The sequence below is a fragment of the Rhodanobacter koreensis genome, assembly GCF_054782855.1.
Window position 1 is genome coordinate 1,262,273 of the sequence record NZ_BAAGRR010000001.1, and the last position, 56,453, is coordinate 1,318,725.

At 64.4% G+C, this 56,453-nt stretch carries 51 protein-coding genes (2 of these 51 running past the window's edge); 15 read left to right on the top strand and 36 right to left on the bottom strand.

Annotation, left to right across the window (positions count from 1 at the left end; translation table 11 throughout):
• Positions 1-957 carry the 5' portion of a LacI family DNA-binding transcriptional regulator gene (locus ACYVKM_RS05275; RefSeq protein ID WP_460876338.1) on the bottom strand. It extends 81 nt beyond the left edge of the window, so the window shows 957 of its 1,038 coding nt (coding positions 1-957); it begins with the start codon at positions 955-957; the stop codon falls past the left edge of the window.
• 564 nt (positions 958-1,521) lie between these two features.
• Here ACYVKM_RS05275 and ACYVKM_RS05280 point away from each other — a divergent pair.
• Both ACYVKM_RS05280 and rsmG read left to right on the top strand, forming a co-directional pair.
• Positions 1,522-1,980: an SPFH domain-containing protein gene (locus tag ACYVKM_RS05280; protein ID WP_460876340.1), complete on the top strand. Its 459-nt coding sequence runs from the start codon at positions 1,522-1,524 to the stop codon at positions 1,978-1,980.
• Positions 1,981-2,157: 177 nt separating this feature from the next.
• Positions 2,158-2,787 (top strand): 16S rRNA (guanine(527)-N(7))-methyltransferase RsmG, encoded by a 630-nt coding sequence (gene rsmG, locus ACYVKM_RS05285; protein ID WP_460876343.1) that lies wholly within the window; start codon positions 2,158-2,160, stop codon positions 2,785-2,787.
• Between the two features lie 7 nt (positions 2,788-2,794).
• On the opposite strand, the gene ACYVKM_RS05290 is transcribed toward rsmG, so the two are convergent.
• Complete coding sequence (locus tag ACYVKM_RS05290) at positions 2,795-4,150, bottom strand: GH1 family beta-glucosidase (protein WP_460876345.1); 1,356 nt, start codon at positions 4,148-4,150, stop codon at positions 2,795-2,797.
• A 131-nt stretch (positions 4,151-4,281) separates the two neighbouring features.
• On the opposite strand from ACYVKM_RS05290, the gene ACYVKM_RS05295 reads away from it, so the two are divergent.
• The 5 genes from ACYVKM_RS05295 (at position 4,282) to ACYVKM_RS05315 (ending at position 8,756) form a co-directional block, all read left to right on the top strand.
• Entirely contained in the window at positions 4,282-5,409 is a 1,128-nt protein-coding gene (locus ACYVKM_RS05295; protein WP_460876346.1) for an ABC transporter ATP-binding protein, read from the top strand.
• Positions 5,410-5,452: 43 nt separating this feature from the next.
• Positions 5,453-6,322: a ParA family protein gene (locus ACYVKM_RS05300; RefSeq protein WP_460876348.1), complete on the top strand. Its 870-nt coding sequence runs from the start codon at positions 5,453-5,455 to the stop codon at positions 6,320-6,322.
• Positions 6,323-6,592: 270 nt separating this feature from the next.
• Positions 6,593-7,462, top strand: a complete 870-nt coding sequence (locus tag ACYVKM_RS05305; protein WP_460876349.1) for a ParB/RepB/Spo0J family partition protein — start codon at positions 6,593-6,595, stop codon at positions 7,460-7,462.
• A gap of 144 nt (positions 7,463-7,606) precedes the next feature.
• Positions 7,607-8,323: a glycosyltransferase gene (locus ACYVKM_RS05310; RefSeq protein WP_460876351.1), complete on the top strand. Its 717-nt coding sequence runs from the start codon at positions 7,607-7,609 to the stop codon at positions 8,321-8,323.
• 64 nt (positions 8,324-8,387) lie between these two features.
• Positions 8,388-8,756, top strand: coding sequence for a DUF488 domain-containing protein (locus ACYVKM_RS05315; protein ID WP_460876353.1), 369 nt, complete (start codon positions 8,388-8,390; stop codon positions 8,754-8,756).
• Positions 8,757-8,789: 33 nt separating this feature from the next.
• On the opposite strand, the gene ACYVKM_RS05320 is transcribed toward ACYVKM_RS05315, so the two are convergent.
• Both ACYVKM_RS05320 and ACYVKM_RS05325 read right to left on the bottom strand, forming a co-directional pair.
• The gene (locus ACYVKM_RS05320; RefSeq protein ID WP_460876355.1) at positions 8,790-9,740 is read right to left on the bottom strand and encodes a patatin-like phospholipase family protein; all 951 of its coding nucleotides are present in this window, start codon (positions 9,738-9,740) and stop codon (positions 8,790-8,792) included.
• A 13-nt stretch (positions 9,741-9,753) separates the two neighbouring features.
• Positions 9,754-10,737, bottom strand: a complete 984-nt coding sequence (locus ACYVKM_RS05325; protein WP_460876357.1) for a helix-turn-helix transcriptional regulator — start codon at positions 10,735-10,737, stop codon at positions 9,754-9,756.
• Positions 10,738-11,056: 319 nt separating this feature from the next.
• On the opposite strand from ACYVKM_RS05325, the gene ACYVKM_RS05330 reads away from it, so the two are divergent.
• Positions 11,057-11,878: a DUF481 domain-containing protein gene (locus ACYVKM_RS05330; protein WP_460876358.1), complete on the top strand. Its 822-nt coding sequence runs from the start codon at positions 11,057-11,059 to the stop codon at positions 11,876-11,878.
• A gap of 97 nt (positions 11,879-11,975) precedes the next feature.
• Here ACYVKM_RS05330 and hemC read toward each other — a convergent pair whose 3' ends face one another.
• On the bottom strand, positions 11,976-12,893 hold the full coding sequence (gene hemC / locus ACYVKM_RS05335) for a hydroxymethylbilane synthase (protein WP_460876359.1): 918 nt from the start codon (positions 12,891-12,893) through the stop codon (positions 11,976-11,978).
• 143 nt (positions 12,894-13,036) lie between these two features.
• Here hemC and ACYVKM_RS05340 point away from each other — a divergent pair, with 143 nt between their 5' ends.
• Positions 13,037-13,792 carry a Bax inhibitor-1/YccA family protein gene (locus ACYVKM_RS05340; protein ID WP_460876361.1) on the top strand — a complete coding sequence of 252 codons (756 nt, stop codon included), beginning with the start codon at positions 13,037-13,039 and terminating at the stop codon, positions 13,790-13,792.
• A 48-nt stretch (positions 13,793-13,840) separates the two neighbouring features.
• Here the strand turns inward: ACYVKM_RS05340 and tkt are convergent, their stop codons facing one another.
• From tkt to zwf, 6 genes are read right to left on the bottom strand one after another with little or no spacing between them, the layout of a single operon-like run.
• The gene (gene tkt, locus ACYVKM_RS05345) at positions 13,841-15,889 is read right to left on the bottom strand and encodes a transketolase (RefSeq protein WP_460876363.1); all 2,049 of its coding nucleotides are present in this window, start codon (positions 15,887-15,889) and stop codon (positions 13,841-13,843) included.
• A 40-nt stretch (positions 15,890-15,929) separates the two neighbouring features.
• The gene (pgm, locus tag ACYVKM_RS05350; RefSeq protein WP_460876365.1) at positions 15,930-17,576 is read right to left on the bottom strand and encodes a phosphoglucomutase (alpha-D-glucose-1,6-bisphosphate-dependent); all 1,647 of its coding nucleotides are present in this window, start codon (positions 17,574-17,576) and stop codon (positions 15,930-15,932) included.
• Positions 17,573-19,240, bottom strand: coding sequence for a glucose-6-phosphate isomerase (pgi, locus tag ACYVKM_RS05355; RefSeq protein WP_460876367.1), 1,668 nt, complete (start codon positions 19,238-19,240; stop codon positions 17,573-17,575). The genes pgm and pgi overlap by 4 nt, the downstream gene beginning before the upstream one ends.
• On the bottom strand, positions 19,237-20,349 hold the full coding sequence (gene tal, locus ACYVKM_RS05360) for a transaldolase (protein WP_460876369.1): 1,113 nt from the start codon (positions 20,347-20,349) through the stop codon (positions 19,237-19,239). The genes pgi and tal overlap by 4 nt, the downstream gene beginning before the upstream one ends.
• A gap of 35 nt (positions 20,350-20,384) precedes the next feature.
• On the bottom strand, positions 20,385-21,098 hold the full coding sequence (locus tag ACYVKM_RS05365) for an HAD family hydrolase (RefSeq protein ID WP_460876371.1): 714 nt from the start codon (positions 21,096-21,098) through the stop codon (positions 20,385-20,387).
• The gene (gene zwf / locus ACYVKM_RS05370; RefSeq protein ID WP_460876373.1) at positions 21,092-22,498 is read right to left on the bottom strand and encodes a glucose-6-phosphate dehydrogenase; all 1,407 of its coding nucleotides are present in this window, start codon (positions 22,496-22,498) and stop codon (positions 21,092-21,094) included. Before zwf ends, ACYVKM_RS05365 begins: the two co-directional genes overlap by 7 nt.
• A gap of 355 nt (positions 22,499-22,853) precedes the next feature.
• Between zwf and ACYVKM_RS05375 the strand changes: the two genes are divergently transcribed.
• Complete coding sequence (locus ACYVKM_RS05375) at positions 22,854-24,299, top strand: alkaline phosphatase family protein (RefSeq protein ID WP_460876374.1); 1,446 nt, start codon at positions 22,854-22,856, stop codon at positions 24,297-24,299.
• Positions 24,300-24,394: 95 nt separating this feature from the next.
• On the opposite strand, the gene ACYVKM_RS05380 is transcribed toward ACYVKM_RS05375, so the two are convergent.
• The 15 genes from ACYVKM_RS05380 to map all read right to left on the bottom strand — a co-directional run bounded on the left by ACYVKM_RS05380 (position 24,395) and on the right by map (position 32,900).
• Complete coding sequence (locus ACYVKM_RS05380; protein ID WP_460876375.1) at positions 24,395-24,757, bottom strand: VOC family protein; 363 nt, start codon at positions 24,755-24,757, stop codon at positions 24,395-24,397.
• 86 nt (positions 24,758-24,843) lie between these two features.
• On the bottom strand, positions 24,844-25,401 hold the full coding sequence (locus ACYVKM_RS05385) for a cysteine hydrolase family protein (protein ID WP_460876377.1): 558 nt from the start codon (positions 25,399-25,401) through the stop codon (positions 24,844-24,846).
• Between the two features lie 96 nt (positions 25,402-25,497).
• Positions 25,498-25,887: a VOC family protein gene (locus ACYVKM_RS05390; protein ID WP_460876378.1), complete on the bottom strand. Its 390-nt coding sequence runs from the start codon at positions 25,885-25,887 to the stop codon at positions 25,498-25,500.
• Between the two features lie 28 nt (positions 25,888-25,915).
• Positions 25,916-26,251 (bottom strand): antibiotic biosynthesis monooxygenase family protein, encoded by a 336-nt coding sequence (locus ACYVKM_RS05395; RefSeq protein WP_460876380.1) that lies wholly within the window; start codon positions 26,249-26,251, stop codon positions 25,916-25,918.
• 92 nt (positions 26,252-26,343) lie between these two features.
• Entirely contained in the window at positions 26,344-27,156 is an 813-nt protein-coding gene (locus tag ACYVKM_RS05400; RefSeq protein ID WP_460876381.1) for an arginase family protein, read from the bottom strand.
• A 59-nt stretch (positions 27,157-27,215) separates the two neighbouring features.
• A complete protein-coding gene (locus tag ACYVKM_RS05405; RefSeq protein WP_460876382.1) occupies positions 27,216-27,692 on the bottom strand; it encodes a pyrimidine dimer DNA glycosylase/endonuclease V in 477 nt (158 codons plus the stop codon).
• Positions 27,693-27,814: 122 nt separating this feature from the next.
• Positions 27,815-28,237 (bottom strand): SgcJ/EcaC family oxidoreductase, encoded by a 423-nt coding sequence (locus tag ACYVKM_RS05410; protein WP_460876383.1) that lies wholly within the window; start codon positions 28,235-28,237, stop codon positions 27,815-27,817.
• A 50-nt stretch (positions 28,238-28,287) separates the two neighbouring features.
• Positions 28,288-28,728: a DUF1801 domain-containing protein gene (locus ACYVKM_RS05415; RefSeq protein WP_460876385.1), complete on the bottom strand. Its 441-nt coding sequence runs from the start codon at positions 28,726-28,728 to the stop codon at positions 28,288-28,290.
• A 97-nt stretch (positions 28,729-28,825) separates the two neighbouring features.
• Positions 28,826-29,248 (bottom strand): VOC family protein, encoded by a 423-nt coding sequence (locus tag ACYVKM_RS05420; RefSeq protein WP_460876387.1) that lies wholly within the window; start codon positions 29,246-29,248, stop codon positions 28,826-28,828.
• Between the two features lie 116 nt (positions 29,249-29,364).
• Positions 29,365-29,943 carry a dihydrofolate reductase family protein gene (locus ACYVKM_RS05425; RefSeq protein WP_460876388.1) on the bottom strand — a complete coding sequence of 193 codons (579 nt, stop codon included), beginning with the start codon at positions 29,941-29,943 and terminating at the stop codon, positions 29,365-29,367.
• A gap of 128 nt (positions 29,944-30,071) precedes the next feature.
• Positions 30,072-30,446 carry a VOC family protein gene (locus ACYVKM_RS05430; RefSeq protein ID WP_460876389.1) on the bottom strand — a complete coding sequence of 125 codons (375 nt, stop codon included), beginning with the start codon at positions 30,444-30,446 and terminating at the stop codon, positions 30,072-30,074.
• Between the two features lie 109 nt (positions 30,447-30,555).
• The gene (locus tag ACYVKM_RS05435) at positions 30,556-30,960 is read right to left on the bottom strand and encodes a YciI family protein (protein WP_460876390.1); all 405 of its coding nucleotides are present in this window, start codon (positions 30,958-30,960) and stop codon (positions 30,556-30,558) included.
• A 121-nt stretch (positions 30,961-31,081) separates the two neighbouring features.
• Positions 31,082-31,534, bottom strand: coding sequence for a VOC family protein (locus ACYVKM_RS05440; RefSeq protein ID WP_460876392.1), 453 nt, complete (start codon positions 31,532-31,534; stop codon positions 31,082-31,084).
• Positions 31,535-31,561: 27 nt separating this feature from the next.
• Complete coding sequence (locus ACYVKM_RS05445) at positions 31,562-32,053, bottom strand: hypothetical protein (RefSeq protein ID WP_460876393.1); 492 nt, start codon at positions 32,051-32,053, stop codon at positions 31,562-31,564.
• A 100-nt stretch (positions 32,054-32,153) separates the two neighbouring features.
• Positions 32,154-32,900, bottom strand: coding sequence for a type I methionyl aminopeptidase (map, locus tag ACYVKM_RS05450; RefSeq protein ID WP_460876395.1), 747 nt, complete (start codon positions 32,898-32,900; stop codon positions 32,154-32,156).
• A gap of 240 nt (positions 32,901-33,140) precedes the next feature.
• Between map and ACYVKM_RS05455 the strand changes: the two genes are divergently transcribed.
• On the top strand, positions 33,141-33,539 hold the full coding sequence (locus tag ACYVKM_RS05455) for a hypothetical protein (protein WP_460876397.1): 399 nt from the start codon (positions 33,141-33,143) through the stop codon (positions 33,537-33,539).
• A gap of 137 nt (positions 33,540-33,676) precedes the next feature.
• Here the strand turns inward: ACYVKM_RS05455 and ACYVKM_RS05460 are convergent, their stop codons facing one another.
• The 4 genes from ACYVKM_RS05460 to ACYVKM_RS05475 all read right to left on the bottom strand — a co-directional run bounded on the left by ACYVKM_RS05460 (position 33,677) and on the right by ACYVKM_RS05475 (position 36,819).
• A complete protein-coding gene (locus ACYVKM_RS05460) occupies positions 33,677-34,045 on the bottom strand; it encodes a SnoaL-like domain-containing protein (RefSeq protein ID WP_460876398.1) in 369 nt (122 codons plus the stop codon).
• Positions 34,046-34,281: 236 nt separating this feature from the next.
• Complete coding sequence (locus tag ACYVKM_RS05465; RefSeq protein WP_460876399.1) at positions 34,282-34,998, bottom strand: hypothetical protein; 717 nt, start codon at positions 34,996-34,998, stop codon at positions 34,282-34,284.
• An 844-nt stretch (positions 34,999-35,842) separates the two neighbouring features.
• A complete protein-coding gene (locus ACYVKM_RS05470) occupies positions 35,843-36,190 on the bottom strand; it encodes a hypothetical protein (RefSeq protein WP_460876401.1) in 348 nt (115 codons plus the stop codon).
• A gap of 398 nt (positions 36,191-36,588) precedes the next feature.
• Entirely contained in the window at positions 36,589-36,819 is a 231-nt protein-coding gene (locus ACYVKM_RS05475) for a hypothetical protein (protein WP_460876402.1), read from the bottom strand.
• Between the two features lie 595 nt (positions 36,820-37,414).
• Between ACYVKM_RS05475 and ACYVKM_RS05480 the strand changes: the two genes are divergently transcribed.
• On the top strand, positions 37,415-38,410 hold the full coding sequence (locus tag ACYVKM_RS05480) for an integron integrase (protein WP_460876404.1): 996 nt from the start codon (positions 37,415-37,417) through the stop codon (positions 38,408-38,410).
• Between the two features lie 36 nt (positions 38,411-38,446).
• Here the strand turns inward: ACYVKM_RS05480 and ACYVKM_RS05485 are convergent, their stop codons facing one another.
• Entirely contained in the window at positions 38,447-47,146 is an 8,700-nt protein-coding gene (locus ACYVKM_RS05485) for a GH36-type glycosyl hydrolase domain-containing protein (protein WP_460876545.1), read from the bottom strand.
• A 175-nt stretch (positions 47,147-47,321) separates the two neighbouring features.
• Here ACYVKM_RS05485 and ACYVKM_RS05490 point away from each other — a divergent pair, with 175 nt between their 5' ends.
• Positions 47,322-47,783, top strand: a complete 462-nt coding sequence (locus ACYVKM_RS05490; protein WP_460876406.1) for a GNAT family N-acetyltransferase — start codon at positions 47,322-47,324, stop codon at positions 47,781-47,783.
• Here ACYVKM_RS05490 and ACYVKM_RS05495 read toward each other — a convergent pair.
• Together ACYVKM_RS05495 and ACYVKM_RS05500 are read right to left on the bottom strand one after the other, a co-directional pair.
• Positions 47,767-50,250 (bottom strand): sensor domain-containing protein, encoded by a 2,484-nt coding sequence (locus ACYVKM_RS05495; protein WP_460876409.1) that lies wholly within the window; start codon positions 50,248-50,250, stop codon positions 47,767-47,769. The two genes, ACYVKM_RS05490 and ACYVKM_RS05495, sit on opposite strands and share 17 nt — an antisense overlap.
• Before the next feature lie 91 nt (positions 50,251-50,341).
• A complete protein-coding gene (locus ACYVKM_RS05500; RefSeq protein WP_460876411.1) occupies positions 50,342-51,484 on the bottom strand; it encodes a hypothetical protein in 1,143 nt (380 codons plus the stop codon).
• A 165-nt stretch (positions 51,485-51,649) separates the two neighbouring features.
• Between ACYVKM_RS05500 and ACYVKM_RS05505 the strand changes: the two genes are divergently transcribed.
• Both ACYVKM_RS05505 and ACYVKM_RS05510 read left to right on the top strand, forming a co-directional pair.
• Positions 51,650-52,936 (top strand): acetyl-CoA C-acetyltransferase, encoded by a 1,287-nt coding sequence (locus ACYVKM_RS05505; RefSeq protein ID WP_460876413.1) that lies wholly within the window; start codon positions 51,650-51,652, stop codon positions 52,934-52,936.
• Positions 52,937-52,954: 18 nt separating this feature from the next.
• Positions 52,955-53,509, top strand: a complete 555-nt coding sequence (locus ACYVKM_RS05510) for an energy transducer TonB family protein (protein WP_460876415.1) — start codon at positions 52,955-52,957, stop codon at positions 53,507-53,509.
• A gap of 4 nt (positions 53,510-53,513) precedes the next feature.
• Here the strand turns inward: ACYVKM_RS05510 and ACYVKM_RS05515 are convergent, their stop codons facing one another.
• The 3 genes in view from ACYVKM_RS05515 to ACYVKM_RS05525 are tightly spaced (at most 23 nt apart) and all read right to left on the bottom strand, a layout consistent with a single transcriptional unit that may run on beyond the window.
• Complete coding sequence (locus tag ACYVKM_RS05515) at positions 53,514-55,394, bottom strand: phospholipase D-like domain-containing protein (protein ID WP_460876417.1); 1,881 nt, start codon at positions 55,392-55,394, stop codon at positions 53,514-53,516.
• Positions 55,395-55,417: 23 nt separating this feature from the next.
• The gene (locus tag ACYVKM_RS05520) at positions 55,418-55,984 is read right to left on the bottom strand and encodes a YceI family protein (RefSeq protein WP_460876419.1); all 567 of its coding nucleotides are present in this window, start codon (positions 55,982-55,984) and stop codon (positions 55,418-55,420) included.
• Positions 55,981-56,453, bottom strand: the 3' portion of a protein-coding gene (locus tag ACYVKM_RS05525; RefSeq protein WP_460876420.1) for a SixA phosphatase family protein. Its footprint extends 1 nt past the window's final position; the window shows 473 of its 474 coding nt (coding positions 2-474); only part of the start codon is in view: it crosses the right edge, with 2 bases visible at positions 56,452-56,453; the stop codon is at positions 55,981-55,983. The genes ACYVKM_RS05520 and ACYVKM_RS05525 overlap by 4 nt, the downstream gene beginning before the upstream one ends.

Genomic DNA, 56,453 nt, shown 5'->3' on the forward strand with positions numbered 1-56,453 from the left:
CGTTTGCGCGAATGAAGGTGCCTGACCAGGGCTTTCGAGCAGTTCGGCAAGATGCTCGAGCGCACTCCGGCCCAGGTCCGCAATGCGCACGCGCACCGTGCTGAGCGTCGGGGTGACGTAGCGTGCGATGGGAATATCGTCGAACCCGGCCAGCGCGATGTCGCCTGGCACATCCAGCCCGGCTTCGCGAAAGGCATACATGCAACCCACCGCCATCATGTCGTTGGCGGCGAAGACGGCGCTCGGGCGCTTCTTCTGCGCCAGCAGCCGCTGGCCGGCAAGGTAGCCGGATTCCTCGGTGAAATCCCCGACCATGACATTCAGCGGCTCGTCCGGCGCGCCGGCGGCCATCGCCGCGCGATAACCCTGCTCGCGCTGCTGCGCATCGAAGTTGCTGGCCGGACCGGCGATGTGAGCCACGCGGGCATGCCCGGCATCCAGCAGATGTCGCACCATCGCGTGCGCACCGCCGAAATTGTCGATGTTGAGGACCGAATAGGTCTTGCTCTTCACCGCACTGTTGAGCAGCACGGCGGGCACCGAAGCGGCCAGGTTGGCGTGCAGAAACGCGGCATCCACGCGCGCTGACAGGATCAGCATGCCGTCGACACGTCCCTGCATCGCGCGCAGGGCGGCGGCGGCATCCTCGGCTCCGTCATGCGAACTGGAAACCAGCAGGTGCAGGCCGCGGGCCCGCGCCGCCAGATCGATGCCGCGGATCAGTTCGGAAAAGAACTCGCCATGCAGATCCGGCAACAGCGCGCCGATGGTGTGCGTGCGCCGGGTGATCAGGCTGCGTGCCGCGGCGTGCGGCACATAGTGCAACCGGCTTGCGACCTCGCGGATGCGCTGACCGGTTTCTGCGGTGACCCCGCCGCCGCCATTCAGGGCGCGCGAAACGGAGGCCACGGAAACCCCGGCCTCACGTGCTACGTCTTTGATAGTGGTCGCCGCCATTGGGGGTTGTCCGAAGGTGTCGAAACCCTGCCGCGGCGCCAACGTAATCGTTTTCATGGCGTGTTGTAAAGCACCCGTAAACAGGTACTTTTGCTGCGATGCGGAAGGTTTTCGCGTACGCAATCGCAATGAACGTGAGCTAGTCACTGCCGGCGCGGTGACCGGGGCGGATGGTCAGAAAAATGTATTTATGGCAACGCAGCAACGGAGACACGGAACCAGGGCATGGATCCACCGGTCATTGCTGGCGGCCTATGGCGCGATCCATGCATTCGAATTCTCAGGAATCCAGGAAACGGTTTTACATGCCTGGCTGAGAGGTATCCGACGGAATCTGATCGTCGCCAACTGACATTTATTCGGCAGTAGTGACATGGATCAGCATCTGCAGGCATCGATCGATGATGACGAGAACGGGATCTCACTTTGGCTCGGGCAGACCACTTGTTAAAAAAATCTTTTCGTCGTTAAATGTAGGTTAATCTTTGCAGGCTCAAGTGGCTGTATCCTCAACTTCCCGAGAAAGCTGAAGAAACTACTGGCAAGTTACTGTTTTTCATTATGATGACCATCCTGCTGACCTTGTTGCTTGTCCTGCCTGTCGCGCTGATTGCCAGCGCGATCAAGCGTGTACCGGCGGGTCAGGTGTACAGCCTGTACCGGCACGGCAAGCCGGTGCGCCTGTTGCAGGCGGGAACGCATCTGGCGCTGCCGTTGCTGGACCGGGTGGCACACAAGATCAATCTGGCCGGACAGACGCTGCACTTCCAGGAGCCGCTCGCCGACGCGCATGATGTGCGTGGCACGGTGTACTGGCAGGTGCTGGAGCCGGAGCGCGCCGACGCCGTGTTCGAGCAAGTCGATCAGTTGATCCGCCGCGGTACCCAGGAAGCGTTGCGTGGCGAACCGGAAGTGGAACGCGCCGACCGGCGCGATCTGGGTGCGCGAATGAAGCAGTCCTTGAACAATGCACTGCGCGAACGCGGCATGATGGTGACCCGGGTCGAGCTCGATATAGCCTGAACTCTCAGAGAGTCGGCTGAATCGCGCCAGGGCGCCCAAGAGCGCCCGCGCCACAGGGGATTGGTAAACCTTCAACCCGCCAGCGCGGGTTTTCTTTTGCCGGGTTCACGCATGCCGGCTGGCATCGTCACCGCTCGGCAGGGATACTGCCGGCCCTCGACCACACAGGACAAGATCATGGCTGCGCGCGACGCCTTGCAGGCTCGGCTGGAACAAGGCATCGCCGAGCTGGGGCTGGTTCTGCCGTCCGTCGCAGTACCTCGGCTGCTCGACTATCAGGCCCTGCTGGAGCGCTGGAACGCGGCCTACAACCTCACCGCGATCCGCGATCCGGCGGAGATGATCACCCGCCATCTGCTCGATTCGCTGGCGATCCTGCCTTATGTGCAGGGCGCCACACTGGCCGACCTGGGTACCGGCCCCGGCCTGCCCGGTGTGGTGCTGGCGATCGCGGCGCCGGGACGCGAGATCCTGCTGGTCGATTCCAATGGCAAGAAGGTGCGCTTCCTGCGCGAGGCGATCCGCGCGCTCAAGCTGGATGGCGTGCGCGCGGTGCAGTCGCGCGTGGAGGACGTCGAGGGCCAGTACGACTGCATCACCGCGCGTGCGTTTGCCAGTCTCGCCGACATGCTCGGCTGGGGTGGCCATCTGCTCGCGCCGGATGGCATCTGGCTGGCGATGAAGGGCAAGCGGCCGGATGACGAGTTGCCGGGCATGCCGGCGGGTTTCGCCGTGAGCAGTACGCACGAGCTGGCGGTGCCGGGACTGCCGGCCGAACGCCATCTGCTGGTGATCGGCCGCGTCTGAGCGTGGCCTATTCGTCCAGCACGCTGCCGTTGCTTTCGATCACCTGCGCATACAGCTTGGCGGTAGCCTTGGGTGTGCGCTGCTGGGTGGCGAAGTCGACGTGGTACAGCCCGAAGCGCTTGGAGAAGCCCAGCGACCACTCGAGATTGTCCATCAGCGACCACGCGTAATAGCCCTTCAGGTTCACGCCGGCTTCGATCGCGTGATGCAATGCCTTGAGGTGCCTGCGCAGATAGTTCGTGCGCAGCGGGTCGTGGAGTTCGCCGTTCTCGACCACCGGCGGGTCGTAGAACGCGGAGCCATTCTCGGTGATGTACAGCGGAATGTCGCCGTAACGACCCTTGAACCAGGTCAATGTATCGGTGAGGCCCTGCTCGAACACCTCCCAGCCGGTTTCGGTATAGGTCTTGTTCGGCTGGCGCACCGGCACGGCCTTCAGCGGATACGCGTCCGGGTCGTGCCTCACCACCGAACGGGTGTAGTAGTTGATGCCGACGAAATCGACTTGCTGGTTCGTCAATTTGAAATCATCGGCCGGGAAATCCGGCCACGCCTCGCCGAAGATTTCCTTCAGCTCGGGCGGGTAGCTGCCCAGCAGCGCCGGATCGGCGAACTGCTGGTTCATGTAGGCATGTGCGCGGCGGGTGGCAGCAAGGTCCTCGGCGCTGTCCGAATGTGGATACTTCGGCTCGATGTTGAACACCACGCCGATCTCGTGCTTGCCGTGCGCGCGGTACGCCTGGATGCCGGCACCGCTGGCGCGCATCAGATTGTGCGCGGCGATCGGTGCCTCGAACTTGTTGCGGTGCCCCGGCGCCAGCGCGCCATGCAGGTAACCGCCATCGGTGACCACCCACGGCTCGTTGAGCGTGGACCAGCGCGGCACACGGTCGTCCAGCGCCTTGAACATCACCTCGGCGTAGTCGGCGAACCAGTGCGCGATGTCGCGGTTCAACCAGCCACCGCGGTCGTCCAGCGCAGCAGGGAGATCCCAGTGGAACAAGGTGGCGTTCGGCGCGATGCCGTTTTCCAGCAACTCATCCACCAGCCGCGAATAGAAGTCCAGCCCTTTCGCATTGACCGGGCCGGTACCCTCGGGCAGCACGCGCGCCCAGTTGATGCTGAAGCGATAGCCCTGCAACCCCAGCGCCTTCATCAACTGCACGTCGCCCTTGTAGCGACGGTAGTGATCGCAGGCGACATCGCCGGTATCGCCGTTGACCATCATGCCGGGAGTGTGCGCGAAGCGCTGCCAGATGCTGGCGCCGGCACCGTCGGCCAGCGGTGAGCCTTCGATCTGGTAAGCCGAGGTGGCGGCGCCCCAGTGGAAGTCCTCGGGAAAGCGGAAACTGCGGCGTGCCATGCGTATCCCTGCGACTCGATGCTTGATGTAAACGATTACACGGGCAGAATAGCCCAACGCCCCGCCGCTGTGCAGACAGTGCATGCTTTGGCGAGGACGGGCCATCGTGGCCAACTGCACCGGAGATGTCGATGGCGGCCGTATGCCTGGATCAGCTGCGCAAGGTCTACCCGAACGGCCATGTCGGCGTGGCCGGCGCCAGTTTCGACATCGCCGATGGCGAGTTGCTGGTGCTGGTGGGCCCCTCGGGCTGCGGCAAGACCACCTTGCTGCGGATGATCGCCGGGCTGGAATCGATCAGCGGTGGCACGCTCAGCATCGACGGCCGCGTGGTCAACGAGATGGCGCCGAAGGATCGCGACATCGCGATGGTGTTCCAGAACTACGCGCTGTATCCGCACATGACGGTAGCCGAGAACCTCGGCTTCGGCCTGAAACTGCGTGGTCTGCCGAAGGCCGAGATCGACCGTCGCGTGGCCGGGGCGGCCCGGACGCTGGAGCTGGAATCGCGGCTGGACGCGCGTCCGGCCGCGTTGTCCGGCGGCCAGCGTCAGCGGGTGGCGCTGGGCCGTGCGCTGGTACGCGATCCGAAGGTGTTTCTGCTCGACGAGCCGCTGTCCAATCTCGATGCCAAGCTGAGGCTGTCGATGCGGGTGGAAATCGCCCGCCTGCATCGGCAGCTCAAGGCCACCATGATCTACGTCACTCATGACCAGATCGAAGCGATGACCCTGGGCCAGCGCATCGTGGTGCTCGACGGCGGGGTGATCCAGCAGATCGATACGCCGATGAACCTTTACGAACGCCCGGCGAACCTGTTCGTCGCCGGCTTCGTCGGCAGCCCGGCGATGAACCTGCTGCGCGGCACGCTGCGCAGCGATCGCGGCTGGATCTTGGCCACGGCAGACGGCGATATCGCGCTGGGCGAGCTGCCGCAGGCCGTGTCGTGGCAGCCATGGTGCGATCGCGAGGTTGTGCTGGGCATCCGCCCGGAACATCTGCAGCCGCAGGACACGGACCGTGCCGCGCTCAGTGCGCGGCTGGAAGTGCTCGAGCCGGTCGGCAATGAGATCTTCCTCAATCTGCGCTTTGGTGCGCAGGCACTGGTTTCGCGGGTGGCTCCACAGGCCCTGCCCGAGCCGGGCGGCTTGCTGGCGCTGGGCCTGGCAACCGAGCGGCTGCACCTGTTCGATGCGGCGAGCGGGGCGCGGATCGGCGCCACGGCTGGCCTGGCGGACGGGCAGCGTTCGGTGGGATGAGGCATTACACTAACCCTCTCCCGCGTACGGTAGCTATCCATCCATGGCCCGCATCATCGCTGTCGCCAACCAGAAAGGCGGCGTCGGCAAGACCACCACTGCCGTCAATCTCGCTGCTGCGCTGGCTGCCGCGAAGCGCAAGGTATTGCTTATCGACCTGGATCCGCAGGGCAACGCGACGATGGCCTCGGGCATCAACAAGCGCGAAGCCAGGCCGAGCGGCTGCGAAGTCCTGCTGGAGGAAGCGGAGATCGCCAGCGCGATCGTGCCGACCGACGGTCATTACGACCTGCTGCCGGGCAACGGCGACCTCACTGCCGCCGAGCTGAAGCTGATGGACGCGCTGGCACGCGAGCACCGGCTGAAGGAAGTGCTGGCGAAGATCTCGGCGAGCTACCACACGATCCTGATCGACTGCCCGCCATCGCTGAACCTGCTGACGCTGAACGCACTGACCGCCGCCGATGGCGTGCTGATCCCGGTGCAATGTGAATATTTCGCGCTGGAGGGATTGTCCAGCCTGCTGGACACGATCAAGGCGGTCCGTCACCGGCTGAATCCGAAACTCGAAATCGAGGGCCTGCTGCGCACCATGTACGACGTACGCAACAACCTCGGCAACGAGGTGTCTGCCCAGCTCACCCAGCATTTCGGCGACAAGGTGCTGCGCTCGATCATCCCGCGCAACGTGCGGCTGGCCGAAGCGCCCAGCCACGGCCAGCCGATCCATCTGTACGACCGCAGTTCGCGTGGTGCGATCGCCTATATCGGCCTGGCCGGCGAAGTGATCCGGCGCGAGCGCGGGTTGCCGCCGCGCGTCGAGCATGCCGATCCGGTCGACGACATCGAACCACCAGTGCATGGCGACAGCGGCGCACTACTCAAGGCGCCTGCCGCCAATCATCAGGAATAAGAGCCTGTTCATGGTTTCCAAGCACCCCGCGTTGTCATTCCGTGGCTGTCAGGTGGCAGTGCGTGGTGCCGGTCTGCCTGGCCGGCAGGCCAAGCCGCGCGCTGTCGCATGGCGGCCACGGTATGACAACCCTTCGGGCCGGATCTGTTTGCCCGCATGCCGGCGTCATCTTTCAGTCGTGGACGGACGTCCACTTCCTCACTCTTCCTTGGCCTGCGCGCAAACAGCTTCCGGCGCGGGGTGCTTGGAAACCATGAACAGGCTCTAGACATGGCTGCTGCGAAAAAACGTGGATTGGGACGCGGGCTCGATGCCCTGCTCGGCGGCGCTGGCGAGGCTGCACCGTCGGTGCTGGCGCAGGAAGGCGAGCTGCACATGCTGCCGATCCAGCAGATCCAGCCAGGCAAGTACCAGCCGCGCCGGCACTGGAACGACGAGGCGCTAGACGAACTGGCTGCGTCGATCAAGGCACAAGGCCTGATCCAGCCGGTGGTGGTGCGTGCGATCGGCAAGAACAGCTACGAGCTGATCGCCGGCGAGCGCCGCTGGCGCGCGGCGCAACGCGCGCAGCTGAGCGAGCTGCCGGCGCTGGTGAAGAGCGTGCCGGACGCGGCGGTGCCGGCAATGGCGCTGATCGAGAACATCCAGCGTCAGGACCTTACCCCGCTGGAAGAAGCCGATGCGCTGAAGCGGCTGATCGACGACTTCGACCTCACCCACCAGCAGGCCGCCGATGCGGTGGGTCGTTCGCGCGCGTCGGTGTCGAACATGCTGCGACTCACCGAGATGCCGGACTCCATCAAGCGGTTGCTGGACGACGGCAAGCTGGAGATGGGCCATGCGCGCTGCCTGCTGACCCTGGACGAGGCCATTGCCGTGCCACTGGCGCGCCAGGCCTCGACCCTGGGCTGGTCGGTGCGCGAGCTGGAGGAAGCGGCGCGGCGCGCGCAGACCGCCCCGAAGGGCAAGGCGAAGAGCACGCCGGCGCGCGATCCGAATATCGCCGCACTGGAACGCGAGCTGGCCGAGCGCTTCGCCGCCCGGGTCGAGCTGGCCCAGGGTCGCGGCGGCAGTGGCAAGCTGGTGATCCACTACCACAGCAACGACGAACTGGACGGCATCCTCGGCAAGATCCGCTGAGAGCAGAAATGAGAGGAGAGGAGTGAGAAGCGAGAGAAGGTATCAGGGCACGGCATGCCCGCTCTCGCTCGCTTCCCACTCTTCTTCACTCGCTCCTCGCTCCGCCACACGCTTCACGTTCACGTAAATATTCAGGGCCTTCCCATGCCGCAACTCTCCGTCGTCGTCCCCGTCTTCAACGAGCGCGACAACATCCCGCCGCTGCTTGCCGAGATCGCTGCTGCCCTGCGCGGCAAGGTCGACTACGAGGTCATCTACATCGATGACGATTCCAGCGACGACAGTCGTGCGGTGCTGGCGGCGCAGAAGACCAGCCATCCGGAATTGCGCGTGCTGCATCATGTCACCCGCAGCGGCCAGAGCACCGCGGTGTGGAATGGCGTGCGCGCGGCAACCTCGCCGTGGATCGCCACGCTCGATGGCGATGGCCAGAACGATCCGGCCGATATCCCGAAGCTGCTGGCGGCACGCGACGGCGCCGCGGCCGACATGCGCCTGTTCGCCGGCTGGCGCACCACGCGCCGCGACAGCTTCAACAAGCGCATTTCCTCGAAGATCGCCAACGCGGTGCGCTCGCGCATGCTTCGGGATGCCACGCCGGATACCGGCTGCGGCCTCAAGCTGTTCGATCGCGAAGTGTTTTTGCGCCTGCCCTATTTCGACCACATGCATCGCTATCTGCCGGCGCTGGTCAAGCGTGCCGGTTTCGCCTGCCAGAGCGTGCCGGTCGGTCATCGCCCACGCACGGCCGGTGTGTCCAAGTACGGCATGCTCGACCGGCTGTGGGTCGGCCTTGCCGACCTGCGTGGCGTGGCCTGGCTGATGCGCCGCGGCAAGGTGACCCGGGTCGAGGAACTCTGATCCGCGTCCCGCCACGCTGATCCAACCGTCGTATGCTGGTGGTCTTCCGTTCGGGAGGCCGAACATGAGCATCGTCGTCAAACGTGTCTACGAACCGGCTGTGAAGGCCGATGGTTATCGCGTGTTGATCGACCGTCTGTGGCCGCGGGGGCTGAAGAAGGAAGCGGTGCCGCTGGATCAGTGGGCGAAGGAGCTGGCGCCGTCCACCGCGTTGCGCCAGTGGTTCGGGCACGAGCCGGCGCGCTGGGACGGTTTTCGCCATCGTTACGCCGGTGAGCTCGATGCGCTGGCCGAACACTGGCGGCCGCTCGCCGAGCGCGCGGCGCGGCACACCGTCACCCTGCTCTACGGCGCGCGCGACGAGGAGCACAACAACGCGGTGGCATTGAAGGCGTACCTGGAAAACTGGCTGCGCACGCATGGCCCGCGTTGACCCGGCAAGCGCGCCGGGTCAACGCGGGCTCGATCATGGCTGGCGCTGTGGAGTCGCCGATTTTGACCAGTGGGCCAGCGCCTCGCGTGCCTGCAGGCGGCCGCGTTCGATGAGTTCGCGGGCGCGGTAGAACTCATAAGCGGTCGACACGTTGCGCGGCAGCTGGATCAGCAGATCCGGCTCGTAGGCGGCCAGGCGCAGGCGCGAGAGATTCGCCTGCATCAGGTCCATCGACTGGTTGAGCAGATCCCATGCGCCGGGTTCGCGTGGCTTGCCTTCGCTGTGCGGCAGCAACCGGCCGAAGAATTCGCCGAGGCGGTGACGGTAGCTGCGCTCATCCGCATCATCGTGCTCGCCGGTTTCGGGTGCGGCCATCTGCGCCGGGCCATCCATGCTGACAGCGAACAGATAGTCGGCCGGATCGCGGATCAGGGGCGTCACCGGCACCGGGTTGAGCAGGGCACCGTCGAGCAGTCGGCGGCCATCGATGGTGTACGGACGGAATACCGTCGGTATCGAGATCGAGGCGCGGATCGCGTCGAACAGCGAGCCGCGCGTGAGCCATACCTCGCGTTCGCGATCGAGGTCGGTGGCGACGGCGGTAAAGGCGAGCGGCAGCTCCTCGATGCAGACATCGCCGATCATCTCGCGCAAGGTGCCGATGATCCGCTCGCCCTTGATCAGGCCACCGCCGGAAAACGTCCAGTCGAGCAGCTTGAACACGTCGAGCCGGGCCAGCGTGGTCACCCAGTCGCGATAGACGTCGAGCTTGCCCATCGCGTACACGCCACCGATCAGCGCGCCCATCGAGGTGCCGGCAATGGCGGTGATCTGGAATCCCTGTGCCTCGACCTCCTCGATCACCCCGATATGCGCCAGCCCTTTCGCGCCACCGGCACCGAGCGCCAGCGCCACGCTGGGTTTGCGCGGCACGGCGGCATCGGGCGGTACGGCGCCGGGATCGGCGATGTCGGCATGGTTCATCGCGGGGTTCCGGTCAGGCCTGCGACTGCTGGTAACCGCCGAGCGCCAGCTGCAGCAGGATCTTCATTTCCTCGCGCAGCGGCAGCGGCGCCACCACCTCCGCGTCCGGGCCGTACTTGAGCACGTCCATCAGCAGTTCCTTCGAATTGGAGTAAGGCACTTTCAGCTCGTAGCGGCCATCGGGCAGCCATTCGCCCTTCTGCTGCGAATGCCAGTGCTCGTCGGCGACCCAGCGTGCGGCATGCTGTGAAAAGCGGATGGTGGCCCAGGCCTTCGGCTTGCCGGCGAAGATGCCGTAGCTGGAGGCGAGCAGTTCGTTGAGATCGCCTTCGCCGACATCGATTGCCGCGGCATCCAGCGCATGTGCCTCGGCGATGCGGTCCACCGCGAAGCTGCGCAAGGCCTCGCGGTCGTGGTCCCACACGTCCAGATACCAGTTGTCGCGGTAGTGGGTCAGCCGCTGTGGCGAGACGGTGCGGTGGCTGTCGGCATTGGTGGTGCGCGCGCGGTAGCGGAAGCGCAGCTGCCTGCGCTCCAGCACCGCGCCGGCGACGATGCGGAACACCTGCTGGTCCAGCTTGCGCTCACCCCACGGAATGACCCGGATGCGTTCGATCGGCAGCGCCTTGCCGCTACCCTGGTCTGACAGCAGGCCCTCGATGCGGGTCTTGAACGGCGCCAGTGCACCGGCCAGCACGCCGGGACCGGAACGGCTGATCAGCTCGTTCAGCGCCAGCAGCGCGGACAGCTCGTCGGAGGTCAGCCACAGCCCTGGCAACTCGAAGCGCTCGCCTTCGCCGACCTCATAGCGGAATGCGGCCTGCTCGCTGCCGGCGCTTTCGATCGGCGCGCGCAACGCGTCGCGCAGGAACGCGATGTCGCGATACAGCGTGGCACGCGAGCACTCCAGCTCGCCGAGCAGGCGCGACAATGGAACCGGGTAATGCGCCGATTTCAGCAGGCGGTGCAGGGTCAGTATGCGTTCGTAACGATCCATGGTTCGAGTCGGCATCGGCTGGGGAGGAGGGCGTTGTCTAGCATGGTGGCGCGCCGGAGTGGCCGCAAGTCACGCATGGCCCGGTGCCGACTTCGCCCGCCGGTGCCTGTCATGCCTCCGATGCATCCATCCTCTGGTGCAGCGCATGAATAGCCGGTCTCGGCCGCGTGGACTGTCGTGCGAAACAGTGTTCACGCATGCAACCCGCGCACGGATGATGCCCAGCCAGCGGCTCTGCAATCCGGGCGCTGTTCATTGGATGTTCAAGCCTATTTGTTAAGGTAATCATTACCAATAATTAACAAACGGACTGCATTCCATGAAAAAGACCCTGATCGCCGGCCTGCTGCTGGCCGCCCTCGCGAGCTTTGCCGTGCAGGCCCAGGACACGACGACCACCGATGCCAGCGCGGCCAGCAACAATGGTGGCTGGACCGGTTCGGGCGAATTCGGTTTCGCCTCTGCCACCGGCAACACGCGTTCGCAGAACATCGACGCCAAGCTGGGCTTGAGCCAGGAAAACGACCAGTGGAAGAACAACTTCTTCCTCGACGCGCTGCGCGCCAAGAGCCAGCTGAAAGTGGTCGATGCTGCCGGCAACTCCGTCAATGAATACAACACCACGGCGAACCGCTATGACGGCGGCGCCTCGGTCGGCTACAAGTTCGACCAGCGCAGCTACATCGTCGGTGCCGCCCGTTATGAGCACGACGAATTCGGCGCCAACCTGTGGCAGGGCGTGATCTCGCTCGGCTACGGCTATATCGCCCTGAAGGACGAGCGCAACGAGCTGTCGTTCGAAATCGGCCCCGGTTACAAGGAATACCGCCCGGCCAACGTCGACGTGGTGATCGGTGGCGTCCTGGTGCCGCAGCAGCAGCCGACCCAGAACGAAGTGGTCGCCCGTGGGCTGGTCAACTACAAGCTCAAGATTTCTTCCAACACCTCGTTCGAAGACACGTTCCTGATGGAAGCGGGCTCGAAGAACACCTACCTGCAGAATGATGCCGGTCTCGCGGTCAGCATGACCAAGAAGATGGCACTGAAGGTCGGTTTCCAGGTACGTCACAACAGCGACGTGCTGCCCGGCATCAAGAAGATGGACACGCTGGCCACCACCAACCTGGTTTACAAGTTCTAAATCGATTCCGATCGGGGCTGGCTGCACATCGACGGCTCTTCCGTGTACGCGGGAGGGCCGTTTTCGTTGCAGTATCCCGATCGGCGATCGGGCTGGGTCAGCGCCCGAGCAGTTCGCCCGCACCTTGTGCCAGCAGGGCCGCAGCGACCTGCCGACCCAGCGCAATGGCCTGATCACCGGGACTGCTGGCATCGGCATGCAGCAGCCGGCCGCTCGCCGCATCGCCGACCATGCCGCGCAGATGCAGGCCGTGTTCGCCCAGCACGCACCACGCGCCGACCGGCACCGTGCAGCTGCCGCCGAGGGCCTGGTTCATCGCCCGCTCGGCATCGATGGTGAGCCGGGTGTCGGCATCATCCAGTGCGGCCAGCAGGTCCAGTACGGCAGTCTGGGCGGCACGTGCCTCGATCGCGATGGCCGCCTGGCCGGGGGCCGGCAGCCAGCCCGGTGCGGCCAGTCGCGAACGGATGCGCGCGGACAGACCCAGCCGCTCCAGTCCGGCGCAGGCCAGCACGATCGCGTCGTAATCGCCGGCATCGAGCTTGCCCAGCCGGGTACCGACGTTGCCGCGCAGGTCGAGCAGCACCAGATCCGGCCGCAACGCGCGCAACTGCGCCTGCCGCCGCAGCGACGAGGTGCCGACGCGCGCACCGTGCGGCAGCGCCGCGAGATCCGCGTGGTGGTTGCTGACAAACGCATCGGCCGCGTCGGCCCGTGGCAGGATTGCCGGCAGCACGAAACCCGGTTCGAGCTGGGCCGGCACATCCTTCAGCGAGTGCACGGCCAGATCGGCGCGACCCTCCAGCATGGCGACCTCGAGTTCCTTCAGGAACAACCCCTTGCCGCCGATCGTCGCCAGCGGCTGGTCGAGGATCTCGTCGCCGCGCGTGGTCATCGGCACCAGCTCCACCTTCAGTCCCGGATGCGCCGCGCGCAGCAAGGCGGCGACATGCTCGGCCTGCCACAGCGCGAGCGCGCTCTTGCGGGTGGCGATACGCAGGGTGGAGGGATTCATCGGAACTCCGCGACATTCGGCAGGGTCGTATTGTCGCGTAGTTTGCGCGTACCAGCGCAGCGGCAGGCGCGGCGTATCCGCACACGGCTGTCAAGCCGATGACGGGGCGGCTACGATGGCGGGCATCTCACGGGAGACAATCCATGCAAAGCGGCAACCCGGCACTCAACAAGAACACCTTCCTCGACGCGGCCAGCGGCGCGGTCGTCTCGCGCGGCGACGAGGCGATGACGCTCAACGGCACGGTCAACAAGACCGGCCTGCTGCTGATCCTGGTGCTGATCGGTGCGATGGTCAGCTGGAGCCAGTTCAGCGGTCCGGCCAGCATGCCGGCGATGTTGCCGCTGGTGCTTGGCGGTGCGATCGGCGGTTTGATCCTGGCCCTGATCACCTCGTTCAAGAAGACCTGGGCACCGGTTACCGCGCCACTCTATGCACTCGTGGAGGGCGTCTTCATCGGTGCGCTGTCGGCGATCTTCGAGATGCGCTATCCGGGCATCGTGATCCAGGCGGTGGGGCTCACCTTCGGCACCATGGCGGCGCTGCTGCTGGCCTATCGCAGCGGGCTGATCCGCGCCACCGAGAAGTTCAAGCTCGGCGTCGTTGCCGCCACCGGCGGCGTGATGCTGCTGTACCTGGCCAACTTCGCGATGGGCTTCTTCGGCCATTCGATGGGCTTCATCAGCGGCCACAGCGGCATCGGCATCGCCTTCAGCGCGGTGGTGGTGGTGATCGCGGCGCTGAACCTGATCCTCGACTTCGACATGATCGAATCCGGGATCAATGCCGGTGCGCCGAAGTACATGGAGTGGTACGGCGCGTTCGCGCTGGTGGTGACCCTGGTCTGGCTGTACCTGGAATTGCTGCGCCTGCTGTCGAAGCTGCAGTCGCGCAACTGAGCATGCCATTGCCGCCGAAGCTGTGTCGACAGCTTCGGCGGCAATGAATCACCGCGCCAGCAGCGCCTTCGCCCGTGCTACTACGTTGTCCACCGTGAAGCCGTACTCGCGCAGCAGCACGCCGGCCGGGGCGGAGGCGCCGAAGCGCTCGATGCCGAGCATGTCGCCCTTGGCGCCGACGTAGCGATCCCAGCCTTGCGATACGCCTAACTCCACCGCGAGTCGTGCCGGCACATGGGGTGGCAGCACCTGATCGCGGTAGCTCTGCGGCTGCGCGTCGAACAGCTCCCAGCTCGGCATCGACACGCAGCGCACGGCGATGCCATCGGCCTGCAACTGGTCGGCGGCGGCGAGGATCAGGGCGACTTCGGAACCGCTGGCGATCAGGATCAGTGACGGTTTGCCGTCCTTCGCGTCGCTCAGCACATACGCACCCTGGCGCACGCCGTCGGCACTGGCGTAGCGCGTGCGGTCCAGCGTGGGGAGATCCTGCCGGGTCAGCGCCAGCAGCACCGGGTGCTTCTCCGATTGCGCCGCCACCTTCCACGCCATCGCGGTTTCATTCGCGTCGGCGGGGCGGATCACGGTGAGGTTGGGGATCGCGCGCAGGCTGGCCAGCTGTTCCACCGGCTGGTGGGTGGGGCCGTCCTCGCCCAGCGCGATGCTGTCGTGGGTGAACACATGCACCACATGCACGCCCATCAGTGCGGCAAGGCGGATGGCCGGACGCATGTAGTCGGAGAAGATCAGGAAGGTCGAGCCGTATGGCAGGAAGCCGCCGTGCACGGCCAGACCATTGGTGATCGCGCCCATGGCGTGCTCGCGCACGCCGAAATGCAGGTTGCGGCCGGCATAGCTCCAGCCGGCGCTGTCGGAACCCTGAGTGTCCTGTCCCGGCGAAGCGGCCGGGTTGAAGTCGCCGAGTCCCTTCAGATTGGTATGCGTCGACGAATCGAGATCGGCGGAACCGCCAAACAGTGCGGGCAGCTTCGGCGCGAGCGCATTCATCACCTTGCCGCTGGCGACGCGGGTGGCGAGACCCTTGGCATCGGCGGGGAACACCGGAATATCCGCATCCCAGCCAGCCGGCAGTTCACCGCGCAGGCGGCCTTGCAGTTCTTTGGCAAGCTCGGGGAACGCCTTGGCATAGGCGTCCAGACGTCCATTCCATTCGGACTCCGCCTTGGCGCCCTGATCGAGCGCCTCACGGAAATGCGCCAGCGCCGGTTCCGGCACCAGGAAGTCGGGTTCGAGTGGCCAGCCGAGGTTCTGCTTGGTCTTCTTCGTATCCTCGACACCGAGCGGTGAGCCGTGTGCCTTGAAGCTGTCCTGCTCGGGCGAACCGAAACCGATATGCGTGCGCACCAGGATCAGCGACGGTCGCGCGGTGTCGGCGCGGGCGGCGTCCAGCGCGGCGCTGATCGTGTCCACGTCGTTGCCGTCGGCTACATGGATGATCTGCCAGCCGTAAGCCTCGAAGCGCTTCGCGCGATCCTCGGAGAACGTGATGTCGGTACCGGCGGCGAGGGTGACGTAGTTGTCGTCGTACAGGCAGACCAGCTTGCCGAGTTTCAGATGCCCGGCCAGTGACGCAGCTTCGCTGGCGACACCTTCCATCAGGTCGCCATCGCTGACGATCGCCCACGTACGGTGGTCGATCACGTCATGGCCGTCGCGGTTGTAGCGCGCGGCCAGATGCGCCTCGCCGATCGCCATGCCGACCGCATTCGCCAGACCCTGGCCGAGCGGCCCGGTGGTCACCTCGACGCCGGGCGTATGGCCGTATTCGGGATGTCCCGGTGCCTTGCTGCCCCACTGGCGGAACTGCTTGAGGTCATCCAGCGTCAGCGCATAACCGGTCACATGCAGCAGGCTGTACAGCAATGCCGAGCCGTGGCCGGCAGACAGCACGAAACGGTCGCGGTCGGGCCAGTGCGGATTGGCCGGGTGATGCTTCAGCTGCTTCGTCCACAGCGTGTACGCCATCGGCGCGGCGCCGAGCGGCAGGCCGGGATGGCCGCTGTTGGCCTTCTGCACCATGTCCACCGACAGGAAGCGAAGCGTGTTGATGCATTGCTGGTCGAGTGCGCTGGACATGGTGGTGCCTTCAATAATGTGGAGTGGATGAACGCGTGACTCAGGCGAGCGCGGCGTCGACGATGCTCTGGGCTTCCTTCAACAGGCTCTGCAGGTGATCTTCGCTCTTGAAGCTTTCCGCGTAGATCTTGTAGATCGCCTCGGTGCCGGACGGCCGTGCGGCGAACCAGCCGCTGGCGGCGACGACCTTGATGCCGCCGATCGCCGCGCCGTTGCCGGGCGCCTTGTCGAGCACCTGCTCGATCTTCTCGCCGGCGAGCTGATCGCTTTTCAATTGCGCGGGCGACAGTTTCGCCAGCGTTGCCTGCTGCGCCGGGGTGGCGGCCGCGTCGACACGGTCGGCGAACGGTTGGCCGAGATCCCGGGTCAGCTGCACATACAGCTGGCCCGGATCCTTGCCTTCGCGCGCGGTGATCTCGGCCGACAGCAAGGCCGGTACCAGGCCGTCCTTGTCGGTCGTCCACACCGAGCCGTCGTGGCGCAGCAGCGAGGCGCCGGCGCTTTCCTCGCAGCCGAAGCCGAGCGAACCGTCGAACAGGCCATCGGAAAACCACTTGAAGCCGACCGGCACTTCATACAGCTTGCGACCGAGCCGCTTCACCACGCGATCGATCAGTGCCGTGCTGACCACGGTCTTGCCGACGGCGGCGTTCGCGTTCCATTGCGGCCGATGCCTGTACAGGTAGTCGACCAGCACGGACAGGTAGTGGTTCGGCACCATCAGGCCGCTGCTGCGGGTGACGATGCCGTGGCGGTCATGGTCGGTGTCGCAGGCGAAGGCGACGTCGTATTTGTCCTTCAGCCCGATCAGCCGCTGCATCGCATACGACGAGGACGGGTCCATGCGGATCCTGCCGTCCCAGTCCACCGTCATGAACGCGAACTGCGGGTCGACCACCTCGCTGACCACGGTGAGGTCGAGCTTGTAGCGCTCGGCGATCGGCGCCCAGTAGTGCACGCCGGCGCCACCGAGCGGATCGACGCCCATGTGCACGCCGGCGCTGCGTATCACGTCGAAGTCGATGATGTTGGCGAGGTCGGTGACGTAGTGGTTGAGATAGTCGTGCTCGTGTGTCGTCGCCGCCTTGCGCGCCTGCGCGAACGGCATCCGTTTCACTTCCTTCAGGCCGCCTTCGAGCAGCGCATTGGCACGGTTCTGCACCCAGCCGGTGATGTCGGTATCGGCCGGGCCGCCGTTGGCCGGGTTGTACTTGAAGCCGCCGTTGTCCGGCGGATTGTGCGAGGGCGTGATCACGATGCCGTCGGCGAGGCCCGTCGTGCGGCCTTTGTTGTAGACCAGGATCGCGTGCGAGATCGCCGGCGTCGGGGTGAACTCGCCGCCGGTGGCAATCATCGTCTCGACACCGTTGGCGGCCAGCACTTCCAGCGCGCTCTCGAACGCCGGTTGCGACAGCGCGTGGGTATCGAAGCCGATGAACAGCGGGCCGTCGATGCCCTTGCTCTTGCGGTATTCGCAGATCGCCTGGCTGATCGCCAGGATGTGCCATTCGTTGAAGCTGCGCTCGAACGAGCTGCCGCGATGGCCGGAGGTGCCGAAGGCGACGCGCTGCGCGGGCACCGACGGATCCGGTTTCAGGTTGCTGTAGGCCTCCAGCAGTTTCGGGATGTCGACCAGGATCGATGACGGTGCCGGCTTGCCGGCGAGTGGGCTGATCTGTTGGCTCATGGGTTTTCCGGTGGCTTGCTGTCGCGCAACTGGCGATAGCGGCGTATCAAGGTGTTGGTCGAACTGTCATGCGCGAGTTTCGGTTCGTCCTTCGCGGTCAGTTCGGCGATGGTGGTCTTCGCCAGCTGCTTGCCCAGCTCCACGCCCCACTGGTCGAACGAGTCGATATCCCAGATCACGCCCTGCACGAACACGCTGTGCTCGTACAGCGCGATCAGCGTGCCCAGTACATGCGGCGTCAGTTTCGCCGCGAAGATGGTATTGCTGGGCCGGTTGCCCTCGAACGTGCGGTGCGGCACCAGCGCCTCGGGTGTGCCTTCGGCGCGCACTTCTTCCGCCGTCTTGCCGAACGCCAGCGCCTCGCCCTGCGCGATCAGGTTCGCCATCAGCAGGTCGTGCTGGTCGCCGCCGCCCTGGGCCGGCAGCGGGTTCAGCGTCTGGCCGAAGCCGATGAAATCGCACGGCACGATGCGCGTGCCCTGATGGATCAGCTGGTAGAACGAATGCTGGCCGTTGGTGCCCGGCTCGCCCCAGTAGATCGGGCCGGTGGCGTAGTCGACGTGGGCTCCATCAAGCGTCACGTGCTTGCCGTTGCTCTCCATCGTCAGCTGCTGCAGGTAGGCCGGGAAGCGCTTCAGGTATTGCTCGTACGGCAGTACCGCGACGGTGGCGGCATCAAGGAAATTGTTGTTCCAGATCCCGAGCAGGCCCATCAGCGCCGGCAGGTTGCGCTCCAGCGGCGTATGGCGGAAATGCTCGTCCATCGCGTGGAAGCCGGCCAGCATCTCGCGGAAGCCGTCCTCGCCGATCGCCAGCATGGTCGACAGGCCGATCGAGGAATCCATCGAATAGCGGCCGCCGACCCAGTCCCAGAAACCGAACATGTTGGCGGTGTCGATGCCGAACTTCGCCACGCCCTCGTCGTTGGTGGAGACGGCGACGAAGTGCTTGGCAATGGCGCTCTCGTCGCCACCGAGCGACTTGAGGCACCAGGCACGCGCCGCATGCGCATTGGTCAGCGTCTCCAGCGTGGTGAAGGTTTTCGAGCAGATGATGAACAGCGTCTCGGCCGCGTCCAGGCCGCGTACGGCCTCGGCGAAATCCGTGCCGTCCACGTTCGAGACGAAGCGGAACGTCATGTCGCGCCGGCTGTAGTCGCGCAGCGCCTCGTACGCCATCACCGGGCCCAGGTCGGAGCCGCCGATGCCGATGCTGATCACGTTGCGGATGCGCTTGCCGGTGTGGCCCAGCCACGCGCCGCTGCGCACCCGCTCCGAAAACGCCGCCATGCGGTCCAGCACTTCATGCACGTCGGGTACCACGTCGTGGCCGTCGACCAGGATCTTCTCGCCCGCCGGCGCACGCAAGGCCACATGCAGCACCGCGCGGTTCTCGGTCGTGTTGATCTTGTCGCCGCGGAACATCGCCTCGATCCGCTGCGGCAGCGCGCAGGCCACGGCCAGTTCGCGCAGCAGGCGCAGCGTGTCGGTGTCGACACGCTGCTTGGAATAGTCGAGATACAGGCCGACGTCCTCGACGCGCAGCCGTTCGCCGCGTTTCGGGTCGGCGGCGAACAGTTCGCGCAGATGCTTGCGACCGATGGTGGTGAAGTGCTGCTGCAGCGCCTTCCACTGCGGCAAGGTCGTGAGTCGCGGTTGGCTCATGGCAGGGCGGGTCCCTTGGATTTGTCTTTCAGCGTGCTGGCCTTGTCGGCGATCCGCTGCAGCAGCTGCTTCCAAGATTTGACGAAGGCCGCCGCGCCATCGAGCTGCAGCTTGAGCGCCAGCGCGTCGATATCCACACCGGCCTTGCCGGCCTGCGCCAGCACGGCATCCGCATCACCACCGTCGGTGGCCATCACGCCGTGCAACTGGCCGTGATCGGCGAATGCGAGCAGGGTTTTCTCCGGCATCGTGTCGATCGTGTCGGGCGCGGCAAAGGCGCTGATGTACAGCGTGTCGGAGGCGTTCGGATCCTTGGTGCCGGTGCTGGCCCACAACAGGCGCTGCGGCTGCGCGCCGGCAGCTTCAAGTTTCTGCCAGCGAGGCGAGGCGAGCAGTTCGCGATAGGCGCGATAGGTCTGCTGGCCCACGGCGATGCCGAGCTTGTTGTGCAGTTCGTCTGGCAGCTGCGGGTTGCTGGCCACGTCCCAGCGGCTGATGAACAGCGAGGCAACCGAGCCCACGCGCGAACCGAGCCCGGCTGCGATGCGCCGTTCGATGCCGCGCATATAGGCCTCGGCGACGGCCACGTACTGCGCGCACGAAAACAGCAGGGTCACGTTGATCGGGATGCCGAGGAAGATCGCTTCCTCGATCGCAGGAATGCCCTCCGGCGTGCCGGGAATCTTCACGAACAGGTTGTCGCGCTGCGCCTGCGCATGAATCTGCTTCGCCGCCTCGATCGAGCCGGCGGTGTCGGCGGCCAGCAGCGGCGAGACTTCCATCGAGACCCAGCCATCGACGCCGTCGGTGGCGTCGAAGATCGGCCGGAACAGGTCGGCCGCGCGGCGCAGATCCTCCAGCGCCAGCTCGGTGAACAGCGTCTCGCCGGACAGGCCGGCCAGCGTCTTGGCGTGGACGCCGGCGTCGTAGGCATCGCCGTCACCGATCGCGGCATCGAAGATGCTGGGATTCGAGGTCAGTCCGGTGACCGAGAGATCCGCGATGTAGCGTGCCAGCGTGCCGTCGTCGAGCAGGGTGCGGGTGATGTTGTCCAGCCACAGGCTCTGGCCAAGATCGTGCAATTCACGGGTTGGACGGGTCGCTTTCATGCTTGCTCCATGACTCGGGTTCAATACGGATTGTTTCAACCGGCCGGCAGGCTGATCGCCGGGGTGCTCGGCAGGAAGTCTTCAAGCTTACGCCGGCGCAGATCGCCGATGCACGCGATCGTGATGTCCGGTGCCGGTTGCAGGTCGGCCGGTGCCGCCGCCGCGTAATGGCCCTGGCGCACGAACACCGTGGTCAGCCGATGACCCAGGCGCTGCTTCATCTCGGCAAGGATCTGTGGTTTGTCGTCGACCATCACGTAATGCGCGGCCGGATAGCGCTGCTGCATCGCCACCAGCATCTGCTGCTTGTGCAGGTAGATCAGCACCTCGCCGCGGAACGCATCCCACAGCCCGGCGTGCTGGATCTTGCGCGGCTGGAACACCACGTCGCCATCGGACAGGATCGCCGTCGGGCCGATCGTGCGCAGGTGCGCCACGGTGTCCAGCGCGTGCGGGTACAGCCGCTCGGCGAACGGATACTCCAGCAGGTACGCCGACATCTGCAGCAGCGCCGGATCGTTGTCCAGCCCGGCACGGAAGCGCTGCAGCGCACCGAGATAATCCGCATAGCCGAGCTCGTCGCGCAGCTGCGCGTAGATCGCCCAGTAGCGGTCGCGCTCGGTGGCACCGAACGCCTGATCGAGTTTTTCGCCGAGATCGGTGGCGAAGCGGTCGTTGTCGAGCAGGGTGTTGTCGACATCGAGCAGGAAGACGATGGCGGCGACGCCGCTGGCGTTGTCGCTCAGCATGGTTCGCTCGCTTCGGCGACGGGATCGTGCCAGCCCTCGCTGCCGCTGACGATCTTCGCGGCCTCGGTCGGGCCCCAGCTGCCCGGTTCGTAGAAGCTCACCGGGCCCTCGTGCTGCAGCACCCGGTCGACCACGGCCCACGCCGCCTCGACGCATTCATCACTGGTGAACAGCGCATTGTCGCCGCGGATCGCGTCGGCGAGCAGCCGCTCATACGGCGGCTTCTCCGCCGCGGCGTGATGATGCGCGACCAGTTCCACCGGCTCGCCCTGCATCGCCTCGCCCGGCTTTTTCACCCGCATGCCTTCGGCAATGATCACCTCGGGACTGAGCCGGAAGCGGAAGTAGTTCGACTGCGGCGGCGTGATCTCGTCGAACACCGACAGCGGCGGCGTCTTCATGTCCACCATCACCTCGGTGGTGGTGATCGGCAGGTTCTTGCCGCTGCGGATATAGAACGGCACGCCGGCCCAGCGCCAGGTGTCGATGTGCAGGCACAGCGCGACGAAGGTCTCCACGTTGGAATCCGGCGCCACGCCCTCAACCTTGCGGTAGCCGTTGAACTGGCCGCGCACCACTTCCTTCGGATCGAGCGGGCGCATCGCGCGGAACAACCGCAGCTTTTCCGTGTTGAGTGAAACAGGGTCGTTGCCGATCGGCGCATCCATCGCCAGCAGCGAGGTCACCTGCAACAGGTGATTCTGCAGCACGTCGCGGATCGCGCCGACACCTTCGTAGAAACTGCCGCGGCCATCCACGCCGAACTGCTCGGCCATGGTGATCTGCACGCTGTCGACATAGCGGTTGTTCCACACCGGTTCCAGCACGGTGTTGGCGAAGCGGAAGTACAGCAGGTTCTGCACCGGCTCCTTGCCCAGGTAATGGTCGATGCGGAAGATCGCCGATTCGGGGAACACCTCGTGCAGCGTGCGGTTGAGTGCCTGCGCCGATGCCAGATCGCGCCCGAAAGGTTTTTCCACCACCACCCGCGCGTTGTCGGCACAACCGGCCTGCTTGAGGTTCTTCACCACCACGCCGAACAGGTTCGGCGGTATCGCCAGGTAATGCAGCGGCGTGCTGGCGTTGCCCAGCACCTGTTTCAACCGGGTGAACGTGGCCGCATCGTTGTAGTCGCCATCGACGTACTGCAGGCGTGCAGCGAACTTCGCGAACGCGGCCTCGTCGACCTTGCCGCCCTGGTTCTTCGCCGCCTGCGCCAGGCTGTCGTGCGCGCGCTGGCGCAGTTGCTCCACGCTCCAGCCGGAATGGGCCACGCCGATGATCGGCAGGTCCAGCCCGTCGCGCAGCATCATCGCCTGCAGCGCGGGGAAGATCTGCTTGTAGGCCAGGTCGCCGGTGGCGCCGAAAAAGACCAGTGCATCCGAGCGGGGTGTCGGCATAGCGGTTGTTCTCTCCTTGGGGCTGGCGGTGCGCCGTCAATGCAACGGCGCGCGAGGCTCATGCTGTCCGGCGCTGTGCGGTTCCATCAGCATGCCGGACAGCGGGTTTATCTTCCAGACTGCACGGGGCGAGGTTAAGTCGATGCATAAGTCACGCGTGCCGGGCTTGACCGATGGCCGCAGGAACCTGCGTCAGCGGCAACGAGCAAGGCGGTGGATATGTCCGCTGATGCAGGCGTGAACTTGCATGGTGTGTACGAGTCACACAATCGACATGCCCGGCTGCTGCAATGACGCGTGCCAGGCCGCGTGACTTGGCCTGGCGCCTGGATCCTCAATCCGAGGGTAGTGCGCGATGATCAAGAACCATGCAAACCAGCTCTCGGCGATCAACCACATCGTGGTGTTGATGCTGGAGAACCGTTCGTTCGACCACATGCTGGGGTTTCTGTATGCGGATTCGGACAATGTGTCTCCGGCTGGACAAGCGTTCGAGGGCCTGACCGGCAAGGAATCCAATCCCGGTGCCACCGGCGCGCCCGATACGGTCTTCAGGATCGCGCCAGGGCAGGCCAATACGTATTACCAGCCTGGTGCCGATCCAGGCGAGGGCTACGCGGCGACCAACGCGCAATTGTTCGGCAACGCCACGGCACCGACGCCGCCGACGGCGACCAATCAGGGCTTCGTCAGCAACTACGCGGCGACCCTGGCGTGGGAGTCCAAGAGCAAGGGCGGCGTGCTGGCCGGCACGGTGGCCGCCGACATCATGGGCATGCACACGCCACAGACCCTGCCGGTGCTGTCCGCGCTGGCGCGCGGTTTCGCCGTTTGCGATCACTGGTTCTGTTCCGCCCCGACCGAAACCTTGCCCAACCGCGCTTTTGTCCATGCGGGCACCTCGCAAGGGCATATGGATGACAAGACCAAGGCATTCACCGTGCCGTCCATCTACGGCGTGCTGGGCAAGCAGGGCGTGTCCTGGGCCATCTACGGCTACAACGCCGAGCCGCTCACGCGCCTGGACTTTGCCGATTTGACGAATGCGCCCGACGGCCAGTTCGGAAAGTTCGCGGATTTCCAGGCCGCCGCGGCGAACGGCACGTTGGCGTCGTATACCTTTCTCGAGCCAAGCTGGGGTTCCAGCGGCAACAGCCAGCATCCGAACTATGACGTGGCGCTGGGCGAACAGCTCATCCACGACGTGTACTACGCGCTGCGCAATGGCCCGGCGTGGGGTCAGACGCTGCTGATCGTCACCTATGACGAGCATGGCGGCTGCTACGACCATGTGCCGCCGCCGACCAATGCGGTGCCCCCGGATGCCACGCCAGGCGAGTTCGGATTCGATTTCAGGCGTTTCGGGCCGCGCGTGCCGACGGTGTTGATCTCGCCATGGATTCCCGCCGGCACGGTGCTGCGCGCCACAGGTGCCACGCCGTTCGATCACACCTCGATCCTCAGGACGATCGAACTGCGCTGGGGCGTGCCCGCGATGACCGCACGCGATGCCGCAGCACCCGATGTCGCCGATGTATTGAGCCTGTCCACAGCGCGGACCGACGACCCGCTGACGGGCGTGGTGGTGCCGGCATCCACGGGCATCAACCCGGCAGCCGGCCTGCCCTCGCACCTGCAGAAAGTCTATGCCGCGCTGGCGGCGCAATTGCCGGTGAAGGACGCGCAAGGCCGTCACGTCCTTCACGCGCTTCCGTCATTGCATACCGAGGCCGATTACGACCGTTACATCGAGCAGCGCGTGGCCGAGTGGAAGGCGAGCCGCGGTGCGGCAGCGTCGTAGTGCGGTCGCGTTGGCGTACCGCGGTCTGTCGTGGCAGCCTGACGCCCGAATCGAACCGCAATGCAGCCGTCCGCCTGGATGAGTAGACAGGTGTCTCAGCCCCCGGCCGGCCATTCGCGGAAGACGACGCATACGGTGGTCTTGTCCAGCATGGCGAATTCCCTGGCGCCCCATGGCTTGAGCGAGACGGTCTTCGCGTTGGGATGCAACAGGTGTGCCGAGCGCGCCGACATCTCCTTGAATACTTCGTCGATGTTGTCCGTCTCGATCGCAAGTTCCGGGCGATCCATGGCAGCACATGCAGCGTCCTGGACGATGTAAGCCTTGGCACCGTCACGCGCGATGACTGCCAGATTTGCATCTTGATGGTGGATCTCGAATCCCAGGCCATCCACGAAAAACGCCAACCCGTCTTGCAGGCAGCCATAGAAAATCTTGGGAACAAGGTTCTTGAACATCGGGATGCCCTCACGTTTTGAATGAGACGTCTGGCGTTCGAGGCCAGGTCCCCCTCTTCAGGGCGGGCCGGGGTCCTTGGTCCAGTTCACGCAAGGGCAACCCGCTCGGCCGAAGCGACACTGTTCTTTCGGCCCGGATACTCCAGCCACCGCATGGCGATATTCAGCTCCTTGACGATATCCGCCGCTTCGAGCGAGGTTCCATCGTCCAGGTGGATCGCCTTGGCGGTGTGTGCATCCTTGACGAGGGTCAGGTCGTATCCTCGATCGAGCGCGCCGTAGGCGGTAGCGCGAATGCACCAGTTCGTTTCGGCACCGGCAAGGATCACATGCGTGGCGCCGAGTTTGGCGAGTTCGTCATCGAAGCGTGTCTGCTCAAACGACGAATTGAACCGCTTGTGGATGATGGCTTCCTCAGCGGCCGGTGTCAGCTCCGGAACCAGGGCCCACTGAGGCGTGCCTTCGGGCAGTTCATCGTTCGAGTGCTGAACCCATACAACCGGAACGCCCGCGGCGCGAGCCCTTTCGACGACACGCGAGACATTCGCAATGACACGCGGCGCGTCCCATGCGTCCTGCATGACACCAACCTGGACGTCGACGACGGCCAGGACCAGCTTGTTGCCTTCACGAACCGTTGCCATCCTGACTCTCCGGGAGCGAACTTCAGTAAGAGTCTAGCGTCCGCGTATGTCGTGTGCGCCGTGCGGCCTGGCGACCTCGCTCGCTCGATTGAAGCGTCAGGTTGCAGCGAGCGCACTGACCATGACGTAGTACCCATCAGGATCACGGAGTGCGAACTCTCGGGTTCCCGTGCTGGGGTTCACGTGGGGCTCCTCTTCGAGTCCGGTGACTAGATCGCGCGCCCTGGGCAGCGCCTCGTCAAAATCATCCACACGAAAGAACAGAAGCAGTCCGTTGCCGGGTTCCGAGTGATCGGGACTGGCCAGAGAGGGATGTTCGTGCGCACCCCACTGGTGAAGGCAAAGCAGGACCGTTCCATCCGTGTCGAGGATTTGCCCGAAGTAGTCATGGGCGGGAAGCGTTGCTGGCTGACCGAACAGCGACTGATACCACTTGAAGCTGCGGGCGACATCGGCAACACCAATGATTGTCCACGTGCGTTTCATCGGCTTCTCCTGCGACCTGGTGCCTGAATCAGGCACCCACATGCTGAAGTGGGACCAGAAAGTCCGATACCGGCTCAAGAATCAGTTCGGGCAGACTTTCGGCGATGGATTCACGTAGCTGGCGCCAGGCTTCCGGGTCGACTGACGGACGAGCCAGACCTTCAGTCTTTGCCTCGGCCGATGGCCACTGGGTGTAGCTGTACCAAAGGTTGTCCGGCCCACGATGCAGGCGTGACCCCAGTGAGCCTCGTTCGGTCACTAGCAACCGAGTAATCCGCGACCAGGCCTGGATGAAGGTTTGCTCGGCCCCTGGATGCAGGCGCCAACGGTAGATGGCACAGAAAGCAGCTTCGACGTTGCTCATGGCTTCTCACTCGGTCGTGCGTGGTACAGGCAATTCCTGGAGCCTGACGCTTGGATGAAGCCGACCCGCGGGGGTTCGGCTTGAATGAATGGCTAGACCGCGTTCGCATGAGTCTTGATCATCATGCCGGCGATCTCTTTCAGTAGCTTGGTCGCCACCAAGGCTGTCATGTTTGAGATGTCGCATCGCGGGTTGTATTCGACGATGTCCGCCGCGACGATGGGTTGGTCGATGCTTTGGATGAGGTCGATAACCTGTCGGGTCGACAAGCCGCCCGGTTCCCGGTGCGAAACGCCGGGCGCATAGGCAGGGTCCAGGGCATCGATATCCATGGACAGATACACCGGCATCTGCAAATTCAGCTTCAGCTCTTGCGAGCAGTGACCGGCCTCGATGTACTCGACGCCGAATCGCTCGAATTGGGCGCGATGATGGTCGTTGATGGTGCGAAGCCCCACCTGGATCAATCGATCAGCAAGCTTCTCCTCCATGATTCTCGCAAATGGGGACGTGTGGGAGCGAGGATTGTTCTGGTAGTTGTGATAGATATCCGGGTGGGCATCGATATGAAGAATCGTGAGTTTCGGGTGCCTCTTTCTCACGGCACGCATGATCGGATGCGTGATCGCATGATCGCCGCCCAGGCTGATCAACGGATTGCCCGTGTCGAGCACGCGGCCAACCTCCAGTTCGATGGCCTCCCAGTGATCCACCGAGTCATTGAACTGAATGTCCCCGCGGTCGATCAGTCTCCCCGGCAGACCCAGATCCATGCCTGTTTCCGTCCACAGGCTATACGCGTCAGAGTGCAGTTCGGGCCGAATGTGGGCGGGACCTTCAGATGCCCCTCTCATGAAGGAAGAGTTGCCGTCATGAGGGATTCCAAGCATGGAAATGCTAACCATTGAGCGAGATCCTCTGCGCCGATCAGCGGCGTGATTGCCAAAACGGTCTGACGCTGGAGTCAAGCGGCGGCGATGCCGTCCGTCTTGAGTGAATTATCAGGTGCCGCTTGCACCCGTTCCCATGATGCTACCGGACCTGTGGTTTGGCGAAGCAGTGGGTGGCACGCTGGCCGCTCGAGCAGTTTCCATTGCTCAAACAGCGCAGGGCTGCGCACAGCCAGCTTGGCAAGCAAGTGCTGCCACTCGTGATGAATCTGGCCCGCAGTAACGACGATAGGCTCAACGACCTTGACCGGCCCTATCTTGGTGCGATCAAACGAGTATCCACGGGCCTCTGCCTCCGCGTGGACCCCGGCAAGATAGGCGTTGATCGCCAGGCGCGGCTGCGCATGCGCCGTGAAGCGGTCGAGTTGCGGGTGATGCTTGTATCCGCGCGTGTTCCCGCGGAGGACTGCCCGAGCCAGCAAACCCTCCCGCCATAGTGCGACGAGGCCTTGAGCGTCCAGGTATTTGGGGTGCAACGACCAAAGGCGCATGCGTGTGTGGGACCTGGTGCTGGAGTCAAGCGGCGGCGAAGCCGTCCACCCTGGATGAATTGTTGGACACAGACTCGCCGTTGTCGATCTCGGTCTTCATGCATCTGCGTCACGACGTTGCACTAATCGCGCAAGATCGGCTCCCCGGTCCGCGGGTTTGTGAGGGTCACATTCTCAAGCGCTCGAATGCGCCAGATCTCGTTCTGTCTCGTCAGCACGGCGAGGATCAGCGTATCCACCTCATGCGGTCCGGCCGGGTGAGCGGCACCGGCTGCCAGGCGGCTCCAGAAATGTATGACCACCGCTCCGTCAGCGATGTGGGCGACATCGATCAGCTCATTTTCCAGCGTAGAGTCGCGATAGATGGTTTCGTGAATGGGGGCGTGGAGCGCCACGATCGCATCGATGCCTTGGACATAGTGCCCGAAGCGATTGACGAACGTAGCGTCTTCATCGAACAGGCCGCCGAGAGCAGCCATGTCGTGTGCATTCCAGGCGGCTTGAAACGCTCCGGGCGCATCTTCTGGTCTTTTCATTTCAGTCATGGGGTTGCAGTCACAAGTCTCCGGGATCGCTACGTTGTCTGACGCCTGAGTCAAGCCGAGTCGCGAAGCGGCTTCGGCTTGACTGAATGGTTGGGACCCGGCTCCATGCGCCGTCGAATACCAGCGTATGCGGTCACCACCAGCATCTTGAGTGCCGTTGAGTCGATCTCTTGCCCCGGCTTGAGCTTCACGTGGCGCATGAACTTGCCAGTGCCTTCCAGCAAGCGCTGCGGATCTTCCATTTCGGGACCAAGGAAGAAGCCGACATTGACGTGGTTGGTGAACGCGTTCACATAGCCGAACGCCGCATCACCGATGCACGCGGTTGGATGTCCATCGTGCAACAGCTCCTGGACATCGTCACCACAGTTTCGCATCACGCCAAACCATTGCTGCGCAATGGCGCCAAGCGGCCCTGCGTGTTCATGCATCCAGGCATCGACAGCCGGGTCGCGTTTAACCGCACTTGGAAATCGCATTAACCGGCTCATGGCTATCTCCCACGGGGCCTCACACCTGAATCAAGCCGGGCCGCGGAGCGGCTTCGGCTTGAAAGAATTGTTAGGGCGCAATGTCCTGGCTACAGGCCTAGCGCAGCGCTTGACCAAGGCCAATCATGTTGCCCTCGCTATCCTTGAACCATGCGGCCAACTCTCCCTTCCCGCCTTTACTGGCGTAGTTTCCGGCAATCTCTGCGATGCCATTGACTGTCTTCAACCCAGGTAAGTCATACGATTCGAACACTACGCCTCGAGCTCGCAGCACCGCTACTGCCGCTCGAAGATCGGTTACCTCCAATCCCATTTGGGTGTGGGCACCAGACGAGGTGCCATTAGAAGCAAACAGCCCGAAAGAGCTGCTTCCACAAAAGTAAAGAAATCCGCCGGGACGCGCTTCGTCCGGCTCCAGGCCAAGCTTCTCCAGATAGAACAGTCGCGCCCTTTCCAGATCTTGCGCGGGAAGTCGGGCTGCAACACTGCTGTACTCGAATCCGTCGACATCGACTTGCATGCTGATCGCCTCCCGGAGTACGACTAACGTCAGGGTTCACACGCCGCGAGCCGCAGGACGCAGTCCGCCAGAGTTGGGTGGCGCCCGAGTCCTGGCCAGGGACATGCCATCCATTTTCATTTCTTTTCCGGTTCGTAGGTGGTGATCACCACGCCGGCGGACGATGTGACGCAGTCTGTCAAGCGCAGCGGCAGCTTCACTTGTTCCGGGAAAAGCCGACGCCCGGTGCCGAGAACCAGCGGGTGGATCACCAGCAAGTATTCGTCGATCAGGTCAGCGGGCAACAGGGACTTAATCAGTTCCCCGCTGCCCATGATTCCGAGCACACCACTCGTTTGAGCCTTGAGCGTCCGCACGGCTTCAGGGATATCGCCGCGCAGCAGCGTCGAATTTGGCCACGGCATGGGTTCCTTGAAAGTTGTCGACGCGACATACTTGGGCGTCCGATTCAGGGCATCTTTGAATGGTCCACCCTCGCGGTTCCAGTGGGCAAGCAGATCATCGTACGTCCGCCGCCCGAACAGCCACCCGGCCAAACCACCACCGGCCGCCATCCGCTCGCTCATTGCCTGGCCCGCGGCATCGCCTGCCGCTGCGGAGTGGCTGGCCCAGCCACCCTCCGCAAACCCGCCTCGCGTGTCCTCGTCCGAGCGCCCGGGTCCCTGCATCACCCCATCCAGGGTCAGATGGTTCATCACAACGATTCGACTCACGGTAATCTCCCATGATCTGGCCAGCCAGTCATGCGCCCTAACGCCCGAAATCAGCGGTGCGCGTAGCGCATCCGCTGGATCTGGATTGAGTGGTTGGGCGGCATGACTGCCTATGACTCGAACTGGTCGCCATGTGTAGCAATCTGCCAGAGATTGCCCCAGGGGTCCCGGATCATTGCACGGCGATCACCGTACGGTGTGTCGTGCGGCTTCTCAAGCGACTGGGCGCCTCGCTCTTGTGAAAGCCGAAAGACCGCGTCCGCGTCCTCCACGTAAACGTAGAGAAAGGCCGGCATGGCTTCACGTTCGAGCGTTGAGCCCACCATGATGAGTGAATCGCCGATTCGAAGTTCCGATGGCCGCCCCGGGTGGAACTCGCCGACCGCACCGAAGACCTGCTGGATGAACCGCACAAGAGACTCGGGATTCTCCACAGCGATGCGCGGAATCACTCGGGGCCAACCGCTCGGTACGTACTTGCTCATTTGCTATCCCATGCCGCCCAACGTCTGACTTCAGTGGACTGCCGAAGGCGGATCTGCTTGAAGGAAGGGTTGGGCCGCAGCGGCAGCGCGCAATGACTTTCGCCGTGAGTCATTCTCCATCGCCGAAATGCTCAGGCATTTCATTGCTCAACTTGTATGCGCTGGCTCGCTCCTCTTCAATGGGTCGAACCTCGTATGTCAAACCGCAGGCTAGGCAAGGATTCTGCGCGGCAAGTGCTGCAGCTTCGGCAAGGCTGCCAGCCAGGAAGAACCAGTAGCCGCCCACGACCTCCTTGGCTTCGGTAAAGGGGCCATCAATCACGCCGCGTCTTGAAACAATTTTCGCCTCGCGCGCGAGCCGCTGTCCCGCTTTCAACATCCCTTCGCTGACGAGTCGATCGTGCCAGGTGTAGAAGTCGTCAATCGCCTCCTGAATTTCCTCGGGCGACCTGTCTTTGTCCCACTGCCCGCGGGAGATGACGAGGTATTCCGATAGCGAGGTCGTGTCAGTCATGGACCCTCCCGATGATGCCATTCGTTCGTCTTCAAGGCTCTTGGGGCCGAACGCCTGAATTAAGCCGAGCCATCAAGCGACTTCGGCTTGAATGAATTGTCGGGCGCCAATGCGACCATGCTCATCGGGAAGTCTGCTGCCCGAGCTCTTGGGCAAGCCCGATGAGAATTCCTTCGGGGCCCCGAATGTAGCAGAGCCGATACATGTCTTCGTACTGGACCACGTTGCCGACGAGCTCCGCGCCGTGTTTGCCGAGTCGGGCGAGCGTATCGTCGATGTCCTGTACGGTAAACATGACGCGTAGGTAACCGAGAGCGTTCACCGGTGCGCTGCGGTGATCGGCGATCACAGGCGGCGCGAGGAATCGGGACATCTCGATCCGGCTGTGACCATCTGGCGTACGCATCATGGCAATCTCGACGCGCATGTCGCGCAATCCAGTGACGCCATCTGCCCAGTCTCCTTCGACTGGGGCGCGTCCTTCGAGCTCAAGGCCAAGTTCGGTGAAAAACTCGATGGCAGCATCAATGTCTTCTACCACGATGCCGACGTTGTCCATACGCTTGACAGTCATGATCTCTCCTGGCGCCTAACGCTGGAGTCAAGCGGCGGCGTAGCCGTCCGCCTTGAACGAATTGTTAGCCCCGGGAGTGTTGCCAAAGGCCATAAGAACCCTGTTGAACGCTCCCGGGCTAGGCATGAATGCCTCCGCAATTCCGAGCCTTCCGCCTTTGTAGTAAATATTCAGATAGCGACGGCCGTCCTGAAGCGTGTCAAGTGAAACTCTTGTAACGGTGCTCAATTGAACATGGGTGCTGCGCAACGAGAACATGGAATGTGGTGCAGAAATCTCGGTCGCGGTTAGCGCCAAGGTGCGCTTTACAAACAGAGTGACTATTGAGCTTGCACCGAAAACGTACGCGGGAAAGGAAGCAAAAGCGAACATGACCCATAGAATAACCCGGGTCGAGAACGACGCGTCGGGGTCATTGGTTGCGGCAAAGGCCATAAGAGCCATGCTTGAACACATAAATACAAAAAGGACCCAACCAACCCAGGCTTTTCCACCGTAAGGAACTTCAAGAGCATCCATTACTGATCACCGAAGTAAGTCCGAGGGCTAACGTTTGACTTAAGCGGACCGCCGTAGGCGGGTCCGCTTGAAGGAAGGGTTGGCTCTCATCGCCGATTACTCAGTGTTGAGTTACGACTATCGGCTCGCCCTTGGTAATGATCATCGTGTGCTCGTATTGCGCTGACAAGTTGCCATGCGCTCCAACCAGGGTCCATCCATCGGACATCTCGGTCACCACGCGGCTCTTTGTTGAAAGGAAGGGTTCGATGGTGATTACCATGCCCTCTCTCAATATGCGCTTGTCCGTCGGGTCGAAGTACCCGGGGATGTGCTCGGGTTCTTCATGAAGCGCTCGACCGACCCCGTGACTACCGAGATTCTCAATGACCTTGAAGCCGTAAGTCTTCGCGGTTCGCTGGATTGCAGCGCCGATACCGTTGATGGGTTGGCCGGCGCGGGCCTGCTTCATGGCTTGCTCGAGGGCTGTGCGCGAGGCATGGCACAAGCGCGTCTTCTGCGGGTTGGTCGGGGGCACGATTCTCGTCCCTCCAGTATCGGCGAAGTAGCCTCCCAACTCAGCAGAAACATCGACGTTCAATACGTCGCCGGCTCGAATGACTCGATCACCCGGGATGCCGTGTGCGGCTTCCTCGTTGATGCTGATGCAGGTCGACCCCGGGAAGTTGTATGTGAGTTTCGGCGCCGATCGTGCGCCGTGCCTTTCGAGCAACTGCTCACCGAGTGAATCCAGTTCGAGCGTCGTCATGCCCGGTTCGGCGGCGTCGAGCATTTCCTGCAGCACGTACGAAACGATCTTGCCTATACGCTTCAGTGCAGCGACATCGTCTTCGGTTTCGATGGTCATGTGATCTCCTGTCTGAATGCATGAGACGACCCGAGAATGGCTGCTTTAAAGCCGAGAACGGAGTTCGGGATCGAGCTGCGGAAATGTGGCTTCAGTGAAAGCTAACGCCTGAGCTGAGCGGCCGCTGTCGCGATGCATGGCATGTTACCGCAGCTACTCCGTAGCGGTCCGCTTGAGCGAATAGTTAGGCATTGCTAGCATGCGCGTGCTCCTGAGCAATGAATGCGGCGGAGGTAGGGCGTGACACGATATGTGATTGGGCTAGATGTGGCTCTCGTGCTGGCTGAGCAGAAGGCCAAGATTCCGGGGCATCACCGTCTCCTCGCACCGACGCTACTGCGTTCGCAGGTACTCGCCCAACTATTCGCGGACGTTCAGCATGGCTCGGTGACTCGCAAGGAGGCGAACCAGCGCCTCGACTACCTGAGGGGGTTGCAGATTCGCTTGCTGGGCGACCGATCGATGCAGCAGGTTGCCTGGAGGCTTGCCGAGGAACTCGGCTGGAAAGATACATTCGCAGCCGAATACCTCGCATTGACCAAGCTACAAGCCGACGCGCTAGTGACACGCGATGTTGATTTGATGTGGGCCGCCGGGAAGTTGTTGACCCTTGCCTCGATAGACGATCTGCTTTCGTAGCCGAGATCAGCGTTCGTGGTCTTTATGCCGCCTAACGCGCGAATTAAGCGGACCGCCGTAGGCGGGTCCGCTTGAAGGAAAGGTTAAGCGGTGGCCGCTGAGACGCAACCGATCTTCAGGCAGGTGGATTCTGCTACTTATGCTCCCCCCGCGTAGAAATACTCCTCGCGTACGATCTTTCCATCCTGAATGGTGAAGAGTCCAACTTCGTCCATCTTCATTCTCTGACCGGAGGGCTTGTTCGTTACGTCGTATTGAAATCCGACAACGAACCTATTGCCATGGGGCCAAGGGCCGGTGACAGAGGCCGAATGGATTTCGTGATTGGCGCGCCACCATTCGCCCTTCGCCTTGATGGCTGCAAGGCCTCTTGCTTCTTGCTCTGCACCTGGTACCGCAATCGCTTCTACGCTCACAGCGTCGGAAGCGTACAACGCCTTCGCCTCATCGTTCTTACCTTGCTTACAGAGGTCCACCAGTTTGTTGGCAATTTCGAGGGTATTCATACGGTTTCCTTTAGGTCGAAATGAGAAATTCGAGGCCCCAAATTGAAGTGTGGGCCTTGTCCCAAGCGATTGTTGACGAGTCACGCTGCATCATCTTCGACGCGGCGTCGTCAAAGAGTCTCCGACTAACCTGCTGACAGCGTAGTGTCAGGAGAGATTGAGACGATGATGAAAGACGCCTAACGCTGGAGTTAAGCGGCGGCGAAGCCGTCCGCCTTGAACGAACTGTTAGCCATCTATCCTCGCTCCAAGGCCTTGGCATTAGGAGACAGGGCACCTTCAGAAGCTGCTGCCTCAAGTTCTTCCCTGGCTTCAGAAAGGTTGTAGGTGGAAAGATATTCAAGAAAGCTACGCTTCGATTCTTCCGCCGTCTCCAATATCCAAGAGTCGCTTCCTGATGCCGCTTTCATTCCCTGCAATGCATCCGATAATGTGCGGCCTTTTGATACGAGGTGATAGAACGCGGAGTAAGCTACAGCCGTATCTGCCCAAGTAGGTTTTTCATAGCTCCCGATCATGGCGAAGTACGGATGCGGGCCATCAGTTTCTTGTTTTGCCATACGACATGCGCTGTACCCATCGCACGCTGACATGCATAGCACGAGCATGTTCCCTAAGCTGGTGTTTATAGGAACCAATAGGGCCTTGAGATCCTGCCAACTTAGGGTCTCGCCACTGGATAACTGGATTCCATCAGTGCTCCCGTGAGCGCTCAGATGAAGAACCGGGGTAAGGTCAGGATGAAGCTTCATGGCCTCCGGTAAACCAAGGCGTAACGCTGCTTCAAAGGCCTCTGCGTTAATGGCGGTTCGTGTAACCGATGGAATGCCATCGAGCCGAACCGCGTTCGACACTAAGTATCCCTCCGATCGCCCGTGATAAATGTCAGGCGCCGAGGGAGACTCGACGATGTAGACAAAGAACTTGAATTCGTGGGCGCGCTCGTTAGTCATGGTCTTCCCTTTGAGGCTAACGCTGGAGTTAAGCGGCGGCGTAGCCGTCCGCCTTGAACGAGTAGTTAGGGCTTGTGCGCCGCTGCGGCAACAAGCACAGCCCCGAAAACAGCCAGAAGCAACGGCAACAAGATGCGAATGCGGCCGACATACGCGGACGCAGAAGGAGAGCTGAGCGTACGCCAGCGAGAGCTGAAGGCAACGCCCAAGACTGCGTTGCCTACGTTTGGGTCTGCGATGCGAGGCATGCCCGTGTAAAAAAAGCTCAACGACCCGCGGCGGTTCACCCACTCGGGATGCTCTGCTTGGACGATGCCACCGAGCTTGACGACCGCGTGCAGATAGACAGGTATGCCGATGAGCAATACGAGGCCAGCAATTGGAAGTAGCAAATCCATCTGGGAGCCCTAACGCTGGAGTTAAGCGGCGGCGTAGCCGTCCGCCTTGAACGAAATGTTAGGCGCCACCCGAACTGCTCGGGGTGTGAGGCCCACCTGTTTCAAGTTTACAGCCGCAATGCAGGCATTGATTGAAGTAAGGCCACGCAATGCCAAAAAACGAATCGCCGCCAGATAACTTGACGCTATAGAAGCCACGGCATCGCGGACAACGCCATAGCAGCAAGTAGAGCGTGAGTAAAGCTTCGACGGCAACAAGGGAATTCAGAAGGGGTGGCCGGATTGATGTGTTGAGCAGAAGCATGATTACGGCAAATAGAAGCAGCCACGCAATGCGAGTTATGCGGAAATTTCTTGATTCTGCTCGCGTGATTGCTTGGGTCATTGCCTTTGACGCCTAACGCTTGAGTTAAGCGGCGGCGCAGCCGTCCGCCTTGAACGAGTTGTTAGGGTGCATTGCCGACGACCCTGAGTGCAAGAGCAGATGAGTAGACGTTGCCAGATAGCTCGCTGAAGCTGTCCATGCCTGCGATGATGCCGAAAGTGCCATCAGCTTTTGCGAGGATTGGAGCGTAGTCGTTGAAGCTGCCAGCGCCGCCATAGACGTGGTTAACCGAGCCAGAAAGCTCGTTTAGCTCGTTTTGAGTGAAGTCGCGGCTGAGTAGCGATGCAGCTTGCTGCTGGCATGCGACAAAATGCTTGCGCCATTGGCAGAGCGGATCTTGCGCGAGTATCGCTACTAGCTCACCGAGGCGAGCATGCAATATTTCCAGTTGTTCGCGACGATTGTTCATGCAGCCTAACGCTGGAGTTAAGCGGCGGCAAAGCCGTCCGCCTTGAACGAGTTGTTAGGCACAGGAAGCCGACCTAGTGCCTAGCTTGAGATGTGGAGAAATTAGAGGTACTCGCCAATCCAGGAGAACGTGGCAGCGCACTCGCGCAAAGCCGTTCGCGGCGTGTCATAAAAGTGACCCCACTCCCTGCCGATCGCCCACCCCTCAAAGTGCGGCTCTTCCGTTACCCAGATGAAGTTCCTGCTTCCAAAACTTCCCTCGGCTCGCCGATAGATACAGACCTTTTCACGACGGTCTGGGCTGATCAATACGATGACATCCTGTTCCTCCATGTCCATCCTCTTGAGGCCTAACGCTGGAGTTAAGCGGCGGCGTAGCCGTCCGCCTTGAACGAGATGTTAGGCACCGTCGCGGTTGCCCAATGTGTAGTGCGGTTGAGCTGGGATTGCGATGTTGACTACGGAGCGAATCCTACCCGCGTCTTGAAGCTCGCCTAATGCTGCCATCAAGTGCCCCATCATTTCGGGATAACGTTGAGATAGATGGCGATCGAGTTGGTACCAACTCCACTCACCATCGTGCGCGGCAATTGATGAGAAGACGAGTTCTTTAAAGGAGTCGTAGTCCATTTGCGGCCTAATGCTGGAGTTAAGCGGCGGCGAAGCCGTCCGCCTTGAACGAAATGTTAGGCAGACGCGGGCCTGCTGGGTTGCTCGATATATAGCCAATAGCCTAGAGAGGCTAAAGGTTCGTCAGTTGTGTGATCAACCACTTGGGATTCGTGATGCACCCAAACTATGCGACGCCATAAGTCGGAAACCAAAGCGTCAGAAGTGCTGTTAGAGAAGTCTAAATCTTTTTCCGTAGGCTCACTACTGAAGTAGGTACGAAAGGTGATTCGTAATCCATCTCTATGTGTCGGATCGTTTGGATCAGGCTCGAACGACCAGCCGAGGGTGATGCCTCGGATGGATGATGGAATTTCTCCGGCAAGTCGAAGCGAAGCCATCGCGCTTTCTTTGAGCTGCTCAGATAGAGCCTCATGATGCATATTTTCGGCCTAACGCTAAGTAGACCCCAAAAGTGGGGTGTTGCGCCGAGTATGCGGTGCCGCTCCTGACCGTTCAAGCGGCTAATTCCTACAGCAGATCATGTGCTTGCACTGCAGCGTCGTCGCGAACATGGATGCACGCTGTCGGTGTTATCCGACACTTTTGAGGGTGTATGAGTTACGCATGCGAAAGTGAGGGTGTAACGGAGGCGAAAACGCCGCGGTTGCTGGATCAGGTGCGTGCACGTTTGCGTTTGAAGCATTACAGCCTGCGCACGGAACAGGCGTATGTGGGCTGGATCCGGCGTTTCATCCTGGCAAATGACAAGCGGCACCCGCGGGAGATGGGGGCCGTCGAGGTGGAGGGTTTTCTCAGCACCTTGGCGATCCGGGGACAGGTGGCGGCCGGCACCCAGAATCAGGCGCTTTCGGCCTTGCTGTTTCTGTATCGGGAAGTGTTGTCGATCGAATTGCCGTGGATGGAGACGATCGTGCGCGCCAAGCGTCCGCAGCGGGTGCCGGTGGTGCTTTCGCGCGACGAGGTGACCCGCTTGCTGGCGATGATGGACGGCTGCTTCGCGTTGATGGCGTCGCTGTTGTATGGATCGGGCCTGCGTCTGATGGAATGCGTGCGCCTGCGCATCAAGGATGTGGACTTCGGGTTCAACCAGATTTGCGTTCGCGATGGCAAGGGTGGCAAGGATCGGCATGTGCCATTGCCGCAGCGGTTGCGCGCGGCACTGGTCGCGCAGATCGAACGGACGCGGCTGATTCATCAGCAGGATCTGGCTGCCGGCCATGGCGCGGTGTGGTTGCCGCATGCGCTGGCGCGCAAGTATGCGTCGGCGCCGCGTGAACCGGGTTGGCAATATGTGTTTCCCTCGGACCGGCTTTCACGTGATCCGCGCGGCGGCGAGTTGCGGCGTCATCACCTCGACGAGGCGGGGCTGCAACGCGCGGTGCGCGCGGCCCGGATCAAGGCGGGCATCGTCAAGCCGGCCACCTGTCATACGTTGCGGCATTCCTTTGCCACCCACCTGCTGGAGGCTGGCCAGGACATCCGCACGATCCAGGAACTGCTCGGTCACAAGGACGTCGCCACCACCCAGATCTACACGCATGTGCTCAATCGCGGCGGCCACGGCGTGCTCAGCCCGCTGGATCGCTGAGCTGCGGGCCGGCGGCGCTCGCCGTTCGTCACCGGATCAGTGGGTCCGTGGCCAGTTGAGTTCCACGTTGTGCTGCGCCCCGTCGTCGGTCAGCGGAATGCAGCCGTCCACTTGCGCCACGCCATCCAGCCACACCACGCCGAGCGTGCCGGCGTCGCTTTGCCGCACATGGATCCGGTACGGCGTGTCGTGGTGGCGGTAGTCCATGGTGAAGCCGTCCCATGCCTCCGGCAGCACCGGTGCGAAGCGCAGCTTGCCGGCTTCCAGCCGCAGGCCGAGCAATGACTCGACGATCAGCCGGTACATCCAGCCGGCGGAGCCGGTGTACCAGCTCCAGCCGCCGCGGCCGGTATGCGGTGCGACCGCGTAGACGTCGGCGCTGACCACGTAGGGTTCGACCTTGTAGACGTCCATCTCGGCGAGGCCACCTTCGGTGGTGGTGGGATCATCTCCGGCGGGGCCATCAGAGGTGGCGGCATCGCTGCCGTGGCTGACCGGGTTGATCATGCGCAGCAGCTCCCACGCGCGCGTGCTGTCGCCGAGTTCGGCGAACGCCATCGTGGCCCAGATCGCGGCATGCGTGTACTGGCCGCCGTTCTCGCGCACGCCGGGCACGTAGCCCTTGATGTAGCCGGGGTCGAGCGGCGACTTGTCGAAGGGGGGATCGAGCAGCTGCACCAGGCCGGCGTCGCGACGCACCAGGTGCGCGTCGAGCGAGTCCATCGCCTGCTGCCGGCGCTCGGGCGTGGCCATGCCGGACAGCACCGACCAGCTCTGCGCGATGGAGTCGATGCGGCATTCGTCGTTGCCGTTCGAGCCCAGCGGCGTGCCGTCGTCGAAGTACGCGCGGCGGTACCAGGCGCCGTCCCAGCCGTGCTGTTCGAGTGCGCCGCGCAGCTTGGCGACCTCGTCCTCGCAGCGCAGCGCGAAGGCTTCGTCGTCGTGCAGTCGGGCCACCTCGGCGAAGCGCGTCAGCACCTCGCAGCTGAAGAAGCCCAGCCATACGCTTTCGCCGCGGCCGTGCTCGCCGACCCGGTTCATGCCGTCGTTCCAGTCGCCGCCACCGATCAGCGGAAGACCGTGCGCGCCGCGCGGCAGGCTGTGCTCGATCGCGCGCACGCAGTGCCGGTACAACGTCTCGCGCAGGCCGGCATGTTGCGGCAGGTCGTAATAGGACTCTTCGCCCGGATGCAGGGGGCGGCCTTCGAGGTAGCCGATGCGTTCCTCCAGCACGCCGCGGTCGGCGGTGGCGAGCACGTAGCGGCTGGTGGCCAGCGGCAGCCACAGGTAATCGTCGGAGCAGGTCGTGCGCACGCCGCGATCCAGCGGCGGATGCCACCAGTGCTGCACGTCGCCTTCGGGGAACTGGTGGGCCGCGCACAGCAGCAGCTGGCGTCGTGCCAGTTCGGGAGCGGCATGCAGCACCGCCATCGAATCCTGCAACTGATCGCGGAAGCCGAAGGCGCCACCGGACTGGTAGTAGCCGCTGCGTGCCCACAGCCGGCAGCCGATGGTCTGGTACAGCAGCCAACCGTTGGCGAGTACGTCGAGGGCGGGATCGGGCGTGCGGACCTGGACCGCGCCGAGCGTGCGCTCCCAGTGCGCGCGTACCCTGGCCAGCGCGTCGGCGGCGGTCCCGCTGCCACGGAAGCGCTGCACCAGCGCAGCGGCGTCGGCGGCATCGCGGCCCAGGCCGAGGCGGAAGATCAGCTGCCGCTGCTCGCCGTCGTCCAGCGTCACGCCCGACTGCAGCGCCGCGCAGGGGTCGAGTCCGGCGCCGAGGCGGCCGGACAGGTTGGCGCGGCCGAGTGCCGCCGGAGAGTCCATGCTGCCGTTGCGGCCGAGGAATTCACTGCGATCGCCGTCGATGCCGCGGGCGGGATCGTCCACGTCGAAGAACCCCACGCGGTTCGGAAACTCGGTGTTGTAGGCGTTGCGTGCGAACAGCGCACCGCTGGCCGGGTCCGATTCGGTCACCACGTGCATCGCGGTGCGCTCGCGCAGGTCGCCCAGCAGCCATTCGACGTAACCGGTGACGCTGAGCCGGCGCGGCTGGCCGGAGTCGTTGCGCAGCTTCAGCACCGAGAATTTCACCGAGGCATCCAGTGCCACGTACACCCACAGCTCGGAATGGATGCCGTCCTCGCTGTGTTCGAACACGCTGTAGCCGAAGCCGTGGCGAGTGATGTATTCGCCGCTGCCGCGGCACGGCAGCGGGGTCGGCGACCACACCTGGCCGGTTTCCTCGTCGCGCAGGTACAGCGCCTCGCCACCGCCGTCGCCGACCGGATCGTTGTGCCACGGCGTCAGCCGGAACTCATGCGCATTCTCGGCCCAGGTATAGGCGCTGCCGCTCTCGGAGATCACCGTGCCGAAATGCGGGTTGGCCAGCACGTTGGCCCACGGCGCCGGCGTGGCGGAACCGGCGGCGAGGGTGATCACGTACTCGCGGCCATCGGTGCTGAAACCACCGCGCGGATTGGTCAGCTGCAGCGTGGCGTCGGTTGCGGCCGGCACGGCCGTGATCGGCGCGGTGGCCGCGATACGCTTCGGCGGGCTCGGCTCGAAACGCGGCGCATGCGTTTCCACGCGGCGCCGGTTGATCTGTTCGGCCAGGCTGCCGCGGTTGTCGGTCAGGATGATGCGCGCACTCGCCTGCACCACCAGCCGGTCCTCGCCGGACAGCTGCTGCGCCGGGCGCACGAAGATGCCACCCGGTCGGTCGAGCAGGCTGGCCTCGCTGCCGGAGGCGATCAGGCCCATGATCGCGTCCTGCAGCTCCTGCCGGTAGCCGGCGCGGTCCTCGTTCCAGATCAGCAGATCCACCGCCAGCCCCTTCTGCCGCCAGTACGCATGCGCCTGCACCAGCTGGCGCACCAGTTCGATCCGCGCCGGGTCGGCGATCTGCAGCAGCACGATCGGCAGGTCGCCGGAGATCGCCTGCCCCCACAGGCCCGACTGGCCGCGTCGGTTGCCGCGCAGGATGCCGGGCTCGGCACGCAGGTTCGCGTTCGGGTAGATGATCGAGGTGGCCATGTGCTCGTACAGCTGGGCATCGGCCAGGCTGGCGTTGAGCTGTCGCAGCAGCACCTGGCTGTGCGTCCAGGCCAGGTCGAACACACGGTCCGCCAGATGGCGGTCGCGGTACTTGCCGATCAGTTGCAGGCAGCCGTCGCGGCTGTCGGCCATGCCGGTGACGAAATCGACCGTGGCCGACTGCTCCGGCTCCAGCGTGATGCGGCAGCGGATCGCCAGCACCGGATCGAGTACCGAGCCGGCGCTGTTGGACAGTTGTGCCTGCTCGCGATCGAGCATCAGCGGCTGCGCCGTGCTGCGGCCGCGGCCGATGAAACGGGCGCGGTCGGTCTCGTAGGAGATCGCATCGATGTCGGCGTCGTGCACCGCCAGCAGATGGCACATCCACGGCACGTGCTCGTCGGCCGCACGCGGTCGCCGCGTGCACACGATCGCCTGCACGGCCGGTATCAGCTCGGTCTGCACGAACAGCTTGCTGAAGGCCGGGTGCAGCGTATCGGCCAGTGCCGGCGCCAGCACCACCTCGGCGTAGCTGGTCAGCTCGATCGTGCGCCGCGTGCGGCTGCGGTTGGTGATGCGGGTGCGGCGCAGCTCGATGTCGTCTTCCGGCGACACCACGATTTCGGTATGCGCATCGAACTCGCGTTCGCGCACGCGGAACTCGGCGCGCGCATCGGAGAAGATCGCCTCGAACAGCTCGGTCTTCCTCAGCGTGGGCTGGTAGGCGGTGGACCAGTACGCGCCGCTGGCGACGTCGCGCAGATAGCAGAACATGCCCCAGTGGTCGCGCGTGATGTCCTCGCGCCAGCGTGTCACCGCCAGTTCGCCGCAGCGGCTGTAGCCGCCGCCGGCGCTGCTGAGCATCACGTGGTAATGGCCGTTCGACAGCAGCTGCACGGCCGGCCGCGTCCGATCCGGGTCGGCGAACACGCGCAGCCGCGCCTCGGTCGCGCGCGAGGGGTCGTCCATGTCGGGGAAACCGGAGGCGTGCAGGTATTCCGCGGCGGTCCGCGGGATGCGCTCCTGCAGCAGCAGGCTGGTGGCCTGGAACTGCGGGTCGGATTCGAAGCGCTGCTGCATCGGCCGGTCCAGCAGCGCATAGGCGAGTGCCAGCAGGCTCATGCCCTGGTGATGGACCATGAACGAACGCACCAGGGCCGAGTCCTGTCCCAGCGGCAATCGTGCCGGGGTGTAGTCGATCGCCTCGTACAGGCCGAAGCGCCCCTGTGCACCGGCCTCGGCCAGCCGCTGCAGGTTCCGCGTCGCCGCGGCGGGGTCCACCATCATCGCCAGCACGCTGGCATACGGTGCGATCACCACGTCGTCGCCCAGCCCGCGCTTGAGGCCCAGGCCCGGCACACCGAACGCGCGGTACTGGTAGGTGAAGTGCGCGTCCAGCGTGTTGTAGCCGGATTCGGAAACACCCCAGGGCACGCCCAGCTGCTGGCCGTATTCGATCTGCCGCGCCACCGCGGCACGGCAGGTCTGGTCGAGCAGGGTGCCTTCATGGCTCGGCATCACCAGCATCGGCATCAGGTACTCGAACATCGAGCCGGTCCACGACAGCAGCACCGGCTCGCCGCCGGTGGTGGTCAGCAGGCGGCCCAGCGAGAACCAGTTGTCCTGCGGCAGCTGGCCCTGCGCGATCGCCACGAAGCTGGCCAGGCGTGCCTCGGACGCGAGCAGGTCGTAATAGCCCGCGTCGAGCCGGCGCTGGTCGACGTTGTAGCCGATCGCCAGCAGGTCGCGCGTGCTGTCGTACAGGAAACGGTAGTCCATCAGCGCCAGTTCGCCGGCCTGCTGCGCCAGATGCATGATCAGCGCGATGCGTTCGAGTGCCTGTGCGCGCAGGTCGTCGGCACCAGCGTCGGCCGGCCAGCACAAGGGTTCGATCCGGGCGAGCTGGCGCAAGGAGGGAATGCCGCTGAAACCGCCGTTGTCGTCGGTGGGCGGATCGAGGCGGAAGGCGCTCGTCTCGTCGCACAGGTCGCTGCATTGTTCCAGCAGGGCGTCGAGCCAGAACTCCGCATCGCTGCCGGGTTCGACGGCGAGTGCCTGGGCCAGCGCATGGGCATGGTCGAGTTGCCGCTGCAGCAGGTTCACCGCCGCACTGGCGGTGGCGGGCGGGCTCGCCAGCGCGCTTTCGAGTTCCTGCTGCATGGGCTTCAGCGCCGCGGCGCCGGTGTTGTCGAGCGCATCGTGCAGCACCGCCAGCGTGTCGAGCAGGCCTTGCAGCACGCGTGGCGGGAACACCGGTTCGTCGAGCAGGGCCAGCAGGCCCGGGCGCAGGGTCAGCAGGTGACCGGCCAGGTTGCCGCTGTCCACCGCCGAGATGTACAGCGGCGCGAGTGGCTGCAGGTTCAGCGTGTCGTACCAGTTGTAGAAGTGGCCGCGATGACGCGGCAACTGCTGCATCGTCGCCAGCGTCTGCCGGCTGCGTTCGAGCAGGCGGCCGGCGCTGAGGAAGCCGAAGTCGTAGCCGGCCAGGTTGGCCAGCAGCGCCATGCCGATGTTCGTCGGCGAGGTGCGGTGGGCGATCACCGGCCCCGGCTGCTCCTGCAGGTTGTCCGGCGGCAGCCAGTGGTCGGCGGGACCGACCTGGCTGTCGAAGAACGCCCAGGTGCGCCGTGCCAGCGTGCGCAGGAAGCGCAGCTGAGTCGCGCTGGGTGCAAACGTGGAAGGCCGCCGCGGCTGGCTGATCCACCAGGCGATCCACGGCGAGAGCAGCCACAGCAACAGCAGCGGCGCGGCCAGGATCAGCACCAGCGGACGCTGCCACGCCAGCGCCACGGTCAGACCCAGTGCCAGCAGCGGGCCGATCCACATCAATCGCCATAGCGCCGCCGGTGCGTTGCTGCTGCGCCGCGCGACCTCGCTGGAAGTCTGCCACTGCAGCAGCCGACGATGGCTGATCACCATGCGCCACAGCGTGCGCAGGATCGCATCGAGGCTGTATTGCACCTCGTGCGGCAGCCACGCCAGCGCCAGCGCCATGCGCGCCAGATGCTGGCCGCCCGCGCGCAGGGCAGCGCGCAGGTGCTGGTCGAGCTGGACGTCCTGCGGCTTCTGCGCCAGGTCCAGCAGCGCTGCCAGCAGCGGTGGCACCAGCACCATCGCCAGTACCGCCAGCGTCCACGAGAGCACCGGCGACAGCAGCAGCCAGCCGGTCACCAGCAGCACCAGCAGCGAGGTCGGCACCAGGCTGCGGCGCAGGTTGTCGAGGATCTTCCAGCGCGACAGCGCGGTCAGCGCATTGCGGCGCCAGCCGTCATGCGCGGTCGGTGCCCACGGCAGCAGCCACGGCAGCAGTTGCCAGTCGCCGCGGATCCAGCGGTGCCGGCGCTTCACGTCCGCGTTGTAGCGGGCCGGGTATTCCTCGTACAGCTGCACGTCGCTGAGCAGGCCCGAACGCGCATGGCAACCCTCGACCAGATCGTGGCTGAGGATGCGGTTTTCCGGGAAGCGGCCGTCCAGCGTCCGCTCGAACGCATCGATGGCGTAGATGCCCTTGCCGATGAACGAGCCTTCGCGGAACACGTCCTGGTAGACGTCCGATACCATCCGCGTATACGGATCGATGCCGGCGTCGCTGCCGTAGAGTTGCGCGTAGCGCGAACGCGCGGTGCTGGGCAGGCTGATGCCCACGCGTGGTTGCAGGATCGCGTAGCCGCTTACTACACGCCGGTGTTCGGGGTCGTACACGGCACGGTTGAGCGGATGGTCGATGGTGCCGACGAATTCCTGCGCGCAGTCGCGCGGCAGCTCGGTGTCGGTATCCAGCGTGATCACATACTGCACCGTCGGCAGTGCCGCGACGTCGCCCACGATCAGCATGAAACGGCCATGCGCATTGCCGCGCAACAATGCGTTGAGATCGGCCAGCTTGCCGCGCTTGCGCTCGTGGCCCATCCAGCATTGCTCGGCCGCGTTCCATCGACGTGGCCGGTGGAACAGGAAAAAACGGTCGCCCCCGCTGCCGGCATGGCGCTCGTTCAGTGCCTCGATGCGTCGTCGTGCCAGCCGCAGCAGGGCGGCATCCTCCGGCAGGGTCTCGCGATCCGCGTCGGCGAAATCGGTGAGCAGGGCGAAATGCAGCTGCGCGTCCTGATTGCCGAGAAAGCGGACCTCCAGCGACTCGACCAGATCCTCGACATCCTGCGTGTCGGTGAGCAGGCTGGGAATCGCCACCAGGGTGCACGCGCTGGCCGGGATGCCGGCCGAATAATCCATCCGTGGCAGCTGCTGCGGCGCGATCGTCAGCGTGGCCAGCCAGTTGAGCAGGCTCAGCCCGAGCTGGCTGGCCAGGATCACGGAGGGCACCGCGATTGCGATCAACGCCCACAGCGGCAGCCGATTGTGTGCGGCGGCGGCCACCAGTGGTTGCGCGAACGCGAACGTGAGCAGCGCCAGCAGGCCCAGATAGATCGGCAGCGGCGCCTTGTCGAAGCCGCGGCGCAGCGTTTCGGCCAGGGTCGGGCGGACGCCGAGCTGCTGCTCCAGTGCACGGCGTCCCCGATCGATCAGGTAGTAACCGACATGCCGCGGCAACGATGGCGTGACGGCGTTCGACATGGCGGCCTGGCATAGTTCGAGCGTGGCCTCGGCCACCTGCGGTTCGGTCAGCCGATGCTTGCGCGCGATCGCCTCCACCACATGGCGATAGCGGTCGCGGGTGGCGAAATCCATCGCGGCGTAGACGCCGGCCGGATCCTCGCGCAGCCGCTGCTCGACGATGCTGTTGTGCTCGACGAAATCGCGCCAGTCGATCGCCGACAGCACGCGCAGGCTGCCGATGCTGTTGCTGATCGAGACCTGGTTGGCCGCCTGCTGCTGCGCTTCCAACTGGACCAGATGCTCGATACTCTGGCCGGACTCGGACAGGCGCTGCTCGATCCAGCTCAACGGCAGCGCCAATGCCGGGCTCTGCCCCTGCAGCCGGCGCGCCATCTCGGCGACGAACGGACCGTTCATCGGCGGATTCGAGCGTGCCATGTCGGCGACCACCAGCACCACGCTGTTCGGGTCGCGTTCGGCCGTCGTGGTCATCGCATCGGCCCAGCGCACCGCCTTGCCGCGATAGCGCCAGTCCGCCATCACCCGTGCGGCGACCCGGCGCAGGTTCTCGATCAGGGCCAGCCGCAGCATGATCGGGATCGCCCACAGCTCGCCCAGCCTGAGCGGCGTCACGCTCTGGTAGGCGGCAAGGAAACGGCCGAGGTTGACGGTGTCGACCCGGCCATCGCCGTGCGAAATGATTTCAAGTGCAAGGTCGTAGACCCGTGGAAGCCCGACGGAAGGACCGCTACCCAGCCGTGGCAGCTCGCGGCTGTAACCCTTCGGCAGATGGCGGCGGGCGATCCGGATCTGTTCCTCGACCAGGTAGAAATTGTCCAGCAGCCACTCGCCGGCCGGGGTAATCCGCCGCTTGCGCCGGGTGGCGCTGGTGAGTCGTTCGCAGGCGTGGGTCAGCACGGCCTCGTTGTCGGCGAGGCGGGCCAGTAGCGGATCTGCGTTGGCGCGCTCGCTCAGGCGGTGCTGGCCGGCCAGCAGCCGACCGTGCCGTTCCATCTGCTCGGCACTGAACAGCTCCGAGCGCAGCGCCGGCTCCTGTTCCGGTTTCGTGCGTGCGGCCGCGCGGCGCCGGCGCAGGGCACGCAGCTGGCGCAACTTCAACAGGTCGAGGATGCCGCCGCTATTCAAGATCAGGTTTTCCTTGGTGGCATGGTCGTCTGCCGGCGTTCCGGCGATGCGATGGCCCTCGATGGGGACGATCACGGCGAGTTGCCGGCATCGGTTCTGCCCCACCCTACGCGTCGGTGTGTGAAGATCGCGCACGCTACGATGCGCACTCACCTTCACTTGCCGGAGTCGTTCCGTGTCCCTGCTGATCCGTGCTGCCGTCCTCGCCGACCTGCCCGAGCTGCTTGCCTGGAATGCGGCGATGGCGTGGGAAACCGAACAGAAGCGGCTTGATCCCGCCGTACTGGAGCGTGGCATCCGCGGTGTGTTCGAACAGGCGCGGCGCGGCTTCTACCTGGTTGCCGAACACGAGGGCGTGGCCGTCGGCAGTCTGCTGGTGACGTATGAGTGGAGCGACTGGCGCTGCGGCGATTTCTGGTGGATCCAGAGCGTCTACGTGGTGCCGGCGGCGCGTCGTGGCGGCGTGTTCCGCGCGCTGTACGCGGACGTCGCGCAGCGTGCCGCGGTGGCCGGTGCGGTGGGCCTGCGCTTGTATGTGGAAACCGAGAACCAGCGCGCGCAGACGACCTATGAAGGACTCGGCATGCAGCGCTGCCACTACTGGATGTACGAAAGCCTGCTCAAGGCGCCGGCGTAGTCCGTGCCAGCAACTGCTGGAATTCCAGCGCCGGCATCGGCGCGCCATACAGGAAACCCTGCAGCTGCGAGCAGCCGGCATCGCGCAGGAACGCGCCCTGCTCCGGCGTTTCCACGCCTTCGGCGATCACATCCTTGTCGAGGCTGCGGGCCATCGCGATGATCGCGCGGGTGATCGCGGCGGTATCGCGGTCGGTGATGATGTCGCGCACGAACACGCGATCGATCTTCAGCGCGTCGATCGGGAAATGCTTCAGGTAGGACAGGCTGCAATAGCCGGTGCCGAAATCGTCCAGCGACAGCCGCACGCCGCGCTGCTTGATCCGCCGCAGCAGGCCGGCGGTCGCCTCGCCGCCGGACATCACCATGCGCTCGGTCAGCTCCAGTTCGAGCAGGCGGCCGTCGAGCCCGCTTTCGCCCAGCACGTCGTCGAGCCAGGTATAGAAATCGGCATGCTGGAACTGCAGCGGCGACACGTTCACCGAGACCGGCATGATGTGTCCCTGCTGCTGCCACAGCCGCGCCTGCCGGCAAGCCTGGCGCAGCACCCAGGCGCCGATCGGCAGGATCAGCCCGCTGTCCTCGGCGACCGGGATGAACTGGTCCGGCGCGTGCAGCTCCTGCCCGTTCACATGCCAGCGCAGCAGGCTCTCGGCACCGATGATCCGGCCGCTGCCGGCATCCACCTTGGGCTGGTAATACAGGCTCAGTTCGTGGCGCGGCAGGGCCTGGCGCAAGGCCGTCTGGATCCGTCGCTGCGCCTGCGCCCGTTCGCTCATCGACGCGGTGAAGAAACGGTAGCCGTGCTGGCCCTGCGCCTTGGCGGCGACCAGGGCGGTCTCGGCGTGTTGCAGCAGGCTTTCCGGCTCGTTCGCATCGTCCGGGTACACGCTGATGCCGATGCTGATGCGCAGGGACAGCTCCGGCAGGCCGTCGACGCGGGTTTGTTCGCATTGGTTGATCAGGATCTGGGCCACGCTGGCTGCTTCGCCGACGCCGTCCAGGTGCGGCAGCACCAGCACGAACTCGTCGCCGCCGTAGCGGCTCAGCAGCTCGTCGCCGGGCAGGCAGTGCTGGATCTGTGCGGCAAGCGCGCGCAGCACCCGGTCGCCGGCGGCATGGCCGTGCTGCTCGTTGATCTGCTTGAAGTTGTCGATGTCGATATGCAGCAGTGCGGCGCGTTGCTGGCGCTTTTTCGCGGTAGCCAGCGCCTGGCCGATGTGCTCGTGCAGCTGGCTGCGGTTGGGCAGGCCGGTGAGCGTGTCGTGCTGGGTCAGATGGATCATCTTCAGCGCCAGCGCGCGGTTCTCGCTGACATCGTGGAATACCAGCACGCCACCGATCACGTTGCCGGCATGGTCGTGGATGGGCGCGGAAGAATCCTCCACCGGCGTGTCGAAGCCGTGCCGGTGTCGCAGCAGGGTCCTGCCGGCGAGATCGACGATGGTATTGTGCTCGATCGCCGCGCGCAGCGGATTGGCGACGGAGTGACCCTGCTGCGCATCGAACAGCTGGAAGATCTCCTCGACGGGCCGGCCCTTTGCCTCGCCGCTGGTCCAGCCGGTCATCGCCTCGGCGATCGGGTTGAGCGTCGTGATGCGCAGCTGCGGATCGGTGGTGATCACCGCGTCGCCGATCGAGCGCAGGGTCACTTCGGCCAGTTCACGCTCGCGATGCAGCGCATCCTCGAACGCCTTGCGCTGGGTGATGTCCTGGATCTGCACGACGAAATAACGCGGGCTGCCGTCGTCGTCGCGCACCAGGGACACGCTGAGCTGTGCATGTACCGGGTTGCCGTTCTTGTGGAAATACCGCTTCTCCAGATGACACGATTCCAGCTCGCCATCCAGCATCCGCACATGCAGTACATCGCTGGTCGCGGCGTCGTCGGGGTGCGTGATGTCACGCGTCGTGCGCGACAGAAACTCGTCTTCGCTGTAGCCCAGCATCGTGCAAAGCGCGGCGTTGACCCGCAGCCAGCGTGAATCCGGTGCAACCAGCGCCATGCCGATCGCGGCGTGCTGGAACGCGCCGAAGAAGCGCTGCTCGCTCTCATGCAGCTGCAGTTCCAGCGTGTGCCGTTCGGTGATGTCGATCAGCGCCGTGAAGATGCCGCAGACCTGCCCGGCGGCATCGAAATCCGGCTGGAAGTTGCCGTGCGCGTAGCGTCGCTCGCGGCCGTTGTACAGCTCGCCTTCGTAGCTGGCCGTGTGGCCGGCATAGGCCCGCTCCAGCGCCGCGCTGGCCAGTTGGTGATTGCGTCTGCCGACCACATCGACCAGGCGTCGGCCAAGCAGGGTCTGCGGGTCGATGCCGAGCCAGCCGAGATGCGCCTCGTTGGCATAGAGGAAACGCTGCTCGCTGTCGAGATAGGCCAGCAGCGCAGGCGCCCCGCGCAGGATTCGCGCAGGCCAGTCCGGCCCGTGAAGTAGCGATGGCAATACCTCGGCAGACTTGGGCGGCCGCATGGTCATTCCGTCAGCTGGTGTGCGCCCCCTGTGGCGCCGCGCCATCATGCGCCCAGTTTCCACCGCGACACAAATGCCGCGACCGGGGCGTTCAGTGCAGCACGGTTGCGGGTGCGCCGAGCTGGCCGTGCTCGTCCAGCACGATCCGGCCCAGCGCATGCAGCTCGGCGGCAGTGCCGTAGCGTCCGCTCAGCAGGGCGATCAACGGCCCCAGCGCCTGCGGCTGCAGCGGATAGGCATGTGCCAGCATGCGTGCGCCACCGGCCGCGCCGCGCTGGGCCACGCTGATCGCGACCACGCCCAGGCCGGGCGCCTCGTGTGCAAACAGGGACGGCGGGTCGTAGCCGGGATCGACCACGGCCAGGGTTTCCAGCAGATAACCGGCGCCGGCCTCGACTTCCTGTGCGGCCGTCGCCTGCAGGTGCAGCGGCAGCTGATGCGCGTCGAACAGCGCGGCGTGCTGGCGCAACTCGAACACGATGCCGGCAAATTCATGGGCGCGTTGCGCGGCATCGCCGGTATGCGCGGCCAGCCATCGGGCCGGCGACTGCACCTGCACCTTGCCGTCGGCGTAGTGCATGGCCAGGCCGCGGGCGCTGAGCGTGGACTCGGTCCGGTAGGGCGTCAGCAGTGCGGCTTCCAGCAGGGTCCACAGCGAAGCCAGATTGACGTGCTCGTACTGCACGCAGGTCAGTGCCAGCAGGTCGTTGCGGCTGAGATAACGCACATGTTCCAGCCGGATGCCGAGCGTGCGCATCAGCCAGTCGGCGGTGCGTGTACCGGCTTCACCCCGGCCGACCAGCTGGATCTCCAGTTGTTCCGATAGCTCTTCAGCCAGCTCGACCGGAGCCAGCAGGCTCAGCGGCAGCAACCGCATCGGACCGTCGGCGAAGACCGCCGAGGGCTCCAGCGGCTGTGCCGGCATGCGACCGTCGTGACTGCCGAACGCGACCACGTTGTCCAGCTGGCCACGCGGCACGCGCCGGGCCAGCTCATCCAGCGTGGCCCACACCGGAAAACCCGGCCGCAACAACTCGACCTGGTCGAACAGCGCACCGGCCAGCGCCAGCCGCGCGGCATCGACCTGAGGCACCAACGCATGCAGGTCGGCAGCGATCAACTCGACCAGTTCGGCGGCCTCGTCGCGGCTCAGCGTCATGCGTGCCGGCACCTCACCGGCGACTGGTTCCAGCGCCAGCACCGCAGGCAGGGCGATCAGCGTTTGCGCTTCCACAGGCAGCAGTTCCGGATGGCAAAGAGTTCCCATTCTACCAGCGGCGCCCAATTGACCCGTTGCGCCCGTGCTGAACGGTTGGGTCAATCCTCCGGTGTTTCGGGCTTTCGCCGCGCGGCATGGCGGGTTAGCCTTGACGGACTTGAGTTGTGGACTGTTCTGAGCATGGAAAACACGCAAAGGCGCGTCGGAGTGATCGGCGGCGTACGCATCCCGTTCTGCCGCAACAACACCGCGTATGCCGACGTCGGCAATTTCGGCATGTCGGTGAAGGTGCTGGGCGCGCTGGTCGAGCGGTTCGGGCTGCATGGCGTGGAACTGGGCGAAGTGGCACTCGGTGCCGTGATCAAGCATTCATCGGACTGGAACCTCGCGCGCGAGGCATTGCTCAGCTCCGGGCTGGCACCGACCACGCCGGGCATCACCACGGCGCGCGCCTGCGGTACCTCGCTCGACAACGCGATCATCGTCGCCAACAAGATCGCCGCCGGCCAGATCGAGGCCGGCATCGCCGCCGGTTCGGACACCACCTCGGACGTACCGATCGTCTATGGCACGCGCCTGCGCAAACGGTTGCTGGCGATGAACCGCGCCAAGACGCCGCTGGACAAATTGAAGACGGCGCTGCGCAGGTTCTCCTTCAAAGAGTTGAAACCTTCGTTCCCCGGCGTCGCCGAGCCGCGCACCGGCAAGTCGATGGGCGACCATTGCGAGCAGATGGCGAAGGAATGGCAGATCACCCGCGAAGCACAGGATCAGCTCGCGCTGGACAGCCACCACAAGCTGGCTGCCGCGTATGCCGACGGTTTCTTCGACGAGCTGCTGGTGCCGTTCCGCGGCCTCAAGCGCGACGGTTTCCTGCGTCCCGACTCCACCATGGAAAAGCTGGCGTCATTGAAGCCGGCGTTCGACAAGACCTCCGGACACGGCACGCTCACCGCCGGCAATTCCACCGGCCTGTCCGACGGCGCGGCTGCCGTGCTGCTGGGCAGCGATGCATGGGCCGCACAGCGCGGCCTGAAGATCCAGGCGTATCTGCGTGATGCGGAAGTGGCGGCAGTGGACTTCGTCCACGGCGAAGGTCTGCTGATGGCACCTACCGTCGCCGTGCCGCGCATGCTCGCGCGACAGGGGTTGACCCTGCAGGACTTCGACTACTACGAGATCCATGAAGCGTTCGCGGCGCAGGTACTGTGCACGCTGCGCGCGTGGGAAAGCGCCGACTACTGCAAGAACCGGCTTGGCCTCGACGCGCCGCTGGGTTCGATCGATCCGGCGAAGCTCAACGTGCACGGCTCCAGTCTCGCGGTGGGTCACCCGTTTGCGGCCACCGGTGCGCGGATCATCGCCACCCTGGCCAGGATGCTGGAGCAGAAAGGCTCCGGGCGTGGCCTGATCTCGATCTGCACGGCCGGCGGCATGGGCGTCACCGCCATCCTCGAACGCCCTTAGCGCGCGAGCTGCCCCGGCATGCTGCGTCTGCGCACCACCACCGGCCTGAGCATGCTTGCCCTGGCGGTCGGCATCGCCGGTACCGGCTGGCTCAGCACGCTGACCGGCGACTGGCGCGGGCCGCCACCGCGGCATGCCGGCGCGCATCGTGTCACGTCGACAGCGCGCCCTGCCCGGTCTGCGTCACCGCGCCGGCGTGGTCCGGTCAGCGTGATGCAGACGCATCGCGCGAAAGTGGGCAGTTCCGGCGGTATCGCCGAAGCGCTGGCCGCGTCGCCGGCTGCACCGGCACTGGAGCCGTTGGCGATGCCTGTTGACCGTACGCAGCGATGGGATGAGCTGCGCGGCCACCTCGATGGCCGCGTGGTGGTGCATGTCGGTGTCGACGGCAGCGGTCACGTCGATGCCGCCAGTCTCGTCGAATCCAGCGGTGACCCGGTGCTGGACGCGCATGCGCTGCGCAGCGTGCGCGGCTGGCGCTTTGCCGTACCGGCCGATCATCCCGACGGGATCAGTGGCGATCTGCCGATGCGCTTCTCCTCGCAGGGTGAGCGCATCGCCCGGTTGCCTTGAGGCGTCACAGTATTCCCCTCACGCCCGCCCCGAATGCGGTGATCAGCCGCGTGATGATCAGCTTGGGCGACAGCGCCACGTCGGGGAAGTCGCCGACCGGCCGGTAACAGGCATAGAAGCCGGGATCGGTCGCGCGCATCGGCTGGCAGCCTGGATCGAGGTCGTAGCTGGTGGCATAGCGGAACGGCCACAGGTCGAACAGCGGCAGGCTCTCGGAGACGCTGCCGATGGCCTGGTTGATGTCGGTGAGCACCGGCACCGCTGCCTGTCGCGGCGCGATCACCCAGGCGTTTTCCGGTTGGGTGTCGCGCAGGATGCTGTGGCGCAGCTGGTCGGCAAAGTCATGGTTGTAGACGATCACCCCGGCTTCGGTGTTGTAGTGGTCCGAGCGCGGGTCGAAGTTGTGCGAGCCGACCATGGCGAAATCGTCGTCGATCACGATCGATTTCGCATGCAGGCCAAAGCGGCGGCCCTCACTGAGCAGCGGAGCCGGCCGGTTGCCGCTGCCGCGGCTGCCGAGCAGGTGCAGCCGCGTGCGCTTGGCGCTTGCCGGGCTGGCGGTTTCCGGCGGCAGGGTCGACGCGTCGGTGCCGAGGTTGGCCAGGTCGTAGTCCACCGCCGGGCCCGGCGCGTGCGGCTTCAGTTCGTGGATCTCGAAGCCGAAGGTCTTCAGGTAGCGCTTGCGGTGCTTGTACGACATCGCATACACGGCGAATGCGTCGGTCGAGGCGAGCGAGTTGGTGGAGACGGTGATCCGTGGCGGCTCGGCGCCGCGATGCAGGCGCTTGAAGATGCGCTGCGCACGATGGCTCATGACCAGGTACGGGGTCTGCAGCAGGACCTCATGCTTGGCGTGACCGATCATGCTCATGATGTGGCGGGTGAACGCCTGGGCGAGTTTCTTGTCCGGCTTGTCGGTCTTCGATGGCAGGTCGCTGAAGTACTCGACCTTGCCGACATGCAGGGTCGGTTCGACCAGCCATGCCTGCAGCCACGCGGCATCCTCGGCCACCTGCAGCAGCTGGGCGACACGTTGCGGCCGGCGGTAATGCGGCAACGGCCAGCTGCCCGGGGCGCTGTCGGCAAGCACGCGCCGGTTGACGTCGCGCAGGTGGGTCAGCGGTACCGCGCGCTTGTGCTGCCAGAACAGCTCGAAGCTGGCGGCCATCTGCAGGGCCGCCGGGCCGCCGACCATCACGTCGCGGTCGACGTAGTCGAAGCTGTCGTCCCAGTTGAAATAGCGATCCTGGTAGTTGCGGCCGCCGGTGATGCCGATGCTGTCGTCCACCAGCATCAGCTTGTTGTGCATGCGCTGGTTGAACTGCACGAAACAGCACAGCAGGCCGGCAGCGAATTCCACCGGTTCGGTACGTGCCTTGTGGAAGGTCGGGTTGTACAGCCGCACCTGCAGGTTCGGACTGGCCCGCGCCAGGCGGTCGAGCAGCGCCGGATCGTTGAACGAGAACAGCTGGTCGGCCAGGATGCGCACCTTCACGCCGCGCCGCGCCGCCTGCACCAGTTCGTCCAGTACCAGCTGGCCGGTGTCATCCTGATCCCAGATATAGGTCTGCACATCGATCGAGCGCTGGGCGGCACGGATCAGGTTGATACGCGCCGCCAGTGCCGGTTCGCTGTCGTCGAGCAGGGTGACCACATGCACCGGCTGCTCGGGTGTGGATGCGGCGAGCGCCTGGATGGCGGCATCCAGCAGCGGCGAAGGCTGTGCGCAGTGGTCGGCGCGCGAGCAGGTGCTGTGCTGGTCGGTGGTGGCCGCGACGACTGCATCGGCGTGCCGGATCTGCGCCCGCGACAGCGTGCAGCCAGGCAGCATGACTGCGGCGAACAGGCTGAACAGGACGATCCGGGCGGTCGAGTACGAAGGCATGCGCCCATGATACGGGGACGCACTCAGTCCGTTGCGGGGTCGAGCGTGATCCGCAGGCCGAGCTGCACCTGGTCGGACAGGCTGGCGCGATGGGCGCTCATGCCGAAGGCGGCGCGCGACAGCGTGCCGTGGGCCTCGATCACGCAGCCCGCCAAGGTGGACGTGCCGCACGTGGCGGGCATCAGTTCGAAGCGGATCGGCCCGGTCACTCCGCGCAGGGTGAGCCGCCCATCCAGCACGCCTCCCGCCGTCAGCATGGCCAGGGTGACCGGGTCGGACACGAAATGAAGGGTCGGATACCGTGCAGCATCGAAGAATTCCGGCGCCAGCACCCAGCGACGGGAGCGGGCGGAATCCATCACGATGCTGTTCACGTCGATGCGCGCGTCGACCGTCGCCAGGTCGCGCGAATCCACCCGCACCTCACCCGCGATCTGCATGAAACGTCCACTGATCGTGTGCAGCCAGAACAGGCGAACGCCGAAATCCGCGTACGAACGATGGTCGGTGATGCGGTAGTCGGTGGCTCGTGCCGCGGTCGCGGCGAGCAGCAGCGCGGCCAGCAGGCCGATGGCGAAGAGTCGCCTCACGGCGACCAGAACGCATCCAGTCGGGCATTGCCCGGCTCCAGTGCACCATCCAGATGCAATACAGCCAGAGCCCCGGGCGGCATGCCGCGGCATTCGTCGGAACGACCCTCGACCAGCAGCGCGACCAGCCGCTCGATGCCGGGATTGTGGCCGACCAGCATCACGATGCCGGCGTCGCCATGCTGGTCGAGCAGGGCCAGTAGTTCGCCCGGCGAGGCATCGTAGATTTCCGGCGCCAGCTGCGGCGACGGCACATCGGTCATCGCGGCTAGCGCCAGGCGGGCGGTTTCCTCGGTGCGCTGTGCCGGCGAACACAGTACACGCCCGGGCCGCACGCCGTGCGCGGCCAGCCAGCGTCCGGCCGCCTGCGCTTCCTGCTCACCGCGTTTGCTCAGCGCGCGTTGCTGGTCATCACCGGTGGTTTCTATCGGCACCGCTTCGGCGTGTCGCAAGAGGATCAGTTCGTGCA

What these genes read in the sequence shown, in the direction of transcription:
- ACYVKM_RS05280 (WP_460876340.1), top strand. Translation starts at nt 1,522, where the DNA reads ATGACCATCCTGCTGACCTTGTTGCTTGTCCTGCCTGTCGCGCTGATT.
- map (WP_460876395.1), bottom strand. Translation starts at nt 32,900, where the DNA reads ATGACCATCGAAACCGAAGACGATGTCGCTGCACTGAAGCGTATAGGC.
- ACYVKM_RS05315 (WP_460876353.1), top strand. Translation starts at nt 8,388, where the DNA reads ATGAGCATCGTCGTCAAACGTGTCTACGAACCGGCTGTGAAGGCCGAT.
- rsmG (WP_460876343.1), top strand. Translation starts at nt 2,158, where the DNA reads ATGGCTGCGCGCGACGCCTTGCAGGCTCGGCTGGAACAAGGCATCGCC.
- ACYVKM_RS05440 (WP_460876392.1), bottom strand. Translation starts at nt 31,534, where the DNA reads ATGACTGTCAAGCGTATGGACAACGTCGGCATCGTGGTAGAAGACATT.
- ACYVKM_RS05325 (WP_460876357.1), bottom strand. Translation starts at nt 10,737, where the DNA reads ATGGATCGTTACGAACGCATACTGACCCTGCACCGCCTGCTGAAATCG.
- ACYVKM_RS05470 (WP_460876401.1), bottom strand. Translation starts at nt 36,190, where the DNA reads ATGAACAATCGTCGCGAACAACTGGAAATATTGCATGCTCGCCTCGGT.
- ACYVKM_RS05495 (WP_460876409.1), bottom strand. Translation starts at nt 50,250, where the DNA reads ATGCGGCCGCCCAAGTCTGCCGAGGTATTGCCATCGCTACTTCACGGG.
- ACYVKM_RS05290 (WP_460876345.1), bottom strand. Translation starts at nt 4,150, where the DNA reads ATGGCACGCCGCAGTTTCCGCTTTCCCGAGGACTTCCACTGGGGCGCC.
- hemC (WP_460876359.1), bottom strand. Translation starts at nt 12,893, where the DNA reads ATGAATCCCTCCACCCTGCGTATCGCCACCCGCAAGAGCGCGCTCGCG.
- tal (WP_460876369.1), bottom strand. Translation starts at nt 20,349, where the DNA reads ATGAAAGCGACCCGTCCAACCCGTGAATTGCACGATCTTGGCCAGAGC.
- ACYVKM_RS05505 (WP_460876413.1), top strand. Translation starts at nt 51,650, where the DNA reads ATGGAAAACACGCAAAGGCGCGTCGGAGTGATCGGCGGCGTACGCATC.
- pgm (WP_460876365.1), bottom strand. Translation starts at nt 17,576, where the DNA reads ATGAGCCAACAGATCAGCCCACTCGCCGGCAAGCCGGCACCGTCATCG.
- ACYVKM_RS05460 (WP_460876398.1), bottom strand. Translation starts at nt 34,045, where the DNA reads ATGAATACCCTCGAAATTGCCAACAAACTGGTGGACCTCTGTAAGCAA.
- ACYVKM_RS05330 (WP_460876358.1), top strand. Translation starts at nt 11,057, where the DNA reads ATGAAAAAGACCCTGATCGCCGGCCTGCTGCTGGCCGCCCTCGCGAGC.
- ACYVKM_RS05415 (WP_460876385.1), bottom strand. Translation starts at nt 28,728, where the DNA reads ATGAGCCGGTTAATGCGATTTCCAAGTGCGGTTAAACGCGACCCGGCT.
- ACYVKM_RS05385 (WP_460876377.1), bottom strand. Translation starts at nt 25,401, where the DNA reads ATGGCAACGGTTCGTGAAGGCAACAAGCTGGTCCTGGCCGTCGTCGAC.
- ACYVKM_RS05400 (WP_460876381.1), bottom strand. Translation starts at nt 27,156, where the DNA reads ATGGTTAGCATTTCCATGCTTGGAATCCCTCATGACGGCAACTCTTCC.
- ACYVKM_RS05515 (WP_460876417.1), bottom strand. Translation starts at nt 55,394, where the DNA reads ATGCCTTCGTACTCGACCGCCCGGATCGTCCTGTTCAGCCTGTTCGCC.
- ACYVKM_RS05395 (WP_460876380.1), bottom strand. Translation starts at nt 26,251, where the DNA reads ATGAGCAACGTCGAAGCTGCTTTCTGTGCCATCTACCGTTGGCGCCTG.
- ACYVKM_RS05375 (WP_460876374.1), top strand. Translation starts at nt 22,854, where the DNA reads ATGATCAAGAACCATGCAAACCAGCTCTCGGCGATCAACCACATCGTG.
- tkt (WP_460876363.1), bottom strand. Translation starts at nt 15,889, where the DNA reads ATGTCCAGCGCACTCGACCAGCAATGCATCAACACGCTTCGCTTCCTG.
- ACYVKM_RS05420 (WP_460876387.1), bottom strand. Translation starts at nt 29,248, where the DNA reads ATGCAAGTCGATGTCGACGGATTCGAGTACAGCAGTGTTGCAGCCCGA.
- ACYVKM_RS05320 (WP_460876355.1), bottom strand. Translation starts at nt 9,740, where the DNA reads ATGAACCATGCCGACATCGCCGATCCCGGCGCCGTACCGCCCGATGCC.
- ACYVKM_RS05340 (WP_460876361.1), top strand. Translation starts at nt 13,037, where the DNA reads ATGCAAAGCGGCAACCCGGCACTCAACAAGAACACCTTCCTCGACGCG.
- ACYVKM_RS05300 (WP_460876348.1), top strand. Translation starts at nt 5,453, where the DNA reads ATGGCCCGCATCATCGCTGTCGCCAACCAGAAAGGCGGCGTCGGCAAG.
- ACYVKM_RS05435 (WP_460876390.1), bottom strand. Translation starts at nt 30,960, where the DNA reads ATGACTGACACGACCTCGCTATCGGAATACCTCGTCATCTCCCGCGGG.
- ACYVKM_RS05405 (WP_460876382.1), bottom strand. Translation starts at nt 27,692, where the DNA reads ATGCGCCTTTGGTCGTTGCACCCCAAATACCTGGACGCTCAAGGCCTC.
- ACYVKM_RS05295 (WP_460876346.1), top strand. Translation starts at nt 4,282, where the DNA reads ATGGCGGCCGTATGCCTGGATCAGCTGCGCAAGGTCTACCCGAACGGC.
- ACYVKM_RS05480 (WP_460876404.1), top strand. Translation starts at nt 37,415, where the DNA reads ATGAGTTACGCATGCGAAAGTGAGGGTGTAACGGAGGCGAAAACGCCG.
- ACYVKM_RS05310 (WP_460876351.1), top strand. Translation starts at nt 7,607, where the DNA reads ATGCCGCAACTCTCCGTCGTCGTCCCCGTCTTCAACGAGCGCGACAAC.
- ACYVKM_RS05475 (WP_460876402.1), bottom strand. Translation starts at nt 36,819, where the DNA reads ATGGACTACGACTCCTTTAAAGAACTCGTCTTCTCATCAATTGCCGCG.
- ACYVKM_RS05445 (WP_460876393.1), bottom strand. Translation starts at nt 32,053, where the DNA reads ATGGATGCTCTTGAAGTTCCTTACGGTGGAAAAGCCTGGGTTGGTTGG.
- pgi (WP_460876367.1), bottom strand. Translation starts at nt 19,240, where the DNA reads ATGAGCCAACCGCGACTCACGACCTTGCCGCAGTGGAAGGCGCTGCAG.
- ACYVKM_RS05410 (WP_460876383.1), bottom strand. Translation starts at nt 28,237, where the DNA reads ATGACTGAAATGAAAAGACCAGAAGATGCGCCCGGAGCGTTTCAAGCC.
- ACYVKM_RS05465 (WP_460876399.1), bottom strand. Translation starts at nt 34,998, where the DNA reads ATGACTAACGAGCGCGCCCACGAATTCAAGTTCTTTGTCTACATCGTC.
- ACYVKM_RS05430 (WP_460876389.1), bottom strand. Translation starts at nt 30,446, where the DNA reads ATGAGCAAGTACGTACCGAGCGGTTGGCCCCGAGTGATTCCGCGCATC.
- ACYVKM_RS05390 (WP_460876378.1), bottom strand. Translation starts at nt 25,887, where the DNA reads ATGAAACGCACGTGGACAATCATTGGTGTTGCCGATGTCGCCCGCAGC.
- ACYVKM_RS05380 (WP_460876375.1), bottom strand. Translation starts at nt 24,757, where the DNA reads ATGTTCAAGAACCTTGTTCCCAAGATTTTCTATGGCTGCCTGCAAGAC.
- ACYVKM_RS05305 (WP_460876349.1), top strand. Translation starts at nt 6,593, where the DNA reads ATGGCTGCTGCGAAAAAACGTGGATTGGGACGCGGGCTCGATGCCCTG.
- zwf (WP_460876373.1), bottom strand. Translation starts at nt 22,498, where the DNA reads ATGCCGACACCCCGCTCGGATGCACTGGTCTTTTTCGGCGCCACCGGC.
- ACYVKM_RS05425 (WP_460876388.1), bottom strand. Translation starts at nt 29,943, where the DNA reads ATGAACCATCTGACCCTGGATGGGGTGATGCAGGGACCCGGGCGCTCG.
- ACYVKM_RS05510 (WP_460876415.1), top strand. Translation starts at nt 52,955, where the DNA reads ATGCTGCGTCTGCGCACCACCACCGGCCTGAGCATGCTTGCCCTGGCG.
- ACYVKM_RS05365 (WP_460876371.1), bottom strand. Translation starts at nt 21,098, where the DNA reads ATGCTGAGCGACAACGCCAGCGGCGTCGCCGCCATCGTCTTCCTGCTC.